The sequence below is a fragment of the Streptomyces sp. SM10 genome, assembly GCF_002910915.1.
GTDB lineage: Bacteria > Actinomycetota > Actinomycetes > Streptomycetales > Streptomycetaceae > Streptomyces.
The window spans coordinates 56,983-112,641 of sequence record NZ_NEUF01000048.1 but is presented as its reverse complement, the minus strand read 5'-3'; the positions used below and the strand labels follow the sequence as shown (position 1 = coordinate 112,641).

General features: G+C 70.7%; 55 protein-coding genes and 5 pseudogenes (1 of these 60 only partly in view). 22 read left to right on the top strand and 38 right to left on the bottom strand.

Translation table 11 applies throughout. From position 1 onward, the window contains the following. The 4 genes from B9S57_RS05620 to B9S57_RS05605 form a co-directional block, all read right to left on the bottom strand. Window positions 1-662, bottom strand: partial view of a hypothetical protein gene (locus tag B9S57_RS05620; RefSeq protein ID WP_103514405.1) — the 5' portion only. It extends 61 nt beyond the left edge of the window; 662 of the gene's 723 nt are visible here — the first part of the coding sequence; the start codon lies at window positions 660-662; its stop codon lies off the left edge, out of view. Then, window positions 662-3,616, bottom strand: coding sequence for a transglycosylase SLT domain-containing protein (locus B9S57_RS05615; RefSeq protein WP_103514404.1), 2,955 nt, complete (start codon window positions 3,614-3,616; stop codon window positions 662-664). The genes B9S57_RS05620 and B9S57_RS05615 overlap by 1 nt, the downstream gene beginning before the upstream one ends. Before the next feature lie 44 nt (window positions 3,617-3,660). Next, window positions 3,661-4,203 (bottom strand): YjfA family protein, encoded by a 543-nt coding sequence (locus B9S57_RS05610; RefSeq protein ID WP_258036249.1) that lies wholly within the window; start codon window positions 4,201-4,203, stop codon window positions 3,661-3,663. A gap of 561 nt (window positions 4,204-4,764) precedes the next feature. Then, entirely contained in the window at window positions 4,765-5,115 is a 351-nt protein-coding gene (locus B9S57_RS05605) for a hypothetical protein (protein ID WP_181011240.1), read from the bottom strand. 39 nt (window positions 5,116-5,154) lie between these two features. Between B9S57_RS05605 and B9S57_RS36180 the strand changes: the two are divergent. Next, a pseudogene (locus B9S57_RS36180) lies at window positions 5,155-5,316 on the top strand (transposase); the annotation flags it as partial. Between the two features lie 169 nt (window positions 5,317-5,485). Here the strand turns inward: B9S57_RS36180 and B9S57_RS05595 are convergent. From B9S57_RS05595 to B9S57_RS05565, 7 genes are all read right to left on the bottom strand, one after another. Next, on the bottom strand, window positions 5,486-5,923 hold the full coding sequence (locus B9S57_RS05595; protein WP_103514400.1) for a VOC family protein: 438 nt from the start codon (window positions 5,921-5,923) through the stop codon (window positions 5,486-5,488). Between the two features lie 298 nt (window positions 5,924-6,221). Beyond that, window positions 6,222-6,836, bottom strand: a complete 615-nt coding sequence (locus B9S57_RS05590) for a hypothetical protein (protein WP_103514399.1) — start codon at window positions 6,834-6,836, stop codon at window positions 6,222-6,224. A gap of 74 nt (window positions 6,837-6,910) precedes the next feature. Continuing rightward, window positions 6,911-8,074 (bottom strand): ROK family glucokinase, encoded by a 1,164-nt coding sequence (locus tag B9S57_RS05585; RefSeq protein WP_103514398.1) that lies wholly within the window; start codon window positions 8,072-8,074, stop codon window positions 6,911-6,913. Between the two features lie 133 nt (window positions 8,075-8,207). Next, the gene (locus B9S57_RS05580) at window positions 8,208-9,068 is read right to left on the bottom strand and encodes an ATP-binding cassette domain-containing protein (RefSeq protein ID WP_103514397.1); all 861 of its coding nucleotides are present in this window, start codon (window positions 9,066-9,068) and stop codon (window positions 8,208-8,210) included. After that, window positions 9,065-10,114, bottom strand: coding sequence for an ABC transporter permease (locus B9S57_RS05575; RefSeq protein ID WP_103514396.1), 1,050 nt, complete (start codon window positions 10,112-10,114; stop codon window positions 9,065-9,067). Before B9S57_RS05575 ends, B9S57_RS05580 begins: the two co-directional genes overlap by 4 nt. Then, window positions 10,111-11,091, bottom strand: coding sequence for a substrate-binding domain-containing protein (locus B9S57_RS05570; RefSeq protein WP_103514395.1), 981 nt, complete (start codon window positions 11,089-11,091; stop codon window positions 10,111-10,113). Before B9S57_RS05570 ends, B9S57_RS05575 begins: the two co-directional genes overlap by 4 nt. A gap of 241 nt (window positions 11,092-11,332) precedes the next feature. Continuing rightward, complete coding sequence (locus B9S57_RS05565) at window positions 11,333-12,094, bottom strand: GntR family transcriptional regulator (protein WP_103514394.1); 762 nt, start codon at window positions 12,092-12,094, stop codon at window positions 11,333-11,335. Window positions 12,095-12,187: 93 nt separating this feature from the next. On the opposite strand from B9S57_RS05565, the gene B9S57_RS05560 reads away from it, so the two are divergent. Continuing rightward, window positions 12,188-13,192: a Gfo/Idh/MocA family oxidoreductase gene (locus tag B9S57_RS05560; RefSeq protein ID WP_103514393.1), complete on the top strand. Its 1,005-nt coding sequence runs from the start codon at window positions 12,188-12,190 to the stop codon at window positions 13,190-13,192. Window positions 13,193-13,216: 24 nt separating this feature from the next. On the opposite strand, the gene B9S57_RS05555 is transcribed toward B9S57_RS05560, so the two are convergent. The 5 genes and pseudogenes from B9S57_RS05555 to B9S57_RS05535 all read right to left on the bottom strand — a co-directional run. Then, window positions 13,217-13,636, bottom strand: a complete 420-nt coding sequence (locus B9S57_RS05555) for a PaaI family thioesterase (RefSeq protein WP_103514392.1) — start codon at window positions 13,634-13,636, stop codon at window positions 13,217-13,219. Window positions 13,637-13,650: 14 nt separating this feature from the next. Next, a pseudogene (locus tag B9S57_RS05550) lies at window positions 13,651-13,863 on the bottom strand (cytochrome P450); the annotation flags it as partial. 27 nt (window positions 13,864-13,890) lie between these two features. Then, on the bottom strand, window positions 13,891-14,619 hold the full coding sequence (locus B9S57_RS05545) for a response regulator transcription factor (protein ID WP_103514537.1): 729 nt from the start codon (window positions 14,617-14,619) through the stop codon (window positions 13,891-13,893). Beyond that, window positions 14,616-15,833 carry a sensor histidine kinase gene (locus B9S57_RS05540; RefSeq protein WP_103514391.1) on the bottom strand — a complete coding sequence of 406 codons (1,218 nt, stop codon included), beginning with the start codon at window positions 15,831-15,833 and terminating at the stop codon, window positions 14,616-14,618. Before B9S57_RS05540 ends, B9S57_RS05545 begins: the two co-directional genes overlap by 4 nt. 210 nt (window positions 15,834-16,043) lie before the next feature. Further along, a pseudogene (locus B9S57_RS05535) lies at window positions 16,044-16,232 on the bottom strand (EamA family transporter); the annotation flags it as partial. Between the two features lie 204 nt (window positions 16,233-16,436). Between B9S57_RS05535 and B9S57_RS05530 the strand changes: the two are divergent. Beyond that, the gene (locus tag B9S57_RS05530) at window positions 16,437-17,504 is read left to right on the top strand and encodes a site-specific integrase (protein ID WP_258036232.1); all 1,068 of its coding nucleotides are present in this window, start codon (window positions 16,437-16,439) and stop codon (window positions 17,502-17,504) included. Window positions 17,505-17,702: 198 nt separating this feature from the next. Next, on the top strand, window positions 17,703-19,973 hold the full coding sequence (locus tag B9S57_RS05525; protein ID WP_258036231.1) for a site-specific integrase: 2,271 nt from the start codon (window positions 17,703-17,705) through the stop codon (window positions 19,971-19,973). Between the two features lie 59 nt (window positions 19,974-20,032). On the opposite strand, the gene B9S57_RS05520 is transcribed toward B9S57_RS05525, so the two are convergent. Both B9S57_RS05520 and B9S57_RS05515 read right to left on the bottom strand, forming a co-directional pair. Next, a complete protein-coding gene (locus tag B9S57_RS05520; RefSeq protein WP_258036230.1) occupies window positions 20,033-20,677 on the bottom strand; it encodes a barstar family protein in 645 nt (214 codons plus the stop codon). 128 nt (window positions 20,678-20,805) lie between these two features. Next, window positions 20,806-21,636, bottom strand: coding sequence for a DMT family transporter (locus B9S57_RS05515; RefSeq protein WP_258036229.1), 831 nt, complete (start codon window positions 21,634-21,636; stop codon window positions 20,806-20,808). A 223-nt stretch (window positions 21,637-21,859) separates the two neighbouring features. Here B9S57_RS05515 and B9S57_RS05510 point away from each other — a divergent pair, with 223 nt between their 5' ends. From B9S57_RS05510 to B9S57_RS05500, 3 genes are all read left to right on the top strand, one after another. Continuing rightward, window positions 21,860-22,504, top strand: coding sequence for a TetR/AcrR family transcriptional regulator (locus B9S57_RS05510; protein ID WP_103514388.1), 645 nt, complete (start codon window positions 21,860-21,862; stop codon window positions 22,502-22,504). Window positions 22,505-22,594: 90 nt separating this feature from the next. After that, window positions 22,595-23,053: a hypothetical protein gene (locus B9S57_RS34820; RefSeq protein ID WP_219818549.1), complete on the top strand. Its 459-nt coding sequence runs from the start codon at window positions 22,595-22,597 to the stop codon at window positions 23,051-23,053. A gap of 11 nt (window positions 23,054-23,064) precedes the next feature. Continuing rightward, window positions 23,065-23,679: a TIGR03086 family metal-binding protein gene (locus B9S57_RS05500; RefSeq protein ID WP_219818548.1), complete on the top strand. Its 615-nt coding sequence runs from the start codon at window positions 23,065-23,067 to the stop codon at window positions 23,677-23,679. Window positions 23,680-23,697: 18 nt separating this feature from the next. Here the strand turns inward: B9S57_RS05500 and B9S57_RS05495 are convergent, their stop codons facing one another. Next, window positions 23,698-24,318 carry a dihydrofolate reductase family protein gene (locus tag B9S57_RS05495; protein WP_103514385.1) on the bottom strand — a complete coding sequence of 207 codons (621 nt, stop codon included), beginning with the start codon at window positions 24,316-24,318 and terminating at the stop codon, window positions 23,698-23,700. A 223-nt stretch (window positions 24,319-24,541) separates the two neighbouring features. Here B9S57_RS05495 and B9S57_RS05490 point away from each other — a divergent pair, with 223 nt between their 5' ends. After that, on the top strand, window positions 24,542-25,378 hold the full coding sequence (locus B9S57_RS05490) for an aldo/keto reductase (RefSeq protein ID WP_103514384.1): 837 nt from the start codon (window positions 24,542-24,544) through the stop codon (window positions 25,376-25,378). 121 nt (window positions 25,379-25,499) lie between these two features. Here the strand turns inward: B9S57_RS05490 and B9S57_RS05485 are convergent, their stop codons facing one another. The 3 genes from B9S57_RS05485 to allB form a co-directional block, all read right to left on the bottom strand. After that, complete coding sequence (locus B9S57_RS05485) at window positions 25,500-25,829, bottom strand: putative quinol monooxygenase (protein WP_103514383.1); 330 nt, start codon at window positions 25,827-25,829, stop codon at window positions 25,500-25,502. Between the two features lie 108 nt (window positions 25,830-25,937). After that, window positions 25,938-27,053, bottom strand: coding sequence for an allantoicase (gene alc / locus B9S57_RS05480; RefSeq protein WP_103514382.1), 1,116 nt, complete (start codon window positions 27,051-27,053; stop codon window positions 25,938-25,940). Window positions 27,054-27,055: 2 nt separating this feature from the next. Then, a complete protein-coding gene (allB, locus tag B9S57_RS05475; RefSeq protein ID WP_103514381.1) occupies window positions 27,056-28,399 on the bottom strand; it encodes an allantoinase AllB in 1,344 nt (447 codons plus the stop codon). Between the two features lie 332 nt (window positions 28,400-28,731). Between allB and B9S57_RS05470 the strand changes: the two genes are divergently transcribed. Further along, the gene (locus tag B9S57_RS05470) at window positions 28,732-29,535 is read left to right on the top strand and encodes an IclR family transcriptional regulator (protein ID WP_103514380.1); all 804 of its coding nucleotides are present in this window, start codon (window positions 28,732-28,734) and stop codon (window positions 29,533-29,535) included. A 29-nt stretch (window positions 29,536-29,564) separates the two neighbouring features. On the opposite strand, the gene B9S57_RS05465 is transcribed toward B9S57_RS05470, so the two are convergent. Both B9S57_RS05465 and B9S57_RS05460 read right to left on the bottom strand, forming a co-directional pair. After that, window positions 29,565-30,245 carry an ABC transporter ATP-binding protein gene (locus tag B9S57_RS05465; protein WP_103514379.1) on the bottom strand — a complete coding sequence of 227 codons (681 nt, stop codon included), beginning with the start codon at window positions 30,243-30,245 and terminating at the stop codon, window positions 29,565-29,567. Then, on the bottom strand, window positions 30,242-31,321 hold the full coding sequence (locus B9S57_RS05460; RefSeq protein ID WP_103514378.1) for an ABC transporter permease: 1,080 nt from the start codon (window positions 31,319-31,321) through the stop codon (window positions 30,242-30,244). The genes B9S57_RS05465 and B9S57_RS05460 overlap by 4 nt, the downstream gene beginning before the upstream one ends. A 110-nt stretch (window positions 31,322-31,431) precedes the next feature. Between B9S57_RS05460 and B9S57_RS05455 the strand changes: the two genes are divergently transcribed. Next, window positions 31,432-32,667: a sensor histidine kinase gene (locus tag B9S57_RS05455; protein WP_103514377.1), complete on the top strand. Its 1,236-nt coding sequence runs from the start codon at window positions 31,432-31,434 to the stop codon at window positions 32,665-32,667. Beyond that, the gene (locus B9S57_RS05450; RefSeq protein WP_103514376.1) at window positions 32,664-33,296 is read left to right on the top strand and encodes a response regulator transcription factor; all 633 of its coding nucleotides are present in this window, start codon (window positions 32,664-32,666) and stop codon (window positions 33,294-33,296) included. The genes B9S57_RS05455 and B9S57_RS05450 overlap by 4 nt, the downstream gene beginning before the upstream one ends. A gap of 2 nt (window positions 33,297-33,298) precedes the next feature. Here B9S57_RS05450 and B9S57_RS05445 read toward each other — a convergent pair whose 3' ends face one another. Then, window positions 33,299-33,616 (bottom strand): DUF5955 family protein, encoded by a 318-nt coding sequence (locus B9S57_RS05445; RefSeq protein WP_103514375.1) that lies wholly within the window; start codon window positions 33,614-33,616, stop codon window positions 33,299-33,301. A gap of 191 nt (window positions 33,617-33,807) precedes the next feature. Here B9S57_RS05445 and B9S57_RS05440 point away from each other — a divergent pair, with 191 nt between their 5' ends. Together B9S57_RS05440 and aceB are read left to right on the top strand one after the other, a co-directional pair. Beyond that, window positions 33,808-34,413: an NTP transferase domain-containing protein gene (locus B9S57_RS05440; protein WP_103514374.1), complete on the top strand. Its 606-nt coding sequence runs from the start codon at window positions 33,808-33,810 to the stop codon at window positions 34,411-34,413. A 286-nt stretch (window positions 34,414-34,699) separates the two neighbouring features. Continuing rightward, on the top strand, window positions 34,700-36,319 hold the full coding sequence (gene aceB, locus B9S57_RS05435; RefSeq protein WP_103514373.1) for a malate synthase A: 1,620 nt from the start codon (window positions 34,700-34,702) through the stop codon (window positions 36,317-36,319). Window positions 36,320-36,383: 64 nt separating this feature from the next. On the opposite strand, the gene gntA is transcribed toward aceB, so the two are convergent. Both gntA and B9S57_RS34340 read right to left on the bottom strand, forming a co-directional pair. After that, the gene (gene gntA / locus B9S57_RS05430) at window positions 36,384-37,082 is read right to left on the bottom strand and encodes a guanitoxin biosynthesis heme-dependent pre-guanitoxin N-hydroxylase GntA (RefSeq protein WP_103514372.1); all 699 of its coding nucleotides are present in this window, start codon (window positions 37,080-37,082) and stop codon (window positions 36,384-36,386) included. A 192-nt stretch (window positions 37,083-37,274) separates the two neighbouring features. Then, a complete protein-coding gene (locus B9S57_RS34340; protein ID WP_181011239.1) occupies window positions 37,275-37,451 on the bottom strand; it encodes a hypothetical protein in 177 nt (58 codons plus the stop codon). A gap of 109 nt (window positions 37,452-37,560) precedes the next feature. Here B9S57_RS34340 and B9S57_RS05425 point away from each other — a divergent pair, with 109 nt between their 5' ends. Next, complete coding sequence (locus B9S57_RS05425; protein ID WP_103514371.1) at window positions 37,561-38,166, top strand: GPP34 family phosphoprotein; 606 nt, start codon at window positions 37,561-37,563, stop codon at window positions 38,164-38,166. A 15-nt stretch (window positions 38,167-38,181) separates the two neighbouring features. On the opposite strand, the gene B9S57_RS05420 is transcribed toward B9S57_RS05425, so the two are convergent. Next, complete coding sequence (locus B9S57_RS05420) at window positions 38,182-39,174, bottom strand: fibronectin type III domain-containing protein (protein ID WP_181011238.1); 993 nt, start codon at window positions 39,172-39,174, stop codon at window positions 38,182-38,184. A 117-nt stretch (window positions 39,175-39,291) separates the two neighbouring features. Here B9S57_RS05420 and B9S57_RS05415 point away from each other — a divergent pair, with 117 nt between their 5' ends. Then, window positions 39,292-39,900: a TIGR03086 family metal-binding protein gene (locus tag B9S57_RS05415; RefSeq protein WP_103514370.1), complete on the top strand. Its 609-nt coding sequence runs from the start codon at window positions 39,292-39,294 to the stop codon at window positions 39,898-39,900. Window positions 39,901-39,983: 83 nt separating this feature from the next. On the opposite strand, the gene B9S57_RS05410 is transcribed toward B9S57_RS05415, so the two are convergent. Continuing rightward, complete coding sequence (locus B9S57_RS05410; RefSeq protein WP_103514369.1) at window positions 39,984-40,667, bottom strand: alpha/beta fold hydrolase; 684 nt, start codon at window positions 40,665-40,667, stop codon at window positions 39,984-39,986. 75 nt (window positions 40,668-40,742) lie between these two features. On the opposite strand from B9S57_RS05410, the gene B9S57_RS05405 reads away from it, so the two are divergent. After that, entirely contained in the window at window positions 40,743-41,537 is a 795-nt protein-coding gene (locus tag B9S57_RS05405; protein WP_103514368.1) for a chitosanase, read from the top strand. Between the two features lie 354 nt (window positions 41,538-41,891). After that, on the top strand, window positions 41,892-42,767 hold the full coding sequence (locus B9S57_RS05400; protein ID WP_103514367.1) for a chitosanase: 876 nt from the start codon (window positions 41,892-41,894) through the stop codon (window positions 42,765-42,767). Window positions 42,768-42,833: 66 nt separating this feature from the next. Here B9S57_RS05400 and B9S57_RS05395 read toward each other — a convergent pair whose 3' ends face one another. The 9 genes and pseudogenes from B9S57_RS05395 to B9S57_RS35190 form a co-directional block, all read right to left on the bottom strand. Next, a complete protein-coding gene (locus B9S57_RS05395) occupies window positions 42,834-44,300 on the bottom strand; it encodes a nucleobase:cation symporter-2 family protein (RefSeq protein WP_103514366.1) in 1,467 nt (488 codons plus the stop codon). Window positions 44,301-44,531: 231 nt separating this feature from the next. Beyond that, window positions 44,532-45,929 carry an 8-oxoguanine deaminase gene (locus B9S57_RS05390; protein ID WP_103514365.1) on the bottom strand — a complete coding sequence of 466 codons (1,398 nt, stop codon included), beginning with the start codon at window positions 45,927-45,929 and terminating at the stop codon, window positions 44,532-44,534. Between the two features lie 45 nt (window positions 45,930-45,974). Next, window positions 45,975-47,375 (bottom strand): nucleobase:cation symporter-2 family protein, encoded by a 1,401-nt coding sequence (locus tag B9S57_RS05385; protein ID WP_103514364.1) that lies wholly within the window; start codon window positions 47,373-47,375, stop codon window positions 45,975-45,977. Between the two features lie 64 nt (window positions 47,376-47,439). Then, window positions 47,440-48,363, bottom strand: coding sequence for a factor-independent urate hydroxylase (pucL, locus tag B9S57_RS05380; protein ID WP_103514363.1), 924 nt, complete (start codon window positions 48,361-48,363; stop codon window positions 47,440-47,442). A gap of 6 nt (window positions 48,364-48,369) precedes the next feature. Further along, window positions 48,370-48,762: a hydroxyisourate hydrolase gene (gene uraH / locus B9S57_RS05375; RefSeq protein ID WP_103514362.1), complete on the bottom strand. Its 393-nt coding sequence runs from the start codon at window positions 48,760-48,762 to the stop codon at window positions 48,370-48,372. Between the two features lie 49 nt (window positions 48,763-48,811). Further along, on the bottom strand, window positions 48,812-49,318 hold the full coding sequence (gene uraD, locus B9S57_RS05370; protein ID WP_181011237.1) for a 2-oxo-4-hydroxy-4-carboxy-5-ureidoimidazoline decarboxylase: 507 nt from the start codon (window positions 49,316-49,318) through the stop codon (window positions 48,812-48,814). Between the two features lie 153 nt (window positions 49,319-49,471). Further along, window positions 49,472-49,849, bottom strand: a complete 378-nt coding sequence (locus B9S57_RS05365; RefSeq protein ID WP_103514360.1) for a helix-turn-helix domain-containing protein — start codon at window positions 49,847-49,849, stop codon at window positions 49,472-49,474. Continuing rightward, on the bottom strand, window positions 49,846-50,097 hold the full coding sequence (locus tag B9S57_RS05360) for a hypothetical protein (RefSeq protein ID WP_103514359.1): 252 nt from the start codon (window positions 50,095-50,097) through the stop codon (window positions 49,846-49,848). The genes B9S57_RS05365 and B9S57_RS05360 overlap by 4 nt, the downstream gene beginning before the upstream one ends. A gap of 153 nt (window positions 50,098-50,250) precedes the next feature. Next, a pseudogene (locus B9S57_RS35190) lies at window positions 50,251-50,355 on the bottom strand (GntR family transcriptional regulator); the annotation flags it as partial. Between B9S57_RS35190 and B9S57_RS05350 the strand changes: the two are divergent. The 5 genes and pseudogenes from B9S57_RS05350 to B9S57_RS05330 all read left to right on the top strand — a co-directional run. Next, window positions 50,349-50,651: pseudogene (locus B9S57_RS05350) on the top strand (sugar transporter); the annotation flags it as partial. The pseudogenes B9S57_RS35190 and B9S57_RS05350 sit on opposite strands and share 7 nt — an antisense overlap. Before the next feature lie 41 nt (window positions 50,652-50,692). Next, window positions 50,693-51,661, top strand: coding sequence for a carbohydrate ABC transporter permease (locus tag B9S57_RS05345; protein WP_103514358.1), 969 nt, complete (start codon window positions 50,693-50,695; stop codon window positions 51,659-51,661). Then, the gene (locus B9S57_RS05340) at window positions 51,658-52,497 is read left to right on the top strand and encodes a carbohydrate ABC transporter permease (protein WP_103514357.1); all 840 of its coding nucleotides are present in this window, start codon (window positions 51,658-51,660) and stop codon (window positions 52,495-52,497) included. Before B9S57_RS05345 ends, B9S57_RS05340 begins: the two co-directional genes overlap by 4 nt. A gap of 67 nt (window positions 52,498-52,564) precedes the next feature. Next, a complete protein-coding gene (locus B9S57_RS05335; protein WP_103514356.1) occupies window positions 52,565-54,127 on the top strand; it encodes a beta-N-acetylhexosaminidase in 1,563 nt (520 codons plus the stop codon). A 34-nt stretch (window positions 54,128-54,161) separates the two neighbouring features. Beyond that, window positions 54,162-55,595, top strand: coding sequence for a cellulose binding domain-containing protein (locus B9S57_RS05330; protein WP_103514355.1), 1,434 nt, complete (start codon window positions 54,162-54,164; stop codon window positions 55,593-55,595). Window positions 55,596-55,659 lie beyond the last annotated feature (64 nt).

The window sequence follows — 55,659 nt, the reverse complement described above, 5'->3', positions numbered from 1 at the left end:
ATCACCACGGGGCCCGAGGTGAATACTCCGCTGACGACGTACTCCTTCTTGTTCTTGGTCTCGGCAGCCCGCTCCTTGTACAGGGAGTCGGTTTCCCTCTTGGCCTGTTTGAGCCAGGAGGACGCCTTGGCGTGATCGATTCCCGCCACGTCCAGCTCGGTGCAGGCCGCGAGGAAGTCGAGAGCGCCGGACTTGTCCGTGCCGGTCCCGCACAGCAGGGACGACAGGTTCGTGTGGTCGGCGAATCCGGCTGACACCGTCGTTGCGGTGCCGCTTCCTGTTCCGCCGCGTCCGTGGATGTACGTTCTCATCTTCCCGTTGGGCATTTCCTGCTTGACGGGTTTGTCCAGGTTCAGCTTCCAGTCCTTCGCGAGCCGGGAGAGAAAGTCCTTCCCGGTGTACCCGACGGCCATCGTGACCCCCGCACTGATGCTGGGCCGGTCTTTTCCGGCCACCGCGTGCTTCGGCAAGTCGGTGGCAGGTGTCACGGTCGGCGTCTCGGCCGGCGTGCCGGACGGCGTGGCTGCGGCCTTGGGCGCCGCGGCCGTCGGACGCTCGGATGCCGCCGTCTTCTCGGGGGTGTCCCGGCTACAGGAGACGGCACCCGCCGCACCGATGGCGACCGCCATCAGTACGACGGGGACGCGGAGGGCGGTGCGCATCACAGGCCTCCGTCGTTGAGGCTGCAGATGCCGGGGTCGGCGGAGGTGGCCGGAATGAAGCCGACCGCGTCGAACACCACGTTGTCGTCTCCGGTGGCACCCTTCTGGATGTTGTCCAGTTCGATCCGGCCGCCCTTCCAGAAGGTGAAGGTGCCCATCTCGACCCAGGTCTCCTCGCCCGCACTGCGAGTTCCCTGGTTGATGCTGCAGTGGTCGGGCTCGGCGCCCGCTGTGTTCTCGCCCGGGATGAAGTCGTACCCGATGGCCGCTTCGGCGCCGTGGCTCGGCAGGTGGACGAAGACCCGGTAGCGATTGCCGGGCTGGTCGCCGGAGGGAAGCAGCTTCGGGTTGATCTGCCACCGGCCGGTGACCTTGTGGAAGATCTCCCCGTAGGGGTAGCTGTGTGTGAAGTACACGTGGTGGTCGTACCCGGCGCCGAGCTGGTGCAGGTCGATGTTGGCGATGTAGGGGGTCGCGCGGTAGGTGCTGTCGTCCCTCTGCATGGTGAAGTTGTCACCGGACTGGAGGGTGAACTTGCCGTCCCAGGCCCCCTCGAAGTCCCCGCAGCCGTAGGTGTCCTCGTGCTCTCCGAGGTCATCGATGACGATGGCGTTGGAATTGCCGTTCGGCCAGTCGAAACAGTTGCCGTGGTCGTACTTGCTCTTCAACTCGGGTTCCGACGAGCCGGGCGAGTAGCGGAGATTCTCGGTGCTGGAGTTGCTGCCGCTCTGCGAGCCGATCCACTCCGCGCTCCCTCCCCAGTAGCACAGGTTGTTCCAGCTCGGGCACGGGTCGGCCGCGGCCGGGTCGCACGCGTTGGACGCGTCACAGAAGGTGCCGTACGGGGGCGTCTTGAGGACGGACAGCGGCATGTCGGGCCGGACGTAGGACTCTTCGTTGTTCCAGGTCCGCTGGGGGTTCTCCGCCCAGCCGAGGATCTTCTCGGGATAGTTCCACTCGCCGGGGCGGGACGCGTCGTCGTAGCTGTACCGCAGGAACGGGTCGCGGTCCGCCGGATAGCTCGGGTTGATCGGGTTGTTGAAGAAGCCCAGGCCGGCGTTGGACCCGACGGTGTAGACGCCGGAGTTGTAGCCCCAGAGCGCCATGTACCAGTTCTCGATGTAGGCCGCACTGCCGCTGTTGGCGTTCATGCCCAGACCCTTGAGCTGGTTCCACTTCTCGCCCAGGATACGCAGACCGGCGGCGATGTTCGCCGCGTAGTCCGTGGTGACGGCGCCCGCGTGCAGAGTGTCCAGCTGGTCCGGGTATGCCGAGTCCATGCCGGTCGTGACCTGGGCGATGCCGTAGCCGCAGTCGGCCGCTGCCACGTCAGGGTAGCCGTGGATGCCGTTCCCGTTCCCGAGCCAGTCGGACCGGGTGACGTTGCCCGAGTCACCGTTCATGGAGTGCCAGGACGCCTGCTTGAAGTTGGACTCCTGGGCGAGGATGGCCAGCATGACCTGCGCGGGAATCTCCCCTCCGCCGGTCAGGACCGGCTTGGGGAACAGACCCTGCGGGGTGTAGGCGCCGAGGCCGGTGTCGTGCCAGTCCGCCGGACGCGAGAGGGTCAGCTGGCCGTGGACCGCCTGGTCGACCGCCCACTCGACCTGGTTGGCGCTGGCCTGGAGGGCCTGGCGCTTGGGGTCGTTGCGCTTGACGATGCAGGGAGTCTCCATGCGCGGGATCTTGCCGATGACGGCAGCGCCGTTCCCGGACAGGCACTGGGTCTCGGGGGCGCCCTCACCGCAGGTGAGCGGATCGTCGTCATCGGACATGGCGAACGCGGTCGGGCCCATCGTCAGCGTCGTGTCCGACTTCGGCCGATTGCGGTCGGCATCCACGAGCGTGGTGGCCTTCGTGCCCGTCCTCAACGCGGTCGCCTTGACGGTGAGCGATCCGGCGCCCTTGGCCAGGGACGAGCCGACGCCCTCGGTGACGCCCTTCATCTGTTCGGAGAACACCGAGTGGGTCACCAGATGACCGAGGCGCGAGATCCCGGCCACCCGGCCGTCCACGGCGTGCTTGGCGAGCCCTGGGGCCTTGCCGGTGTCGATGGCCTTCACGTCACCGACGACCGCGTCGCCCTTGGCCACGCGCAGCAGCTTCACCTTGCCCTTGGGCGCGCGGCCCAACTCGGTGAACTTCTTGCCGTCGAAGCGGGAGATGACGCTCTTCCCGCCGTCGACCGTGCCGATGTCCACGGCACCGTTCGCCGAGGCGGCCAGCGCGAACATGGGGCCGGGCACCTTGGAGAGCGTGCGGGCGGACAGCTTCGCCCTCCCGTCGTCCTTGAGGTCGACCAGGTTGCCGGAGAGGACGCCGACGGCGCCTTTCCCGGTGGGGGTGACGTGTGTCAGGAAGCCGTCGACGGTGCGGCGGGAGGAGACCGAACCGGTGGTCGCGTCGACCGAGATCACCGTGGTCCGGCCGTCCGACGTGTCCGTCGCGGAACTGGAGGTGAACGCCACGTCGTCGCCCGCACCGCAGCCCGGCGAGAAGTAGGCGAGCTGCACTCCGTCGGGAATCTCGGTGACCTTGCCGTCCGACAGGCGGATCACCGCGGCGAACGCGCCGCTCGCGTAGGCACCGGGCTTGTTGGACCAGACCGACGGGGCGTAGACCGCCGCCGCGTAGTCCCCCGAGCCGGTGGTGCAGACGTAGCCCGTCCACGGGCCGACGTCGGACAGTTCCTTGCGCTTGAGCCGGGCGATCTCGTAGAAGGAGAACCCGTCGCTCTCCCGCGCCGAAAGGATGTGCAGCCCCTCGGCGTCGCCGGTGGCCTGCACGATCTCATCGGCCGAGGAGGTGTAGTCCGCCCCCAGGTCCTTGCCGGGCGCGGAGAACATGCGCGTCGTGTTCTCCGCGGCGGTGGGGGCCGGTGCGGGATCCGCGGAAGCCATCGGGACCAGCGCGGCGGATGCCGCCACCACGCTCATGATGACCAGCGGGTTCATGGACAAGTGGCGTATGAGACGTCTTTTTTTCCGCATGTTGCTCCTCACATCCAGTCCGTGCAGCTGCCGTGCTGGACCGCGAGGCTCGCGTCGACCGGCCAGTCGTTCTGCTTGGCGGGGCTCTGGATCGTGTATTTCGTCGGTACGGGGTCGAACGCGGTATCGACGTCGTTCCAGCACGCCTTCGCCGTCGTCTTCTTCCAGTTCCGCATCTTGGTGTAGGCGCCTGCCACGCCGCTGCCGAGCACGCCCGGACTGTCACCGGCCTGAACACCGCCGTCGGGATCGCGTGTCGTCCACAGTGTCAGATACACGGAGGCGGGCGACGTATCGAGATCGCGTGAGACCTTTGCCCATACGCCCTGACACATCGGCGACCAGAGCAGCCGTACCGAGACCGACTCGTCCGCCATAGTCGCCTGTTGAAGGATTTCGGCGTCCTCGTCGCACCCCATCGCAATAGGGTCCTTTCCCGAGCACGTGTCCCGAAAGCAGTCGGACTCCGCCGCGGCCGGGGAAGCCGTGATTCCTTGGAAGACTCCGGCCAGCAGCGCCAGTGCTGCTGTCGTCGGCCCCCATCTACGCATGCCGTGCACACACATCACCTCAGACATTCCATGCCGCTCCGGATGCTGGAGAGGCAGGCGCAGCCTATGTGAACGCGCCTGGGGCTATGTGGAGTTATTGCACCCCCACCTGCGCAGATGTCGAAGTTGGACATGTCGCCGCAGTGCACCTCAAAGGTGGTGAGAGGTCAGACGAAAGGTGCACCGGAGGGCGTTTACGTGACGATAGGCGCGGGTATTCGACGCCGCCCCGAAAGGGTGATTGATGTATACACGTACCACTTGCGAGGTGCACCTTTCGCCACTCCCTCAGGCGTGCAATCCCCGGAAAGGGGGCCGCTGGCTCGGAGTTTCTGACGAGATTTGGCCGAAAAGGAATGACGGGCCGGTATCCGTCCGTCGCCGTCGGCCGGACGAGCGGGAGGGCGCGCCTGCGCCGGGGTCCGCGGGCCACGGTGCGCAGATCATCGCCCTCGATTCCTCAGCGGTGATCGCTGTCCGGTGAGCTGCGCCGGTTTCCACGGGCCCGGGAGTGGTGCGGGGCGTCCTCCGCCTTGGTCTTCGTCGGGGTCGGGCCGGCCGTCAGGTGATGGCCGGGAGGTCCGTGAGGTGCCGGCAGGCCGCGGTGAAGGCCTTGGCCCAGGGCCAGGACCGATCCAGAGGACGCGCGCGCGGGCGTGTGTGGTGAGGCGGGCGGGCAGGTGGTAGAGCTTTGCGGATCGTTTCCGGTTCTGCGGCGGCGAGTTCGAGCTCGTCGCGCAGGAGGAGGAGCCGGGTCCAGGCATCGACATCGGCGGCGAGGGCCGCGGCCAGCACCCAGGCAACGTTCAGCTGCCAAGGCTTGGACGGCAGGAGCCCGAGTCCGACCCGTTTGATCGCCTTTGCGCGATCTTCGACCTCGGCGTGGTCGCGTACAAGGCGTCGACGAACCATGCCTGCCCCGCGCCCAGCACGCCCGCAGGCCCGCCATCCGACCACACCGGTGAACTACCTGTGGTCGAAAGTACGTTGATGCGGCCAAAGGTCAAGCATCTATCGAGGGACCGGGATGCCCCGCCGGTGTGGATATGGTCCTCCAAGACCGGCGCCACCCCGGACGACGTGGACCGCTTCTGGCAGGAGTTTCTCCGCCGCGATCTGGGGCGTTACGCGCAGAGCGGTTGTGCCCCCGTCGCCTTTCGCACGGCCGTCCCGTCGTCACGGACCCCGCCCCTGGGGGCGCGCGACCCCAGGTTCCGCAGAGAGGGGCCGTGCGGGCTCCGCTCCCGCACCCGGTTCGCGCCCCGGGTCGAAGGATCGGCCGTCAGCCCTTCCTCAGTTCCTCGGCCAGCATCACGAGGATGCCGCTGGGACCGCGGAGGTAGGTGAGCTTGTAGATGTCCTCGTAGGTCGCCACGCCGCGGAGGGGACGGTATCCGTGCCGTGCCGCTGTCTCCAGGGCTTCGTCGATGTCGTCGACCGAGAAGGCGACGCGATGCATGCCGATCTCGTTGGGCAGGGTGGGCTCCGTCTCGATCGCCTCGGGGTGGATGTACTCGAAGAGTTCGAGGCGCCCGTGACCGTCCGGGGTCTGCAGCATCGCGATGTTGGCGTGATTGCCGTCGAGGCCGACGGCCGTGTCGGTCCACTCCCCTCTGACCGTGTCACGGCCGAGGACCGTGAGGCCGAGGTCGGTGAAGAAGGAGATCGCCGCTTCGAGATCACGAACGGCGATGCCCACGTTCTCAAGTTTGATGGCCATGCCGCGCATGCTAGCGAGCCGGGCCGACCGGTCGCCTCGGACGAGGGTGCGGCCCTGTGCCGGGCCGGATCGGCACCCGGCCGAGCGGATTCGTCCGGGCGGGTCTCCACGCACGCGTGGCTGCCCGCCGCACCGCGGGCCCGGCGTGCCCGCGACTGCGCTCGGGCACCGCGGGCAGCGGTGCCCTTCGGGCGCGCACGCCGCTCGGACGAGGCGCGGCAGGGCACGCACGCTTCCCGCGGCTCGCCCGACTTCTCCGCGCAGCGGCGTACGCCGAGGACCTACCCCGCGGCGGCCCTCAGGGGGTCGCCGCGGACACCACGTAGACGACGGGCGCCGCGGGGTCGGTCATGTTGACGGTGATGTTCTGGGTGGGGCGCGGCTTCTTGTTCTTGTGGACCGTTCCCGCCCAGTCGACGCCCGGTCCGAAGTACCAGCCGGTGATCTTGAGGTCCCGCTCGGCGATGGTCACCCTGCCGGTCTCCAGCGCGGCCCGGCCGGTGCCGACACCGCTGAGGAAGCGGTCGAGGCCGGCGGAGGTGGTACGGAACTTCACGTACATCCGGCTGGCTTTCCAGTTGTTCGTCTCGTAGTACTGGACCCCGATCGCATTGCCCGGGATGGGCAGTTCGAAGATCCTGCGCTGCATCCCGGACGGCCAGTCCTCGCGCAGCCCCTGGGCGGAGGCCTCGAACTCCTTGTCCTTGCCGGAGCGGCGGCTCTGGCCGGCGGAGATCACCAGGTAGCCGGCCGGGATACCGATGAGCAGCACGATGATCGTCAGCGTGATCAGCCGCCGGCGGATCGTCCTGCGCCGGTCCTGAGGAGGGGTCCCGTCGCCGTCGCCCGGAGAGCCGGCGGAGCCGGACGACGGGGGCTGGCGCGGCACGATGTTCTGCTCGGCTGCGGTCATGGTCGGTGGTCCCTCGAAGCTGCGGTACGGAGCGGGGTGCGGGTGGCCGGGTGCCGCGACGCGCGGCCCGCGGATCAGTCGGTGCGGGTGCTGCGCGTGTTGCGGAGGGTGCTCGCGGCCTGGTCGTAGAACTGCGCGTACCGCTCGTAGCGCTCGACCCGGCGGCGGTTGGTCCGCCGGAATCTGCGGGCGACCAGCCGGGCCAGGTCGGCCGCGCCGACCATACCCGCCTCGGGACCGAGCTGCGCCTTCGCGATCCGGGCCTCGGGCCGGTAGCCGCGGCCGGTGAGGTGGCGCTTGAAGGCGTCCCTGGCCGGGCCGATCAGCAGGTCGTCGGCCGCGCTGACTCCGCCGCCGATGACGAAGCAGGACGGGTCCAGGGCCGCCGCGAGATTGGCGATGCCGACGCCGAGCCACTGGCCGATGTCCTGGAGGAGCTCGACGCACATGGCGTCGCCCTCACGGGCCAGTTCGGTGATGAGCGGCCCGGTGATGTCGGGGATGTTGCCCTTGACCCGCTCGATGATGCCGTAGGCCACCGGGGAGTCCGCCGCGGCCAGCTCCCTGGCCTCGCGCACGAGGGCGTTGCCCGAGCTGTACTGCTCCCAGCATCCCCGGTTGCCGCACGGGCAACGGTGGCCGCCGGGCACGACCTGCATATGACCGAACTCACCCGCGACGCCGTACTTGCCCCGCTTGACGTGCCCGTCCTCGAGGATCGCGCCACCGATGCCGGTGCCCAGCGTGATCATGACGAGGTGGTCCTCGCCGCGGCCGGCGCCGAAGCGCCACTCGGCCCACGCCGCCGTGTTCGCGTCGTTGTCGACCATCACGGGAACGACCAGCCGGGAGGCGATGGCGTCGCGGAGGGGTTCGTCGCGCCATGCGAGGTGCGGGGCGAACAGCACCTTGGAGCGGTCCGCGTCGACCCAGCCCGCCGCGCCGATCCCCACGGCGTGCACGTCGTGCCGGTCGGAGAGGTCCAGGACCAGCTCGACGATGGTGTCCTCGACGACCTTGGGGCTCTTGGACTTGTCCGGTGTCTCGGTCTTCAGGGTCTCCAGGATGTTGCCGTCGGCGTCGACGACGCCGGCCATCACCTTCGTCCCGCCGATGTCGATCCCGACGGTGGGGACCCTGGGCGCCGTGAGGTGCGAGCGCCGCTCCCTGGTGCCGACGGTCCGCAGGACGGTCGCGCGGGCGGAGCCGCGGTGTGTGAAGTCGCGGTACGTGCTCATCGTCCCTGCGCAGGTCGGGGGGCCGGTCGGTGGTCCGTCCGGCGGCGGACGGCGCCCGCCACCCACGATTCTGCCATTCCCGTGCCCCGGGAACCGGCCTCCGGGCCGGGGCCGCGGGAATGACGGACCGGGTCTACGGGGTGTCGTCGGCGTCCGGACGGCCGCCGAGGTGGTCCGGTGCCGGGGTCCGCTCGAGCTCGTGACTGAGCTCGTCGAGCTCGCTCCCACCGGCCATCTGACGGGTCAGCTCGTCCAGGGTGACGTCGTCCTTCGTGTGGCTTCCGGACATCGTGCCGCGCTTGAGCAGGACGAACCGGTCACCCACGAGGTAGGCGTGGTGCGGGTTGTGCGTGATGAGGACCACGCCGAGCCCGGCGTCCCTGGCGGCCGCGACGTACTTCAGGACGACCCCGGACTGCTTGACGCCGAGCGCCGCGGTCGGCTCGTCGAGGACGAGGACCTTGGCACCGAAGTACACCGCGCGGGCGATGGCCACGCACTGGCGTTCGCCGCCCGACAGGGTGCCGATGGGCTGGTCGACGTCGCGCAGGTCGATGCCCATGCGGAGCAGCTCCGCGCGGGTCGTCTCGCGCATCCGCTTCACGTCGAGGCGCTTGAACGGACCGGAGCCCTTCGTGGGCTCCGAGCCGAGGAAGAAGTTGCGCCAGACCGGCATGAGCGGAACGACGGCGAGGTCCTGGTAGACGGTGGCGATGCCCCGGTCCAGCGCGTCGCGCGGGTTGGCGAGGACGGTCTCCTCGCCCTCGATCAGGAACGTCCCGGCGTCGTGCCGGTGCAGCCCCGCGATGATCTTGATGAGGGTGGACTTGCCGGCGCCGTTGTCACCGAGGACGCAGGAGATCTCCCCCGCGTGGACCTCGAGCGACACGTCCTCCAGCGCCTTGATGTTGCCGTAGTACTTACTGACACCGTCGAGCTCGACGAGCGCCCGGCCGGCCGTGTCCCGGGGGGCGGGAGCCTGGGTGGCCGTCATTTCGTCGCCTCCGCGCGCTTGCGTACCCATGCGTTGAGCAGGGTGGCCAGGAGCAGCATCGCTCCCAGGAAGAACTTGAACCAGTCGGGGTTCCACTCCGCGTACACGATGCCCTTGCTGGTCATGCCGAAGATGATCGCGCCGACGGCGGAGCCGATCGCGGAGCCGTAGCCGCCGGTGATGAGACAGCCGCCGATCACCGCCGCGATGATGTAGATCAGCTCGTTGCCGACGCCCTCGCCGGACTGCACCACGTCGTACGAGAAGAGCAGGTGTTGCCCGGAGACCCAGGCGGCGAAGGCGACACCGAGGTAGAGCCCGATCCGGGTCCGGATCACCGGGACGCCGACGGCGCGCGCGGCGTCCGCCTCGCCGCCGACGGCGAAGATCCAGTTGCCGAAGCGGGTACGGATCAGGATCCAGGTGGCGATCGCGACGAGCGCGGCCCACCACAGGATGGTGACCTTCAGCTCGACGCCGCCGATGGTGAGGTAGGACGCGAAGACCTTGCGGGCGGAGTCGAAGCCCTCCATGTTCCCGATGGCCTTGGTCGACACCGTGCCGCTGATGAGCTTGGTGAAGCCGAGATTCAGACCGGTCAGCATCAGGAACGTACCGAGCGTGATGATGAAGCTCGGCAGCTTGGTGCGGGTCAGCATGAAGCCGTTGAACGCGCCGAAGCCCAGGGTGACCAGCAGCGACACGAAGACGCCGACCCAGACGTTGGCGGTCATCTGGTAGCTGAACATCGAGGAGACCAGCGCGGAGCTGGTCACCATGACACCGGCGGAGAGGTCGAACTCACCGCCGATCATCAGGAGCGCCACCGGCGCCGCCATGATCCCGATGGTGGAGGCCGCGTAGAGCACCGTGCCGAGGCTGGAGGCCTGCAGGAAGCTGTCGGCGACGAGCGCGAAGAAGAGGAAGACGGCCGCGGCCCCGACGACCGAGCCGAGCTCGGGGCGGCCGAGCAGCTTGCGCAGCGGGGAGGTGTGCAGCAGGCGTTCGTCGGTGCGGGGCGCCGCCGGTTGCCCGGTCGCCGTCATCGCGTCCCCCGGGCCGTGTACTCGGCGAGCGCGTCGGCGTCCTCGGCCGTGATGACCTGCGGGCCTGTCAGGACGGGCAGGCCGCCTCCGAGCACGTTCTGGTTGTAGCGGTAGAGCCAGAGCAGGTCGACGGCCTCGTACCCCTGGAGGTAGGGCTGCTGGTCGACCGCGAAGCCGAGGGACGTGTCCTGGAGGCCGGTGGCGACGCTCGCGTTGAGGTCGAAGGTGTCGATCTCGGCCTCGCTGCCCGCGGTCCTCTTCGCCTTGACGGCAGCGGCGGCGAAGGGGGCGCCGAGGGTGACGACGGCGTCGATGTCCTTGTCGGAGCTCAGTTTGGCCTCGATGGACGCCTGGACGTCGGGCATGTTGGTGCCGTCGACGTAGAGGTTCTGCATGGTGCCGTCGAAGTTCTTCTTCGCCCCGGCGCAGCGCTGCTCGTGGCCGACGTTGCCCTGCTCGTGCAGGACGCAGAGTACCTTCTTGCGGTCGCGCTGGTTCAGCTCGTCGCCGACGGCCTCGCCGGCGACGGACTCGTCCTGGCCGATGTGGGTGAGCGCCCCGAAGGCCTTGGACTCGGCGACTCCGGAGTTCACCGTGATGACGGGGATCCCCGCCTTGACGGCCTTGGCCACCACCGCCTTCATCGAGTCGGGCTTGGCCAGCGAGACGATCAGGCCGTCGACCTTCTTGTCGATCGCGGTCTGGACGAGCTCGGCCTGCTGCTGGCCCTCGTCACTGTGCGAGTAGAGGAAGTTGATGTTGTCCTTGTCCGCCGCCTGCTTGGCGCCCTTCTGGACGATGTCCCAGAAGGTGTCGCCATCACCCGAGTGAGTGACCATGGCGAATGTCCAGCGGGGCGTGTTCACCGCGGACCGGCCCTCGGCCGCCTGCTGGGCGCGCTCCTCCGCCCGCTTGCCGCCGGTGCTGCTGCATCCCGCGAGGGAGGCCGCCAGTACCGCTGCCAGCACGGCGCCCATCGCGCGTACCCCTGTCCGAACCCTTGCCACGACGCCGTGCCCTTCTGGTGCTGCTCGCTGTGCTGCCTGGTGGGACCGGGAGGAGCGGACGCGCCACCCGGCGGGCCAAGTATCCCCGAGCCCGGTCCGGTACGGCCCGGCAGGGGCGCGGGGCGCGCCCTTCCGCCGTTCTAGCGACCTAGCACGACCACGTCAACGGCCTTGTCCGAACATTCTGACCGGAGGGACCGGGGCTGGGAGTTCAGGACCGGACGAGCAGCTGGAACTCGAAGGAGTACCGGGAGGCCCGGTAGACGTGCGAGCCGAATTCGACCGCCCGGCCGCCGTCGTCGAAGGTGGTGCGCTCCATCGTCAGCAGCGGTGCGCCCACGGGCTCCGCGAGCAGTTCCCCCTCCTCTGCGGTGGCGGCCCTGGCACCCACGGTCTGCCGGGCGCTGTGCAGGGTGATCCCGGAGGCACGCATCATCCGGTACAGGCCGGTCGCCTCCAGCCGCTCGGTGGACAGGTCGAGCAGGCGCAGGGGCAGGTGGTTGCGCAGGAGGGCCATGGGCTCGTCGTGCGCGTACCGCACCCGTTCGACGAGATGGACCTCGCTGCCCTCCTCCACACCGAGCGCGGCGGCGGCCTCCGGCGTGGCCGGCTCCACCGTGTTGCGCAGGACCCTGGTCGCCGGGTGCCGGCCGGCCGTGTCCAGGTCGTCGTAGAGACTGCTCAGTTCCAGCGGGCGCTTCATGCGGCTGTGCACGACCTGCGTACCGACACCGCGCCGGCGCACCATCAGCCCCTTGTCGACGAGCGACTGGATGGCCTGACGGACGGTGGGCCGGGACAGTCCGAGCCGCGCGGCGAGCTCCAGCTCGTTGCCGAGGAGGCTGCCCGGCGCGAGCCGCCCCTGCTCGACGGCCGCCTCCAGCTGCTGGGCCAGCTGGTGGTAGAGCGGGACGGGGCTGGTGCGGTCCACGCCCAGCCCCAGGGCGGCGGAGTCGGCGGCGGGTTTGGGCACGGCACGGAGCGTACCCCCTGCCGCCGCGCCGCACCCTTCGATTTGTCAGGACATATAGTTGACAGTGCGCCCGGAGGGCGGCACGTTGGGTCCATGCGCATCGGACTCATCGGCACGGGCAGGATCGGTTCCTTCCACGCGGGTGTCCTGGCACGGCATCCGGAGGTCGCCTCCCTGGTCGTGACGGACATGGACCCCGCTCGTGCCGGGCAGGCCGCGGCGCGGACGGGAGCCACCGCCGTCGCGTCGGCCGAGGCGGTCCTCGCCGCGGGCGTGGACGCCGTGGTGATCACCTCGGCCACCGCAGCGCACGCGGAACTCATCGGCCGGGCGGCGCGGGCCGGGCTCCCCGCCTTCTGCGAGAAGCCGATCGCCCTGGACCTGGCCGGGACACTGGGCGCCCTGCGCGAGGTCGAGCGGGCGGGCAGCGTGCTCCAGCTCGGATTCATGCGGCGGTTCGACGCCGGATACGCCGCCGCTCGCACGGCCGTGCGCGGCGGGGCCCTGGGCCGGCTGCACACCGTACGGTCGGCGACCTCCGACCCCGCTCCCCCGCCCGCCGCCTATCTGCCGCTCTCCGGGGGCCTGTTCAGGGACTGCCTGGTGCACGACTTCGACATCCTGCGCTGGGTGACGGGCCGTGAGGTGACGGAGGTGTACGCCACCGGATCGGACGCGGGCCCCGCGATGTTCCGGGAGGCGGGCGACGTGGACACGGCGGCGGCGCTGCTGACCCTGGACGACAACACCCTCGCCACCGCGACGGCCACCCGGTGCAACGGGGCCGGTTACGACGTACGCATGGAACTGGCCGGCGACAGGGACCAGATCGCCGTCGGTCTCGACGACCGCACGCCGCTCACCTCGGCCGAGCCGCAGGGCCCGCCCGCGCCGGCCGAGCCGTGGCCCGGCTTCCTGGAGCGGTTCGCCCCGGCGTACGAGGCCGAGCTGGACGCCTTCCTCGGCGTCGTGCGCGGCGAGCGGGCGAACCCCTGCGACGGCCGGGAGGCCCTGCACGCGCTGCGGGTCGCCGAGGCGTGCGAGCGCTCGCGCGCGGAGCGCCGCCCGGTGCGGCTCACGGAGATCCCCGGGGCCTGACCAAGGGCCCGCACCGCCTCCGCGTCAGGCCGGCCTTGCGGACAGCACGGTCCCCTGCGCCACCGCGCACAGCGTCTCGGCCCCCTCGTCGTCCACGGTGTACAGGTCGCACCGCACCACCGCCTGGCGACGGCCGGTGTGGACGACCTCGGCGCGGGCGGTCAGGGTGCGTCCGCTCGCCGGGCGGACGTACTGGATGGAGAAACCGCCGGTCAGGACGGCGGGCCCGAGCGTCGTACCGGCGGCGAAGGTGAGCGCGTTGTCGGCGGCGTAGGACACGACACCACCGTGCAGGAAGCCGTTCTGCTGGGTGAGTTCCTCGCGGACGTCGATCTCCAGGACGGCCGTGCCGGCCCCGAACCCCGAGATGCGTGCGCCGACGAGCCCGCTGAAGGGCTGGCTGTCGAGGACCTGTCGTGCCGTGTCGAGCGAGAGTTCGGTCATGGGGCCATCCCACCTCACCAGCGCACCGGCAGGCGACGCACCCCCCGCAGCAGCAGCCCCGGAAGCCAGTCGGGCTCCCCGCCGTCCGGGTGCCGTTCGAGCCCGGGACACCGCTCCAGCAGCGCCTGGATCGCGATGCGGCCCTCCATCCGTGCCGGCGGAGCGCCCGGGCAGAAGTGGATGCCGTGCCCGAAGGCCAGGTGGCCCTGTGCCTGGCGCCGGATGTCGAGGCCCCCTCGTCCGGTCTGACCGGTTCAGCGTAGGCGGCCGCCCTCCGCCCCGTCCTCGTCCTCGTGGAGGAGACCGGCGTCGTGCACCAGCAGGGCGATCTGGACGCGGTTGTCGAGCCCGAGCCGGGTGAGGATGCGGGACACGTACGCCTTCACCGTGGCCACGCTCAGGTGGAGCGCCGCCGCGATCTCCGCGTTGGAGCTGCCGCGCCCGACCGCGGCGGCCACGTCCTGCTCGCGCTCGCCCAGTGCGGAGAGCCGCTGCCGGGCGCGTGCGCCGCGGGCCTGCCGGTCGTCGGCCGGCTCCCCTGCCGCGCGGGCCATGAGCCGCCGGGTGACGGCGGGCGAGAGGACGGGTTCACCGGCCGCGACCCGCAGGACGGCTTCGACGATCTGGGCGGGCGGGGTGTCCTTGAGGACGAAGCCGGCGGCCCCGGCGCGGATGGCCCGCAGGACCTGCTCGTCGGCGTGGAACGTGGTCAGGACGATGACGTCGGGGGCTCCTGGCCGTCGCCGCAGCTCCTCGGTCGCGGCCAGCCCGTCCATGCCGGGCATGCGGAGGTCCATGAGGACGACGTCGGGGTGCGTACGGGCGACAAGGGCGGCGACCTCGGTGCCGTCGGCGGCCTCCCCGACCAGGTCGATGCCTGCGGCGCCGCCGAGCATGAGGGCGAGGCCGGCCCGCACGAGCGGGTCGTCGTCGACGACGGCCAGCCGGACCGGGGGTGCCACCGGGGACGGGGGTGTGCTCATGCCGGCCACGGTAGCCGGGCCCGGACCGTGAAACCGCCGTCGGGCCTCGGCCCGTGGTCCAGGCTGCCGCCCGCCAGGTTGGCGCGCTCGGTCAGCCCGATGAGCCCCTGGCCGGATCCGGGGACGGGCTCGAACGGCCGGGCGGGGGCCGGGTTGCCGATCTCGATGGTCAGCCCGTCCCCGGGTCCGCCGGTCACGGTGACTCCGACGGGGGCCCCGGGGGCATGCTTGCGGGCGTTGGTCAGCGCCTCCTGGGCGATGCGGTAGACCGTGCGCCCCGTGGCCGCCGGCGCGCGGGCCGGCTCGGCGACGGTGTTGTCCAGGGTGACCTCCATGCCGGCCGAGCGGGACTCGTCGACCAGGGCGTCCAGGGTGACGAGGGTGGGCTGGGGCCTGTTGCCCTCGTCGCCCTCGCCCGGGGCGCGCAGTACGCCGATGATCTCGCGCAGGTCCTGCAGAGCTTCGTGGGCGCTGTCCCGGATGACTCCGGCAGCCCTGCCGACCTCGGCCGGGGGCGCGTCGGGCCGGAATTCGAGGGCGCCCGCGTGGACGCTGAGCAGGGTCAGCCGGTGGGCGAGGACGTCGTGCATCTCGCGTGCGATGGCCTCCCGCGCGAGCCGCTGGGCCTGCTCGGCACGGAGCGCGGCCTCGGTCTCGGCCCGGCGCGCGCGTTCGCGCAGGGTGACCACGAGCTGCCGCCGTGACCGTACGACCATGCCCCAGCTGAGGGCGAGCAGGACCAGCAGCGCACCGATGATGACGGACGCCGTGAAGGAGGTGGACGGGTCCGGGCGCAGCATCGGTTGCAGGGGCGCCGCGACGAGCGCGCCCGCGCCGACGACGGCCACCGGCTTGAAGGGCCGGTGCACCGCCAGGCTGAACATCGCGATCAGCATCGCCCCGGCCGCCACCGGTTCCACGATGCTCAGCACGGTGAGGACCGAGCCGACCGCCACAGGCCACCGGCGCCGGACCCAGAGGGCGCAGCAGGCCGCCGCCCCGAGCAGCGAGTCGGCGACCACGACACCGCCGGGCGTGGAGCGGTCGGCGTCGATCGCGGCGAGGACGGCCGTTCCGAACGCGGCGGCGCAGAGGAAGAGCGTGATGTCGACGACCCAGTCCCGCACGGTACGGCGCGGCCGGCCCGAGGGGCCGGGCTCCTCGTGATCGGCCAGCGCCGAGGGCAGCAGCCAGGGGTACTCCGTACGGGTCATGTCGACAAAGCTACGCAAGCGGCAGGCTCTGCCGGGCGCTCCCGCCCCGGGGAGATACCTAAGTCGCACGATCCGATACTTCCGTCGGCGTCGCGCAGACCGGGGGCCGACGCGGACCCGGGGCGGCCGGCTCCAGGCTCGGGCCATGAAAGTCGTGGTGACGGTCGGATTCCTCATGTGCATGCAGGGCGCCGCCGGGCTGCTGCGTGATCAGGCCGCGGCGTCGGCGCGGCGCCTCCCCCACGCGGTACCGGCCAGCACGAGCACCGCGCCCAGCAGGCCGAGCACTCCGAGGCGCTCGCCCCCGAGCGCGATGCCGACGGCGGCGGCCCAGAGGGGTTCCGTGCCGAGCAGCAGGCTGACACGGGACGGCGAGGTGCGCCGCACCGACCACATCTGCTGTGTTAACTGCACCTTCTTTGGCTCGTTGGACGGGGCGATGTACTTCCTCTCCCAAGGAGCCTTTCCTTGCCTCAGGATCTTCACGGCGAGTTGATTGAAGGACGAGCCGATGTACCCCGCGTCGGCTCAGTGATCGAACTCCCCACCGTCCATCCGCCGTACGCCGTCGTTGATGCATCCGGCGAGGTGGTCGATCCGGTCATGTCATACCTGCGGGAACTTGCTCTCGATGACAACCGTCCGCTGACCAGCCGCAGTTATGCCTACGACCTGCTTCGCTGGTTCCGGGTGCTGTGGGTTCTCGAAGTGGCATGGGACCGGGCCACCCAGGCCGAAGCTGCCGCGATGGTCGGCTGGCTACGCGTTGCGGCCAATCCTCAGCGCCGCCGGAGTAATCCGACCACGCCCCCACCGGGATCGGTAAACCCTCGGACCGGCAAGCAGTACCTCAGGGCTGGATACGCGCCGTCCACAATCAACCACGCGCTCACCGTGGTCAGCAGTTTCTACGCGTTCCACCGGCACTACAACCGTGGCCCGCTGGTCAACCCGGTTCCGGGGTCGCTGGCCCGCAGGAGGGCTTTGGCCCATGGCAACCCGATGGAGCCGGTCCCGGCGTTCCGCCGCGCTCGACTGCGGCAGCGGGTTCCGCAGACCGATCCGCGGGCGATTCCCGATGCGATGTGGGACGAGTTCTTCGAGGCCATGACGCATGACCGGGACCGGGCTGCCGTCCTGCTCTACGTCTCCAGCGGCTCGCGGGCCAGTGAACTGCTGGGAGTGACGCCAGGAGACATCGACTGGCCGCGGCAGACGATCTACGTGGTGTCCAAGGGGACGACTGAACGCGAGCCTGTGCCCGCCAGTCCACAGGCTCTGGCCGTGCTCGCCGCCTACCTGGACGAGGTGGGCCTGCCGCCCGCCCACGAGCCGGTGCTGCGGACCCGCCGGGGCCCGGACAAGCCGCTGAGCTACTGGGCTATGCGCCGCATCGTCCAGCGCGCCAACGACAAGCTCTCCACCAACTGGACGCTCCACGACCTGCGTCACACAGCCGCCAAGCGCATGTCCAACGACCCCAGCCTCACTCTCGCCGAGGTACGGGCGATCATGCGGCACTCCGACCTGGCCACCACCGGCCGCTACCTCAACTCCCGGGTCGAGGACCTCTTCGATGCCCTGCAGCAGCACTACAACCGGCCCCGTGTCGAGCGGAGCTTCGCGCCCGGCTACGACCCGGACGACTTCAAGGCGGTGTTCGGTGGTTAACCGAGGCATCCTGGCCGACCGCTACACCAGCCGGAACCGGCGGACCACCGTGCGTGAGGCCGAGGCCCCACATCCGACCCGGTTCGCCAGCGCCCACCTCAAGGCTGCCCCGGCGCCACGGCCCGAGAACCCGCCGTCACCCCTCGGCGACCTGTCCAAGGCCCCATCGCAGAGCTCTGCCGTCTGTCGTCGGAGACGTTGAACGGCAAAACCCGTTCCCTGGGCGAGAAGCGCCGACGCGGCATTCGCATGCTCTTCGGCCACCTGGAAACACTGCCTGGCACCACTTGGCAAGACCGCTGGGAAGCCAGCGGCTTCAACGACGAACAGGCCCCGTCGGTCAACATCCTGGGCCGTCCTGACGGACGCGATCGCAGCGACCTGATCTCGGCCGTGAAATGGGCGTTCTGCGCCCGCATCATCCAGCCCTCCCTGTCGGGCTTCCGCTCCAACAAGTTCGTCGAGTACGGAGAAGCCTTCCGTGAGCTGCAGAACGACCCCCAGCTCGATGCCTACTTCGCCGGCGTGGATGCCGAACCCCGGCTCGACCCCCGGCACCGTATCCGGGCCAAGTTCGACCTGACCTGCGCATTGACGACACAGGGCATCGCCATAGAGCACCTGACGCCATCGGCCCTGCTGCACTACTCGCTGGAGAACCGCCGCCTCGGGTTGACCTACGGGGCGAACAACACGACCAACAAGAAGACGCGGTTCGCGGCTCTTGGGACGTGGGAGATTCTCCACAAGATGGGCCACTTCCCGCCGGGGACTGCTCCGACTCTGCGGACGTTCATCTACAACGGTCAGTACACCGTCGAGGAGCTTGTCGACCGCTATGGCATCCAGCATCCGGGCGTCCGGCAGCTGTTGATCGACTACCTCACCCGTCGACGGGCGGACACCGACTACATCACCGCGGATGGGCTGGCCCGCAACCTGGCCGGGCTCTTCTGGGCCAAGATCGAGGAGATCAATCCCGACCAGGCGGACCTCGCACTCAGCCAGCACGTCTACGACCAGTGGCGGGCCGACCTGCAGTATTGGACCAGAGACAAGACGAAGATCCGCAAGGACGTGGCGTCCATCCTCCTCGCGGTCCGCGGACTCTACGTCGACCTGCACAGCTGGGCCGTCGAGGAGCCCGAGCGGTGGGGCCCGTGGGTGGCCCCGTGCCCGATCCTGCCCCGGGACTTCACCGGGTTCGGCAAGCGCCGCCGTGAGATCAACCGGCGTATGGCCGACCGCACCCGGACCCGTCAGCCCCTCCTGCCCGTCCTGGTCCAGCACCTTGAGGCACGGCACGAGCGGCTGGCAGGCCTGCTCGTTGCCAGCGGCCAGGTCGCTCTGGGAGACGAGTTCGTGCACGCCGGACGGCACTACCGGCGCTCTCACTCCAGAGAAGACCAACGCCGGGCCAAGGTCGGTCTGAGCCTGACCGTCCGGGTCGTCGACACCGCCACCAGCGAGCTCATCAACGTGACACTCGCCGAGGATGCGGCCTTCTGGGAGTGGGCCGCGGTCGAGGTGCTTCGGCACAGCGGTATCAGGATCGAGGAGCTCAGCGAACTCACCCACCTGAGCATCCGCCAGTATCAGCGTCCCAACGGGGAGGTGATCGCCCTCCTGGTCATCGCCCCGTCCAAGAGCGAGCGCGAGCGGGTCATCCCCATGTCAGCCGACCTCTTCCACTCCGTCGCCCAGGTCGTCCGCCGCCACACCCGCGACGGACTGGCCATCCCGCTCGTCTCCCGCTACGACAGCCACGAAAAGACCTGGTCAGAACCGATGCCGTTCCTCTTCCAACGGCAGAACGGCACCGTCCGCGGCGTCCTCGCCCCCGGCACCGTCCTCAACATGCTCGCCCGCACCTGCGAAGAGATCGGCCGCACCAACGAGGCTTTCGCCGAAACGAAGTTCACGCCCCACGATTTCCGCAGACTCTTCGCGACCGAGATCGTCAACGGGGGGCTGCCCATCCACATCGGTGCCGCCCTGCTCGGACACCTGAATCTCCAGACAACTCAGGGTTACGTCGCCGTCTTCGCGGAGGACATCGTCCGCCACTACCAGGAGTTCCTCAACCATCGCCGGTCCCTGCGGTCGCAGGGCGAGTACAGCGAGGTGGCTCCGGAGGAGTGGGCTGAGTTCGAGGATCACTTCGACAAGCGCAAGGTCGAGCTGGGCAATTGTGCTCGCCCCTACGGCACACCCTGCCAGCACGAACACGCCTGCATCCGCTGCCCGATGCTCCAGGTCAACCCCAAGATGCTGTCCCGACTCACGGAGCTCGAAAAGGATCTTCTTGCCCGCCGCAAACGTGCCGAGGAAGAGCAGTGGCTGGGCGAGATCGACGGCATCGACATGACGCTGACGTTTCTGCGCGCCAAGCAAGCTGAAGCAGCCCGCCTCACGCGCAGGCCGGCCGTCGACCTCGGCCTGCCCCGACCCCGTTCCGAAGGAGACTGAAACTCCCCATCACGCGTGGCGACTGGCCTTCCGAAGCCACCAGTTGAAGCAACAAGGAATCACTGCAGGATGACTTGAATGCCCTGCTCCTGGAAGATCTCCAGGAGCAGGTCGAACAAGATTGCCTCGCCTTCGCCGGTGGCCCTGAGTTCCGCCAGCCGTGCCCTGGCCACAGCCGAGTACTGCCACTGCAGGGTGAACGGGGAGGTTGCACCCCAGCCGCCTCTCAAGCAGTCGACGAGAGCATCAAGAGTCCATCCGAAGTATCCGCCGGGTCCATTGATGGCTTCACCGAGCGCGCAGTAGAAGCTGTCCACATCGACGCATTGTCGGCCGTCCAGGGTGAAGACCTGACGTGCGGGAGCGTCGAGCTTCCCTCGACACTGGTACTCCCGCGACCAGAGCGCGACCGACAACCAGGCGTGTCTATCCACGGGATCGAGAACGTGCCACATGCCCGTGCGGTTCAGGCGACCCGTGCGGATCAGGTCCCATATCTCGCCTGCTCCAGGCAGGGCTTGATCACACCAGAGAGTCACCGTGACGTCTACGAGGCCGGCTCCGCGGGCGGAGGGCCGGACGTCAACGACAGTGACGTCGTTGACGAAGTAGGACCCCATGGTGGCGCCCTCGGCGTCGAGGATGTCGATCCAGGCATTCCCCGCCAGGGCGCGACGACTGCCAACGTGGTCCAGGCTCTTCAACAGGCCGCCCTGCGGGAGGCAACCTACGAGGTGCACTCGGCGTGCTCCCTCTTCTTCCTGAAGGGGCGTGAACAACCCCTCGGCCTCGTGAGAAAAGCCCCAGAAGTCGGCGTCGTCCTCGTCTGGGGTCAGAGCGTACTTCTGCCCCGCGCTGCCCCGGCCTGGTGTTCGCATCGCTCTCCCAATGAGAGCGCTGATCTTACTCGTGAGGCTGAAGTGCAGAGAAGCACGAAGAACGCGAACAGCGTGCAGAAGACGGACAGGAAGAGCAGCCCCGCCCACTCTCCGGCGCCGAAGCCGGCGGCCACGGTCCAGGGAGCGGCGCCGGTCCCGGGCACGGCGGCCAGCACGGCGAAGACGGCGACCGCACTGGCGAGCTGCACCGTGGTCAGGGAGAGGGAGTCGGCGCCCTGGACCGCCTTGATCCGCACCATCGCCAGGACGTGGACCGTACGGGCGAGGGCCGCGAGCAACATCAGGAGGTCGCCCGTCGAGGGGCTGGTGAAACCGCCACCCTGGGTCAGGAGCACGACTCCGGCGACCGAGAGGCCGGCCGCCGCCAGGAAGGACGCCGGCGGGCGGACGCGGGTCACGGCCGCCTCCGCGAGCGGGGTGAAGATCATCGTGAGGCTGATGATGAGTCCGGCGTTGGTCGCCGACGTGTGCACGACGCCGTAGGTCTCCAGCAGGAAGATCCCGCTGAGCACCAGCCCCAGCAGGCCCGCGCCCCGCCACTGCGCACCGCTCAGCGCGCGCAGCCCGCGCCACCCTGCGACGGCCAGGGCGGGCAGCACGATCGCGAAGCGGAGCACGAGGACGGCGATCACGGTGTGCGTCGTCGTGATGCCCTTGGCGGCGAGGTAGCTGGCCCCCCAGACGGCGGCGACCAGCAGAAGCGGCAGGTCGGTGACCCAGGCGCGGCGGGACGGGGCGAGCGCGGGCAGGACGGCAGAGGACACGTGGTGCTCCTGGTTCTCCACAGCGGGAACGATGTGGAGACCTCGCCGGCTCACACGCGGAGCGGTCACCGTACCGAACGGACGACCCCGTCGGGAACCCGCGTCCGCAGGGCGATCCGGCTACCTGTTCGCAAGGGTCGTCCCTGGCCGAAGCGGTCTCCCGGCCGCGCCGACTCCTCCTAGAATGTCGGTCCTGGGACGCTCGGACACACGGAGTTGGCACATGGGTGGAGCGCGGCTGGACGGACGGGTCGAGCGGGGGAACCAGACCAGGCAGCTGGTGCTGGGGCGCGCGGTCCACGTCGCCTCGACCGAGGGGCTGGAGGGTCTGTCGCTCGGCCGGCTGGCCACGGAGCTCAAGCTGAGCAAGAGCGGCGTCTTCGCCCTCTTCGGCTCCAAGGAGGAGTTGCAGCTCGCCACGGTGCGCGCCGCCGTGACCGTCTTCGTCGAGCACGTGCTGACGCCGACCCGGGCCGCGGCTCCGGGGCTGGGCCGGGTCTGGCGGATGTGCGAGAGCTGGCTCTCCTACTCCCGGAGCCGGGTGTTCAGCGGCGGCTGCTTCTTCTACGCGACGATCGCCGAGTTCGACTCACGGGAGGGCAAGGTGCACGACGCGTTGGCCTCCACCCAGACGGGCTGGGTGACCTTCGTGGAGGAGACCGTCGAGGAGGCCCGGGTCCGGGGCGAACTCGCCGCGGACACGGACGTCTCCCAGCTGGCCTTCGAGCTCATCGCGTTCATGGAGCTGGCCAACGCGGAATCCGTCCTGCACAACAACAGCCCCGGCTACACCAAGGCGGCACGGGCCATCCTGGGGCGGCTGCGCGCCGCGGCCACGGAGCCCTCCCTGCTGCCGGAGGCGCCCTGAATATACATGCACGACCGTTCGTATAGTTGTATGGTCGACGGAAGGTCCGGACGGTGGTCCGGCCCGTCCGCATCGGCGAAAGGTCCGGGCATGCCCTCCGGCATCTGGAAGACCTCATGGAAGAACGGTCCGGCCGCGCACACCACGGGCCCCGGCTCACGCGTCGTCGTCAGCATCACCGAGTTCAGCACGCACCGCCCCTGGGGTACGCCCGCCGTCGCCGTCGAGGGCATGCGGCTCCGGCGCGGCTGGCCACGGACGCCCGGAGCGGTCGCCGTCCGGCTCTGGATGGAACCCGGCCCCCGTATGAACCGGTCGGGGTCGGTCACGGTATGGGCCGACGAGGCTTCGCTGACGCGGTTCGTCGCCCGGCCCGACCACATGCGGATCGTCCGTGCGTTCCGTGGACGCGGAGTGATGCGGTCCGTCCTCCGCGACACAACCCTGGGCGCTCCTGCCGACGGCCTCCCGCCGGCCGTCGGCGTCGGACTCGCACCGCTCTGGGCGGACGCCGAGCGAATCCTGGCCGGAGTCGACCCGTGGAGCTGAGAGGGGCACCCGTGGACATCGTCGCGCTCGACCGCGCCGCCGTCCTGGAGTCCGTCCGCCTCGTGGACGAGGCCTGCCCGGGCGACTGGCGGCGGCAGACCCCGTGCGACCGGTGGAACCTGCGTGAGCTGGTGGAGCATATGGCCGCACAGCACCACGGTTTCGCGGCGGCCGCGCGCGGACAGGGAGCGGACGCCGCGGCCTGGCGGCCCCCGGAGCTCGGGGACGACCCGGCCCGCGCCTACCGGACGGCCGCGACGGCCGCCCTGGACGCCTTCGCCTCCCCCGGCCTGCCCGACAGGCAGTTCGCCCTGCCGGAGATCACCCCGCGGACGGTGCCCGGTCTCCGGGCCGTCGGCTTTCACCTCATCGACTACGTGGCGCACGCCTGGGACGTCGCCACCGCGCTGGGAGTGCCCGCCCGCCTGCCGGAACCCCTGCTCCGTGCGGCCCTGCCGATCGCCCGTGCCGTGCCCGACGGCGACGTACGGCGCGCGCCGGATGCGGCGTTCCGCCCGGCTCTCACTCCGGACGGGGGACTCCGTCCCGACGCGTCCGGCACGCTGTCCCTCATCCTGGCGGCCCTGGGCCGCAGCCCCGGCTGGACACCCCCGCGAGGACCGTGACCCGCGGTCCGGTCTGCCTCACATGTCCCCGACGGTCCCGAACCGCGCCCGCCCGGCGGGCCGGTAGGTGTGGATGCTGATGCCGCTGCCGGTGGACCGCAGGTCGGTCAGCTCGAATGCCCTCGGCTGCCCGCCGTCGGGGAGAAGCCGTCTTCCGCTGCCCAGGTGGACCGGATAGACGAGCAGGTTGATCTCGTCGATCAGACCGTGGGGCATGAGGGACTGCGCGAGTACGCCGCTTCCGTGGATCTGCAGCTCGCCCTCCGCCGTCTCTTCCTTCAGCCGTGCGATCCGGGCGGGCACGTCGCCGGGGACGACGGTGGTGTTCTCCCACGCGGGGTCGGTCAGGGTCGTGGAGACGACGTGCTTGGGCAGCGTGTTGAGACGGGAGGCGATCGGGTCCAGCGGGTCGGTGACCCGGGGCCAGTAGGCCGCGAAGATGTCATACGTGCGCCGTCCGAGGAGGAAGGCGCCCGAGCGGTCGAAGACCTCGTTCATGAACACCCCCATGTCCCCGTCCGCGAAGGGCGCCACCCAGCCGCCGTACGCGAACCCGCCGGTGGTGTCCTCGTCGGGACCCCCAGGCGCCTGCATCACACCGTCGAGGGACACGAACGTGGTGAGAGTCAGCTTCGCCATGGTCCTGCTCCTTCGCCTCGCCGCCCCGGGGCATGGCGGCCCGTGCACATCCACCTGCCTCGACCCACTTTCGGCCGGAACGCGTCGGCACGCCCGGTGAACTCCGCCGCCCTGCCTCCCCACGGGTCACGCGGAGCGGAGCGGACCGTGGCCGGGTCGCGGGCCGCTGCCCGGCGGCCGTCCTACGCTGGCGGGAACGGCACGCGAAAGAGATGGGGAGACCATGAGCCAGACACCGACCCCGGTCCGCAACCTCCACGACGGCAGCACCGTCCCCGCGGTGGGCCTCGGCACCTGGCCGCTCGACGACGAGGCGGCCGAGAAGGCCGTCGCCGGTGCGCTGGAGGCCGGCTACCGGCTCGTGGACACCGCGCTGAACTACCGGAACGAGACCGGCACCGGCCGCGGAATCGCACGCTCGGGGGTACCGCGGGAGGAACTCTTCGTCACGACCAAGGTGCCCGGGCGGCACCACGGGTACGAGGAGACACTGGCCTCGTTCGAGGAGTCCCGGAGCAATCTGGGGCTGGACCACGTCGACCTGTATCTCATCCACTGGCCGCTGCCCCGCGTGGACAGGTACGTGGACACCTGGAAGGCGATGATCAAGCTCCGCGAGGACGGTCTCGTACGCTCCATCGGCGTCTCCAACTTCACGGCCGAGCACCTGGAGCGGCTGGAGCGGGAGACGGGGGTGCTGCCGGTGGTGAACCAGATCGAGATGCATCCGCTGCTCCCGCAGGAGGAGCTCCGGGCCGTGCACGCGGCGAAGGGCATCGTCACGGAGAGCTGGAGTCCGCTGGCCCGGGGCCGCCAGGTGCTCGAGACCCCGGAGGTGATCGCCGCCGCCGAGGCGCACGGGGTGACACCGAGCCAGGTCGTGCTGCGGTGGCACACCCAGCTGGGTGCGGTGCCGATCCCGAAGTCCGCCGACCCCGGGCGGCAGCGGGAGAACCTCGACCTGTTCGGCTTCGAGCTGACCCGGCAGGAGCTGGACCGGATCGGTGCGCGGCCGTCACACCGCTTCGGCGGGGACCCCGAGACGCACGAGGAGTTCTGAGGCGGCGGCCGGAGGGTCTGCCGTCGGCCACGGCTGACGCAGGCCAAGGCTGCCGGCCCTGACGGCGGCCCCGGCCGACCGTGGCGGCCGGACCTGACGCCGGCCCCGCCGACGGTGGCGGTCACCGGTTGCGGGGGGTGACCTCCGACATGCGGGACCAGTCGTCCCCGGGCACCTCGACGTTGATGATCTCCGGGATCTCGCTGACGAGCTCGGACATGGTGTCGATCGCGGCCTTGAAGTGGTCGGAGTTCACGTGCGCCACGCCCGCCTCCTGCGAGGCGAACGCCTCCAGCAGGACGAACTGGTCCGGGTTCTCGACGCTGTAGGACCAGTCGAAGAAGAGGTTGCCCGGCTCCTGACGGGTGGCGAGGGTGAAGTCCTCCACGGCCGGGAGCCAGTTGTCCCGCTCGGCGGTACGCACGGTGAACTTGACGGCGATGAAGATCATGGCGGCTCCTGGTCGGGACGGCGACGTCCCGACCAGGGTCCCATACACGCCCAGGCCGGTCATGAACCGGCACACCCGGCCGTGGACCGCGGGAAGGGCCCGCGCAGGTCAGCCACCGAGCGCCTCATGACGCGCCGTCAGCCGCGCGGTGCCCTCCTCGGTCAGCGAGCCGAAGAGCCGCAGCCGGGAGATGCCGCCGTCCGGGAAGATGTCGATCCGGACGTGGGTGCCGCGCACGGGCTCCGGGAGGACGAAGCGGTGGTTCGTGTCGGGCTGGAGCCGGGTACGCGGCAGGAGTTCGGCCGGATCGCCGCCCTCCCCGTCGCTCACCGAGATCTCCGCCCATCCGGCCGCGTTGCCCTTCAGACAGGCGGTGTCGATCTCGACCGCCCGGATCTCGGCCTGCTCGGCCAGCCGGTAGCGGATCCAGTCGTTGCCCGTGTCGCGCCGGCGGCGGGTCTCCCAGCCGTCGTCCATCTTGCGGGAGCGGCCCGGCGCGATGGTGTTCGTGGCCGGTGAGTAGAAGCGGTCGGAGGCGTCCTCGACCTCGCCGCCGTTCTCCAGGGCCACCACGTCGAACGTACCGAGGGCGGCCAGCCACGCGGGGTCGGGCGCCACCTCGCCGTGGACGCGCAGACGGGCTATGCCGCCATCGGGGTGCTGGTTGACCCGCAGGTGGGTGAAGCGCTGCCCGGCGTCGACCGTGAAGCCGTTCGCCGCGTGGCCGCCGACGGCCGTACGGGGCACGAGGGTCGTCCACTTCACGCCGGGCGCGAGGAGGTCCTCGGGGGACGGGGAGCCGGGCAGCGAGGTCGCCTCGACGGAGACCGACTGGGGGTAGTTGCCCCGGAAGTGGGCGGTGTCGACGATCAGCCCGCGCACCACACCGGGGGCGCCCAGGCGCACGAGGGCCCAGTCGTGGTCCGCGTCGGTGGGGTGCGGCTCCTCCGCGCCCGCACCGCGCCGGCGGCGGGTCTCCCAGCCGTCCATGATCTTGCCCTTGTGCCCGAAGCGCTCCGGGTCGAACACGGCGGGCTCCGGCTCGAGGAGGTTCTCCCGCTCGGCGAAGAACTCGTCGTTGGCGGCGATGACACCCGCGCCGAGCCGCCGGTCGGCGAGGTCCACGAGGTGGGTGAACGGGAAGTCGGCCGTGCGGTAGTCGGCGTACGGGTCGCCGCCCCCGTACGGGCTCGCGTCACCGGTGAAGTGCGGGGTCGCCGACATGGTCAGTGGTTCCTTTCGAGGAGGCGGCCGGTGGGTTCGGCGAGTACGCCGTCGGCCGCGATCCGCTCTCCGCGCAGCCAGGTGGACCTGACGACGCCGTGCAGGGTCTTACCGGCGTAGGCGGTGACCTGGTTGCGGTGGAAGAGCCCGGCGGGGTCGACGGTGAAGGTCTCGTCCGGCGCCAGGACCGCGAAGTCGGCGTCCCGTCCGGCCTCGATGGCACCCTTGCGGGAGAGCCCGGCGAGCTGTGCCGGCGCGGCGGACATCCACCGCACGACGTCCTCCAGGCCGTGACCGCGCCGGCGCGCCTCGGTCCAGATCGCGGGCAGCCCCAGCTGGAGCGAGGAGATGCCACCCCACGCGGAGGCGAAGTCCGGGGTCTTCAGATCCGTGGTGCAGGGCGAATGATCGGAGACGATGCAGTCGATCGTGCCGTCCGCGAGGCCGGCCCACAGCGCGTCCTGATTGGCGGCCTCCCGGATCGGCGGGCAGCACTTGAACTCCGTCGCCCCGTCCGGCACCTCCTCCGCGGTCAGCGTCAGGAAGTGCGGACACGACTCGACCGAGACCCGGACGCCTTCCGCCTTCGCCGCCGCGATCAGCGGGAGCGCGTCCGACGAGGAGAGGTGCAGCACGTGGATCCGGGCGTTCAGCCGGCGGGCCTGGGCGATCAGGTTCTCGATCGCGGTGTTCTCCGCGTCCCGGGGCCGGGAGGCCAGGAAGTCGGCGTACTTCTCCCCGCTCTTCTGCGGGGCGGACGCCAGGTGGTGCGGGTCCTCCGCGTGCACGATCATCAGACCGCCGAACCCGGCGATCTCCGCGAGGGAGTTGGCGAGCTGCTCCTGATCGAGCTCGGGGAACTCCTCCACCCCCGAGGGGGAGAGGAAGCACTTGAAGCCGAAGACACCGGCATCGTGGAGCGACCGGAGATCCTTGACGTTGTCGGGCAGCGCGCCACCCCAGAACCCGGTGTCGATGTGCGCCTTGGGCCGGGCGACCTCCTGCTTGACCCGCAGGTTGTCCACCGTGGTGGTCGGCGGCAGCGAGTTCAGCGGCATGTCGAGCAGGGTCGTGATGCCGCCGGCCGCCGCCGCGCGGGTGGCGGTCCAGAAGCCCTCCCACTCGGTACGGCCCGGATCGTTCACATGGACATGGGTGTCGACAAGTCCCGGCAGCAGGACGTCGTCGCCGAAATCCTCCAGCCGGGCACCCTCCGGCACCTCGGTCTCGTACGGCAGGACCGCCTCGATCGCTCCGTCGGCGACGAGGACCGCTGCGGCGCGGGTTCCCTCGGGGGTGACGACGCGCGTCGAGCGGAGTACCAGCTTCACGTCCACACCGGACACCTGTGCTCCTCACGCAGTTCAACGTTTTGTTGAAGGAGTCTTCACTCGGGAAAGCGACCCCGTCAAGACCTCGCCTCCCCTGCCACAGGACCAGTGGACCACGAGGAGCGCCGATTGGAGATTTCCACGAAGTAAAAGTTTACTTTCGACATGCGGAACGTAGAATGGGCCAGGAGCGGCATCACCGCGCTTCGCGCCGAACGCGGGCCCGACCGCCGACACCAGGACAAAACAGGTCCTGACCGGCAAGGACGCCGCACCGGGAGCAGTGGGCCGATCGGGAGCAGCCCGGTAGGCTGCTGCCTTGCCTCCGCCTCGAAAGGACCGTTGACGTGCCGCCGTCCCACGCCAGCACTTCCGACTCCAAGCCCGCCGGCCCCAGTGGCGGTGTGCAGTCCCTCGAACGCGCCTTCGATCTCCTGGAGCGTATGGCGGATGCCGGGGGCGAGGTCGGACTCAGCGAGCTCTCCGCGAGCAGCGGGCTCCCGCTCCCGACGATCCACCGGCTGATGCGCACCCTGGTCGTCTGCGGCTACGTGCGCCAGCAGCCCAACCGGCGTTACGCCCTCGGCCCGCGGCTGATCCGCCTCGGCGAGTCCGCGTCCCGGCTGCTGGGCACCTGGGCACGGCCCTATCTGCAGCGCCTGGTCGAGGAGACCGGCGAGACGGCGAACATGGCACTGCTCGACGGGGACGAGATCGTCTACGTCGCCCAGGTGCCGTCGAAGCACTCGATGCGGATGTTCACCGAGGTCGGCCGCCGGGTCCTGCCCCACTCGACCGGCGTCGGCAAGGCACTCCTCGCGCACACCCCGGCGGACGAGGTCCGCGCACTGCTGGCCCGGACGGGCATGCCCTCGGCCACGGAGAAGACGATCACCACGCCGGACGGCTTCCTCGACGCTCTCGAACAGGTGCGCAGGGCGGGGTACGCGGTGGACGACAACGAGCAGGAGATCGGGGTGCGCTGCCTCGCGGTCCCGGTGCCCGACTCCCCCACCTCGGCCGCCATCTCCATCTCCGGACCCGCGGGCCGGGTGACGGAGGCGGCGACCGAGCGGATCGTGCCGATCCTGCAGCAGATCGCGAAGGAGCTCTCCGAAGCGCTGGCGAGCAGCGGCGGATCGGCGGGCTGACGCCGCGCTCCTGCCCTCCTTTCGGCCCCTCAGGCCGGGGCGGGCAGGGACAGACGGCCGTCCTCCATGCTCACCGTCCCGTCCACCCTCTCCAGGTGCGCACGGTCGTGGGTGACCATGACCGTGGCCGTGGAGCGTTCCCGGGTCAGGCCGAGAAGCAGGTCGAGGACAGCCGCGCCCCGGACGTGGTCCAGGGCGCTGGTCGGCTCGTCGACGAGCAGCACCGCCGGTTCGTTCATCAGGGCGCGGGCGATGTTGATCCGCTGGCGCTGGCCTCCCGACATCTGGTGCGGCCTGCGGCTCGCCCGGTCGGCCAGGCCGACCGCGTCCAGGAGGTCCATGGCCCGGCCCCGGGACGCGCGTAGGGAGCCGTGCGACAGATGTGCCATCACCTGGAGCTGCTCCACGGCCGTGAGGGACGGCAGCAGATGGGGCTGCTGGAAGACGATGCCGATGCGGTCCCGGCGCAGGGCGGCCTGGTCGGCGCGGCTGAGCCCCGCGGTCTCCGTACCGGCGACGACGACGCGCCCCTGGTCCGGGGTGACGAGTGTGGCCGCCACCGCGAGGAGGCTGGACTTGCCCGACCCCGACGGCCCGACGACCGCCGTGAGTGTGCCCGCCGGCACGTCCAGGGAGACCCGGTCGAGCGCGGTGAGCCGGGTGTCGCCGTCGGGGTAGGTGAGCGTGACATCGGTGAGGGTGAGCGTCATCGGGCACTCCCGAGTGCGGTGAGGGGGTCGACGGCGGTGATCCGCCGGACGGACAGGGCGGCCCCGAGTGCGCCGAGGACGATCATCACGCCGGCCGGGACGAGCACGGTCGACGCGTCGAGGACGAAGGGCACGGCGCCGCCGTCCCCTCCGACCAGCGCGCCGATCCCCGAGGCGAGCCCGGTCCCGATCGCCGTACCGGCGACCAGCAGGACCACGGCCTGCCCGAGCGCGTCCTTCAGCAGGTACGGGGTGGAGGCTCCCAGCGCCTTGAGCACGGCCACGTCACCGCTGCGCTGGATCGTCCAGACGGTGAAGAAGGCGCCGACGACGAGCGCGGAGATGGCGAGGAGGAAGCCCTGCATCAGCTGGAGCGAGCCGTTCTCGGCCTGGTAGGAACCGATCGCCGTGAGGGAGTCCGCCAGGGACAGTGTGCTGGTGCCGGCCGCCTCGTCCCCGGCGGCGAGGTCGGCGCCACCGCTCGTGGTCAGGGCGATCACGGTCGCCTGCCGACCGGTGCCCGCGATGCGCTGCCAGTCGACGAGCGAGGTCCACACCACCGGGGTGTGGCTGTACGAGGCGTCGCCCCCGACGGCGGACACGGTCATCCGGGAGCCACCGAGGGCGAGCGCGTCACCCGCCCGTACGCCGAGTTCACCGGCCGCCTTCGCGGACAGCACGAGCCGGCCCGCCCCCACGCCGGAGGGCGCGAGCCCGCTGTCCGGCTCGGCGCCGAACACCGACACGGCGGCCGTGCGCCTCCCCCCGCCCGCGGAGGCGTTCAGGGTCCGGATGCCCAGCGGCCGGGCGGAGGAGACCCCCGGCTGCTCCGCCCAGGTGTGCCAGGCGCTCTCCTCCACGGCCGAGCCGGAGAAGGAGACCGAACGGCCGTCGGGCGGCGCGGCGAACGCGATGCGGTCGGCGTCCAGCCCGGTGACGGCCGAGGTGTTCTCCCGGCCCAGACCCGCCGTGAGGCCCGACAGCAGCCCGACGAGCAGCGTGATCAGCACGACGACCGTCCCCATGAGGGCGAAGCGGCCCCTGGCGAACCGTAGATCTCTCCATGCGACAAACATGGCTCCAGACTCGGGTGGCGGGCCCGCGGAGGCATCGCGCGCCGGACGGGCCCCACATCAACCTTTCGGTTGACCGGCCCGGCGCCGGACGCGTCTACGCTGGAACGACCATGGACCTGCGAGCCCACGCCCCCGTCACCACCGCACTGCGGTTCTGTCTGCACGCGCTGCTGGTGGGGCTGCTCGCGCTCGCGGCGCTGCGCGCGGCCGGGGACGGCACCGCGCACACCGCGGCCGTCGTCGTGCCGGCCGGCCTGATGGCCGCCCTGTACGCGGCGGGCGTGCTCGCCCCCGCCGTCCAGCCGCACACCCGGGCCGCCCGCCTCTGGCTCGCCGCGCTGGGTGTGGTGTGGCTGGCGCTGCTCGCCCTGTCGCCCGAAGCGCTGTGGGTGGCCTTCCCCCTCTACTTCCTGCAGCTGCACCTGCTGCCGCCGCGCTCGGGGCTGCCCGCCGTCGCCGTCACGGCCGCGGCGGCGATCGCCGGCTTCGTGCTGCACGGACAGGAGGTCACCGCGGGAGCCTTCATCGGTCCGCTGCTCGGTGCGGCGGTGGCCGTCGCGACCGTACGGGGATACGAGGCGCTGTTCCGCGAGAGCGAGCGCCGCCGCGAGGTCATCGACGAGCTCGTCTCCACACGGGCGGAGCTCGCCGTCGCGGAGCGCACCGCGGGGACTCTGGCCGAGCGGGAGCGACTGGCCCGGGAGATCCACGACACCCTCGCCCAGGGGCTGTCGAGCATCCAGCTCCTACTGCGGGCCGCCGAGCGTTCGCTCCCCGAGGACGCGACCGCGACCGCGCACGTCCGGCGCGCCCGTGAGGCGGCCCAGGACAACCTCGCCGAGGCCCGCCGCTTCGTCCGGGCGCTGACCCCGCCGGACCTGGAGCGGGGCTCCCTGGCGGCGGCTCTGTCCCGTCTCTCGTCGCGCAGCTCGGCGCCGGACCTCACGGTGCAGTTCGCCGTGAGCGGCAGGCCGGTCGAGCTGCCCACGCCCTACGAGGTGGCGCTGCTGCGCACCGCGCAGTCGTCGCTGGCCAACGCGGTCCAGCACTCCGGGGCGCGGCGGGCGGAGATCACTCTCAGCTTCATGGAGACGTCGGTCTCCCTGGACGTGGTGGACGACGGCCGGGGCTTCGACGCGGCCGCCGCGCCGGCGCGCACGTCCGGCGGCGGCTTCGGGCTGCTCGCGATGCGCGCGCGGGCCCGGTCGCTGGGCGGGACGCTGAGTGTGGAATCGGGTCCCGGCCAGGGCACGGCCGTCGCCGTCACCCTGCCGCTCCCGGCCGCCGACGTGCACGGCCCCGCGGGGGCGGAGAGCACCCAGGACGCGGAGGGCAGGGCCGCATGACCGACCCGATCCGGCTGCTCCTCGCCGACGACCACCCGGTGGTGCGGGCAGGGCTGCGCGCGGTCCTGGACACCGAGCCGGACTTCCAGGTCGTCGCCGAGGCCCCCACCGCGGAACGGGCCGTCGCCCTGGCCGCGACCGGCGTGTGCGACGTGGTCCTGATGGACCTGCAGTTCGGCGCGGGCATGCACGGGGCGGAGGCCACGGCGGCGATCACGGCCGCCGCGGACGCCCCCCGCGTGCTGATCCTCACCACGTACGACTCGGACGCCGACATCCTGGCCGCCGTCGAGTCGGGCGCGGGCGGCTACCTGCTGAAGGACTCCCCGCCCGAGGAGCTGGCGGCTGCGGTGCGCACGGCGGCCGCAGGCCGCTCGGCGCTCGCTCCCGCGGTGGCGCACCGGCTGATGGACCGGATGCGGACACCGGCCCAGGCCTTGACCAAGCGCGAGCTGGAGGTGCTCAGGCTGGTCGGTGAGGGCCTGTCGAACCAGCAGATCAGCAAGCAGCTCTTCCTGAGCCAGGCAACGGTGAAGTCCCATCTGGTGCACATCTACGCCAAGCTCGGCGTCGACTCACGCACATCGGCGGTGGCGGCGGCGACCGCTCGCCGCCTGATCCGCCGCTGACGTCACGAGAGGCGCGGGGGCTCCCCGAAGAGCTCGACGGCCACCCGTACGTCCCTGAGGCCCGGGGCGAGCGCGCTGACCGAACCGATCGCCCCCACGACCAGCAGCAGCGAGCGGCGCAGCCGGGGGATCTCCGGCCTCCCGCTGACCGCCATGGAATCCAGGGCCGCCAGCTCGTCCTCGGCGATGCCCCGGTCCGGGAACTCGGCAGGGTGCCCGGCCAGTTCACGGCGGAGCCGGGAGACAGCCGTACGCAGCTCCGTCACTCTCGGATCCTCGTCACTGCCGGTCAACTGCTCCTGCCCCACGCTTCGCAACAAAGCACTCCCCCTCGCACGTCATCGTGCCGGTGTGTCCACCCCGCCCCGGGCACCGGCCAAGTGCCTGGGGCCGTGCGCAAGTTAACGCCATCAAAGGTGGCGTGCGCCACAGTGCGGGCCCGGAACGAGGGTACCCCTGAGGGGTGACACTCCTTCCGCGGGTACGGACAGCACAGTGGTATCCAGGGCGCATGCCTCATACAGAACAGATCCCCACGGTCGCCGGAGTGCTGCTCGCGGCGGGCGGCGGGCGCCGCCTGGGCGGCCGGCCGAAGGCCCTGCTGGAACACCGCGGCCGCCCCCTCGTCGAACACGCGGCACGGGCGCTGCGCAACGGCGGCTGCGGCCCCGTCCACGTCGTGCTGGGCGCGGCGGCCGACGAGGTACGGGCACGGGCGGACCTCTCGGCGTGCACGGTGACGGTGAACCCGCAGTGGGAGGAGGGCATGGGGTCCTCCCTCAGGGCAGGGCTGGGCGCGCTCACGGGCTCGGCCGCGGACGCCGCACTGGTGCTCCTGGTCGACCAGCCGGGCATCGGGGCCGAGGCGGTGGCGCGCGTCCGCTCCGCCTACCTGTCCCGGACGACCCTGGCGGCCGCCGCGTACGACGGCGAGCGCGGGCACCCGGTGCTGTTCGGGGCCGACCGGTGGGCGGACATCGCGTCGGGCGCGCTCGGCGACCAGGGGGCCCGGGGCTATCTGCGGGCGCACCGCGATGCGATCACGCTCGTCGAATGTTCCGATGTGGCTCAGGCGTACGACATCGACACGACGGAGGACCTGACACACCTGGAGTGACCCGGCACGCCGGGGTGAACCGTCCGTGCAGGACCTGGCACGCCGCGCCACCACGGCGGCACTTCTGTCGACCCGGAGAATCTCGACATCAACAAACCATTGAACTTCCACCATGAGGAAACTAATATCCACTGATCAGAAGCATGCGGCACGCACGCCACATCGCTTCCGCACCCGGACGGCACCCACGGCCGTATCTCGGAGCCACGGCACGCCGTGCCATACCTGGCGACCCGGCGGCCGTGGGACGCCGTCCGCGCCGCCCCCGCTGAAGGAGTGACAGCTCATGTCCGCACCAGCGCCGTCCCCGCTGGCCATCGTCGACGCCGAGCCCCTGCCGAGGCAGGACGAGGTCCTGACCGATGCGGCCCTCGCGTTCGTGGCCGAGCTGCACCGGCAGTTCACGCCCCGGCGTGACGAGCTGCTCGCCCGCCGCGGCGAGCGCAGGGCCGAGATCGCCCGCACCTCCACGCTGGACTTCCTCCCGGAAACGGAAGCGATCCGCGTGGACGACACCTGGAAGGTCGCCCCGGCCCCTGCCGCGCTCGACGACCGCCGGGTGGAGATCACCGGTCCGACCGACCGCAAGATGACCATCAACGCCCTCAACTCGGGCGCCAAGGTCTGGCTCGCAGACTTCGAGGACGCGTCCGCCCCCACGTGGGAGAACGTGATCACCGGCCAGCTCAACCTGATCGACGCCTACACCCGGAACATCGACTTCACCGACGCGAAGTCGGGCAAGTCCTACGCCCTCAAGCCCGCCGATGAGCTCGCGACCGTCGTCACGCGCCCGCGCGGCTGGCACCTGAACGAGCGCCACCTCCAGCTCGACGGCACCCCGGTGCCCGGCGCGCTGGTCGACTTCGGCCTCTACTTCTTCCACAACGCGCAGCGCCTGATCGACCTCGGCAAGGGCCCGTACTTCTACCTGCCGAAGACGGAGTCACACCTGGAGGCCCGCCTCTGGAACGACATCTTCGTCTTCGCCCAGGAGTACGTCGGCATCCCGCAGGGCACGGTCCGCGCGACCGTCCTGATCGAGACGATCACCGCCGCGTACGAGATGGAGGAGATCCTCTACGAGCTCCGCGACCACGCCTCCGGGCTGAACGCGGGCCGCTGGGACTACCTCTTCTCCATCGTCAAGAACTTCCGCGACGGCGGATCGAAGTTCGTCCTGCCGGACCGCAACCTGGTCACGATGACCGCCCCGTTCATGCGGGCGTACACCGAACTCCTGGTCCGCACCTGCCACAAGCGCGGCGCGCACGCCATCGGCGGTATGGCGGCCTTCATCCCCTCGCGTCGTGACGCCGAGGTCAACAAGGTCGCCTTCGAGAAGGTCAAGGCCGACAAGGACCGCGAGGCCGGCGACGGCTTCGACGGCTCCTGGGTGGCCCACCCGGACCTGGTCCCGATCGCCATGGCCTCCTTCGACGCGGTCCTCGGCGCGAAGCCGAACCAGAAGGAACGCCTGCGCGAGGACGTCTCGGTGGCGCCGGGTGACCTGATCGCCATCGACACGCTGGACGCGAAGCCCTCGTACGACGGCCTGCGCAACGCGGTCGCGGTCGGCATCCGCTACATCGAGGCGTGGCTGCGCGGCATGGGCGCGGTCGCCATCTTCCACCTGATGGAGGACGCGGCCACCGCCGAGATCTCGCGCTCCCAGATCTGGCAGTGGATCAACGCGGACGTGATCTTCGAGAACGGCGAGCACGCCACGGCGGAGCTGGCCCGCAAGGTCGCCGCCGAGGAACTGGCCGCGATCCGCACGGAGATCGGCGACGAGACCTTCGAGTCCGGCAAGTGGCAGCAGGCCCACGACCTGCTGCTCCAGGTCTCGCTGGACCAGGACTACGCGGACTTCCTGACGCTGCCGGCGTACGAGCAGCTGGGCTGACCCCGCAGGACCGAGCACCGCACCCCTGCCCCCACCGGGCAGGGGTGCGGAACTCCGCCCGCCCTCAGACGACCGAGACCGTCAGTTCCCTCCCCGGCTGCCGCGACTCCGGCTCACGGGCGGCGAAGGGGCACTCCCAGTCGGCCGGCTTGGTACGGCCGGAGTAGCGACGGGCCTCGGAGAGCTGTTCGTATTCGTGCAGGTTGGGGTTGATGTCTCCCTGCAGCTTGATGTCCTGCTTGCGTATCTTGTCCGCCAGTCGGTCCCACATGCCGGCGCCCTTGATCCGGTCGAACTGCTCGTGCGAGTTGAAGGCGAGCATCGGGAAGGGCGGCCGCCGACCCCACCTGCGGTGGGTCTCGTGCAGGCCGATCACGAAGAAGGGGTGGCCGGCCACGCTGTACGCGAACTCCCCGGACCCGGCATCCGACGAGTAGCCGTCGGCCCAGCGGTGTGTCCGCGCATCCTGCTCGTGCAGCAACTGCAGCTGCTGCCAGAGCAGTTCCTCGAACCGCACCTCGTCCACCCCGCGCGGCTGCTCGAAGGTGGCGACGAAACTGGTGAACGTCCGGGCGCTCCAGTCCGCCGACTCCACGAACTCGGCGAGGTCACACGCCATCAGCCGGGCGGACTCCTCGCCACCGAGGACGTCGTAGTGCCGATGGGCGATGCCGCCGCGTCGCCAGGCGGACCGACCCGCCAGACAGGAGAACCGGTCGCCCAGGATGAACTCCTCGACTTCGCCGCGCGCATCGACCGCCATGGCCAGCCTTCCTTCCAACTACGTGCCTCCTCAGCAGGGAGATCGTTCCTGCGTCCTTCCGATGGCGCCCACCTCATGCCTGCGGCGCCCGGCTTCGCGGGCTGTGCGGCGGTGACGGCCTGAAACGGGCATGGCTGATCCCGTGGCGTCACGAGGGGAGGTCGCTGTCCGATTGTGGGGGACGGATGCCCATCAGCGAAAGTCGGGCCCGATCTCGTCACCCAGGGTCAGGATCCGGATGCCGCCGACGCGGGATCCCATGACCGCGATGACGGCCGGGCGACGGTACGCCGGGAAGCGCGCCTCGCATCCCGACCGCCTCCTGTACCGGCCTCCGGCACCGCCGCCGGAGGCCGGTACCTTGACCATGCGGCCTTCCCGGGGGCGATACTGATCGTGACGGTCGTCTCGCCGCGCGCCCTTCCGGACGGGGCCGGCGGGGGTGCACCCGTGTCGACGCCTCCGAGGGGAGCCCTTCATGACCACGGCGAAGGACCTGTTCATCACCACCCTGGACCCCCGGCCGGAGCATCCCGTGGGGCAGGGCGACCTGTCGCTCGCGCTCGCGGGAGCCGAGCTGATCGACCTCGTCGGTGCGGGGGCCGTCGCCGTGGACGGTGACCGCATCGTGCCGGGAGAGCCGTGGACACCGGACGACGCGCTCCTCGGCGACGCCGTGGAACGGCTCACCCGGCAACCGCCCTACGAGCGGATCGACGACTGGCTGTGGCGCCGGGGCAAGGACCTCTCGGCCGCGTACCAGGACGGTCTGGAGAGGGACGGCGAACTGACGCGGAAGCGAAGCGGCCGGTCGCCCTTCGGGCCGGAACGTGTCGAACCGGCCGACACGCCCGGCCGCCGCCGGGCGGCCGACCGCCGGGACGCGCGGGAACCCGTCCTGGCCGCCCTCGCCTCGGCCGTGGGCATCGACGACGACAGGGACGACGGCGAGCGCGCCCTCGACGACGAGGCGGTGACGACCGTGGTGGCGGCCGTCCACGACGCGGTGATGGAACTGGAGGCCGTACGCCAGAGGCGGACCATCGAGAACGCGGCCTTCGCCAACCTCTGGCGCGGACCGTGAGCGGCCTGTCACCGCTCAGCCGGGCAGCACCACCGTCCGCTGCGCCGAGAAGTCGCCCCAGGTCCCGTCAGGGAGCTTGGGCCGGATCTTGAGCGAGTAGCGGGTGCCGGGCGGGTCGGTGAGGGTGAGCTCGTAGGTGGCGCGGCCCGCGGGCGGGGTGCCGCCCCAGACGATCGTGGTGGTCAGCCTTCCGTTCAGGAACAGTTGGTACGCGGGGATCGCGCCCCCGGTGTCCGGCTGGTCCCAGGAGAGGTCGACCAGGAACTCGTTCTTCTGCGCCGTCGCCTTCGTCCGCAGTCCGGTGGGGGCCGTGCTCGCGGGAGCGCCCGGCGCGGTCGGGGTGGTGAGGTCGAGGGCGTTGCCGTCCGGCGAGGAGTGGTCGGCGGCGTCACGGGCGCGGACGGTGAAGGTGTAGACGGTGCCGGGGCGCAGTCCGGAGAGCCGGGCCGTGGTCTCGGTCCCCGGGACGCTGTGGATCCTGGAGTCCTCCTGGTAGACGTCGTAGGCCGTCACACCCACGTCGTCGGTGGATCCGCCCCAGGACAGGGTGACCGTCCTGGCGGTGTCGGCCTTGCCCCGGAGCTTCACCGGGGTGGTCGGCGGCTCCGTGTCGTCGGGGGAGGGGGCGGGGGTGGTCAGGGCGACGGAGGCGCTCGGGGCCGAGACGTTCCCGGCGGCGTCGCGCGCCCTGACGGTGAAGGTGTAGTCCGTGGAGGCGGTCAGGCCGTCCACGTCGGTCATCAGCTTCGTCGCGGGCACCGAGAGGATCTTCCTTCCCTCGCGGTAGACGTCGTAGCCGGTGATTCCCTTGTCGTCCGAGGCCTGCTCCCACATGACGTGGGCGGAGAGCGCGCTGCTCGCCTGGGCCGTCACACCCGTGGGTGCCGTGGGTTTCTTGGTGTCCGCCTGCGCGGTGCCACCACAGGCGGTGAGCGGGGCGAGGAGCAGCGCGGCGGAACAGGCCAACGCGGTGCGTGCGTGGGGGCGTTGCACGGTGATGCCTTCCATCCGACAGGAATGGTCCAGACCTATATGCCATGCGGGTGGGGCCCCCGACAAGGGGGTGGATCGGAACGTTCCGCAATGTCCGCGATGAGTTCCGGGCCCGGAAGAGGTCTGAGGAGTATGGAATCCGACAAGGCAACCGCGCCCGGTCTCGATCTCGGACCGGCGGCGCGGCAGATCCGCGATCTCCTCGGCGCCGTCGACGACGGGCAGCTGTCCGGCCCGACCCCCTGCCCCGACTACTCGGTGCGGGAGCTCCTCGGTCACCTGCTGGGGCTGACCGTCGCGTTCCGTGACGCGGGGCTCAAGAACCTCGGCGCGACGACCGACACCTCTCCGGACGCCGCCCTGCCGACGCTGCCCGCCGACTGGCGCACGGCCCTGCCGACGCTGCTGGACGAGCTGGTCGCGGCCTGGCGCTCCCCGGACGCGCTGGAGGGGATGACCAGGGCGGGCGGTGTCGACCTGCCCGGTGAGGTCGCGGGGATGGTCGCACGCAACGAGCTGGTCGTGCACGGCTGGGATCTGGCCAGGGCGACGGGACAGGATTTCCGGGCGGACGAGGCGAGCCTGCGGTCGTCGGAGGCGATGCTGGCGCCGGGGGACGACGACCGGTCCGGCGCCGACGCGATCTTCGGACCGCCGGTGCCCGTCCCGGACGACGCACCCCTGGTCGACCGGGTGATCGGACTGAGCGGCCGGCGCCCGGACTGGCGGCCGGGCGCCTGACGGCCGGCGGAGTCCGCTCCCGGCACCGCACGGGGCCGGGCGGCGCGACCGGGACGACGCCCGCGCCCTGGCCGCGGGCGGTCTCAGCTGGTGAAGAACTCGGTGATCTGGTGGGCGACCTGATCCGCGTGCTTCTTGTGCACGTGGTGACCGCCGCCCAGGGTGATCAGCCGGCAGTCGGGGATGAGCGAGGCCATGTCGGCCAGCCGTCCCTGCGGCATGGAGCTCTCCGGGCCGCCCGCGATCATCAGGGTCGGAGCGACGATCTGTCCCAGCTCCTCCTCCCAGCGGGGATCCGGCTCGGCGATCTGCGCCCGGACGGCCGGGACGGCGTTCTCGTCGTAGTCGACCGGCCCCGTGGGGCCGCTGTCGGCGATCAGCTGCCCGGGGAAGGGGGGCGGCGTCTCGACCAGCACCAGCCGCTCCACCCGGTCCGCGTGCTCCTCGGCGAGCAGATAGGCGACGACTCCGCCCATGGAGTGGCCGACGACGCCGACCCGGTCGAGCTCGCAGGCGTCGAGGAACTCCAGGACGTCGTCCCGCATCTGCTCGAAGCCGTACTCGTCGGGCCAGTCGCTCTCTCCGTGGCCGCGCAGGTCGATGGCGTAGACCCGCCATTCCTCACCGAGGAGCGCACCCACCGCCTCCCAGCTCAGGGACGAGCCCCCGAGGCCGTGCAACAGGACCACGGGTGAACCGAAGGGGTCGCCCCAGGTCCGGTACGCCAGGCGCACATCGCCGACGTCCACTACAGACTGATCTTCCATGTCCCGAACGCTACAGGCGTCGGACCCACGCCCGGCCCGGCCCCCCCGGCCTGGCAGGCTTGGTGCGTGAAGCACATGCGTCTCGTCCTCGCCGCTGCCGCGACCCTCGTCCTGGCCGGCTGTTCCGGATCTTCCTCCGGCGCCCCGGAGAAGAGCCTCGACGACCCCGCGAAGAAGGCCATCGCCATGCAGCTGGTCTCCAGTGCGGAGAACTCCACCCTGGACTGGAAGGCCCAGTACGCCTACATCGAGGACATCGGCGACGGCCGCGGCTACACCGCGGGCATCATCGGATTCTGCTCCGGCACCGGAGACATGCTCAAGGTGGTCGAGCGCTACGCGCGGAAGCGTCCGGGGAACGCGCTCGCGGACTTCCTCCCGGCGCTGCGCGCGGTGAACGGAAGCGACGCGCACGAGGGACTCGGCAGCGCGTTCACCGGGGCCTGGAAGGAGGCCGCGAAGGACTCGGCGTTCCGCGCGGCACAGGACGCGGAGCGTGACTCCGCGTACTTCGATCCGGCCGTCGAGCGTGCCGAGGCCGACGGGCTCAGCGCGCTGGGGCAGTTCATCTACTACGACGCCTACGTGATGCACGGGTACGCGGACGCCAAGGGCACGGTCGGCTTCCGGACGATACGCGACCAGGCCCTCTCCGCGGCGGAACCGCCCTCCAGGGGCGGTGACGAGGAGGCCTATCTGAACGCCTTCCTGGACGCCCGGGTCTCCGCCATCCGCAAGGAGCCCTCGCACAGCGACACCAGCCGGGTGGAGACGGCCCAACGCGCCTTCGTGCGCGAGGGAAAGCTGCAGTTGGAGACACCGCTGGCGTGGCGGGTGTACGGCGAGAGCTTCCGCATCGACCACGTGTGAAACCGCCGGCCGGTGGGCGCTCGACGCGCCCACCGGCCCGTTCGCGTACGCCGGTTCCCACGCGTGCGGCATGTGCGCGCATCCGCGAGGGATGCCGGCTGTCCAGCCGTGTCCAGGAAGCGGGGATTCCCGTTCCGCAGATGAGGGCTGCCTCCCCGTGCGGCGCGCCACCGCCGTCCGCGAAGGGGCGCCGGCCCGGACGGCACCACGCCCCCGTACCCGCCGGCAAGGGCTCTTCGCCCATGCGGGGACGTTTCGGCTCACCCGCGTCCGGGACCTTCACCGCACCCTCGAAGCCTGATAGGAAAGCTTCCTAACAGAACATCGGAACGGCGAACTCCTTCTGGAGGACCGGTGCATCAACCCCACACCAGCACCTCACGTCGCATCACCCGACTCACTCGACTCACCCGCAACGCCGGACTCGCGGTCGTCGCCCTCGGGCTGACGTTCACCGCGGTTCCGGCCGCCGCTCACGCCGAGGCCCCCACGCCGTCGGCCGCACACCTGGAGGCAGCCGCGACCGGACTCGACGATCCCGCGAAGAAGGAGATCGCCATGCAACTGGTCTCCAGCGCGGAGAACTCCACGCTGGAATGGAAGGGCCAGTACGGCTACATCGAGGACATCGGCGACGGCCGCGGCTACACCGCGGGCATCATCGGATTCTGCTCCGGCACCGGAGACATGCTGGCTCTGGTGGAACGCTACGCCGAGGGCCGGCCGGGCAACGTCCTGGAGGCGTACCTGCCCGCCCTGCGGCAGGTGGACGGCTCCGACTCGCACGAAGGGCTCGACCCCGGCTACCCGGGCCACTGGCGCGAGGCGGCGTCGGACGGGGCGTTCCAGCAGGCGCAGAACGACGAGCGCGACCGGGTGTACTTCGACCCGGCGGTGAGCCAGGGCAAGGCCGACGGTCTCGGCACACTCGGCCAGTTCGCGTACTACGACGCCATCGTGATGCACGGAGGCGGCAACGACAGCGCGAGCTTCGGCTCGATCAGGCAGCGGGCGCTGGCGCAGGCGAGCCCGCCGTCGCAGGGCGGTGACGAGGTGGCCTACCTCGACGCCTTCCTGGACGCGCGGGTACGGGCGATGAAGCAGGAGGAGGCCCACTCGGACACCAGCCGCGTCGACACGGCGCAGCGGGTCTTCCTGCGCGACGGCAATCTGGATCTGGACCCGCCGCTGGACTGGCAGGTCTACGGCGACAGCTACCACATCGGCTGACACGGGTCCACGCACGGTGCGCGTACGCGTGGCCCCCGAAGGGGTCCGCATACGCGCACCGACGGGTCAGTGGGCGACGGGCACGGCCATCGGGTCCTTGGGCTGCTCGCTCTCCGGGACCTCCGCCTCCGGATCGGCGTCCGGCGTGCGGCCCCAGTGGTTGAAGGCCAGGTTCAGCACGATCGCCACCACACAGCCCGTGGAGATGCCCGAGTCGAGGACGACGAGCAGGTCCTCGGGGAAGGCGTGGTAGAAGTCCGGCGCGGCGATCGGGATGAGCCCGACGCCGACGGCCGCCGCGACGATCAGGGCGTTCTCGCCCTTCTCCAGGGCGGCGGTCGCCAGGGTCTGGATTCCGCTCGCGGCGACCGATCCGAAGAGCACGATGCCCGCGCCGCCGAGAACCGGAAGCGGCACGAGGGCGATGACGGACGCGGCGACGGGGACCAGGCCGAGCAGCACCAGGATGACACCGCCGGAGGCGACGACGAACCGGCTGCGGACCTTGGTCATGGCGACCAGCCCGATGTTCTGGGCGAACGCGCTGCACATGAAACCGTTGAAGAGGGGGCTGATGGCACTGCCCAGGGTGTCGGCGCGCAGACCGCCTTCGATGGTCCGCTCGTCCGCCGGGCGGCCGACGATCTTGCCGAGGGCCAGCATGTCGGCGGTGGACTCGGTCATGCAGACCAGCATCACGATGCACATCGAGATGATGGCGGCGACCTCGAACTGCGGTGCGCCGAAGTGGAACGGCGTCGGGAAACCGACCACGTCGGCGTCGCCCAGTGCCCCGAAGTCGGTGATGTCGGCGGGGATCGCGATGAGGGTGCCGATGACCAGGCCGAGAAGGATGGCGATCTGCTGGAGGAAGCCCCGCAGCAGTTTGCGCAGGGCCAGCACGATCAGGAGGGTGACGGCGGCCATCGTGATGTTGGTCATCGAGCCGTAGTCGGCGGCGGTGGCGTTGCCGCCCTGCGACCAGTTGAAGGCGACCGGCAGCAGCGAGACGCCGATCAGGGTGATGACGGTGCCGGTGACCACGGGCGGGAAGAACCGGACCAGTTTGCAGAAGTAGGGGGCGAGGACGAAGCCGAGGAGACCGGCGACGATGATCGCCCCGAAGATGACGGCGATGCCGTCGTGCCCCCGGTCCTTGCCTATCGCGATCATCGGGGTGACCCCGGCGAACGAGACGCCGTTGACGAAAGGCAGCCGGGCGCCTATGCGCCAGAACCCGAGGGTCTGGAGCAGGGTGGCTATCCCCGCGGTGAAGAGGCTCGCCCCCATGAGGAAGGCGGTCTCCTTCGCGCTGAGGCCCACGGCGGGCCCCACGATCATGGGCGGCGCCACCACGCCCGCGTACATCGCGGCCACGTGCTGCAGGCCGCTGGTGAACATCCTGAGGGGTGGCAGTTTCTCGTCGACCGGGTGCTTGCCCACCGACCCTTCCGCCGTACTCCCTTCTGCGGTGCTTTTTTCGGGTGCGCTTCCGTCGACTGCGTTCTTACGAAACCTGGGCGTAGCTGCCACGGCTTCCTCCGGTCGGGTACACGTCGGACGACGTGGGTATCAGGGAGGTGGTGCTGAGTGGTGCGTTGGTGCAGGTCGTGCAGCTGGTGCGGGCAGCTTGGAGCTCACCTGTGCGGGAGCGCGTGAACGGGTTCACGCGCTCCCGCACAGGCTGCCGTGAACCTCGCTGGGTCCACGGCGGCCGGCCGAGGGCCGTCCCCCTCGGCCGGCCTGTCATGGGGGTGCGGAGCGTCAGGCTCCGGCGGCGATCTGCGCCAGGCGCCGGGCCTCGTCGCGGGTCGCGCGGGCGATGGCGTCCTCGTCCACCGTGATGAGACGGCTGTCCTCGACGACGGGCTTACCGTTGACGAGGGAGAGCGTCACCGGGGCGGCGGCACCGAAGACCAGGGCGGTCACCGGGTCGGCGATGGAGGCGTGGGCGAGGGTGTCCAGCTTCCACAGCACCAGGTCGGCGAGCTTGCCCGGCTCCAGGGAGCCGATCTCGTCGGCCCGGCCCAGGACCCTGGCGCCGCCGTGGGTTCCCAGGCGCAGCGCCTGACGGGCGTTCAGCGCCTTCTCGCGGTGGGCGCCCAGGCGGTTGACGAGGAGCGCGTTGCGCAGCTCGGTGTGGAGTTCGCCGGACTCGTTGGACGCGGTGCCGTCGACGCCGAGCCCGACGGGGACACCGGCGGCGAGCATGTCGGGGACGCGGGCGATGCCTGCGGCGAGACGGGCGTTGGAGGACGGGCAGTGCGCGACACCGGTGCCGGTGCGGGCGAAGGCGGCGATGTCGGAGTCGTTCATGTGGACGCAGTGCGCCATCCACACGTCGTCGCCGAGCCAGCCGGTCGACTCGAAGTAGTCCGTGGGGCCCATCCCGAACAGTTCCTTGCAGAACTGCTCCTCCTCGACGGTCTCCGAGCCGTGCGTGTGCAGCCGTACGCCCCGGCGGCGGGCCAGCTCGGCGCCCTGCCTGAGCAGTTCGGTGGAGACGGAGAAGGGCGAGCAGGGGGCGACGGCGATCCGTGTCATCGCGTCGAACGAGGCGTCGTGGTGCTCGTCGATGGTCGCCTCGGTCGCGGCGAGCGCGCCTTCGAGGGTCTCCACCGCGAAGTCCGGCGGCAGACCGCCGTCCTTCTCGCTGCGGTCCATGGAGCCGCGGGCGAGGGTGAAGCGTACGCCCATGTCGCGGGCCGCGCCGATGATCGCGCCGGAGAGGTCGCCGGAGCCCTGGGGATAGACGTAGTGGTGGTCCATCGCGGTGGTGACACCGCCGCGGGCCATCATCGCGAGGGAACCCTGCGCCGCCACGCGGGCCATCGGCTCGTCGATGCGCGCCCACGTCGGGTACAGCGCGACCAGCCAGTCGAAGAGGTTGTGGTCGGTCGCCAGGCCCCGGGTGATCCACTGGTAGAAGTGGTGGTGGGTGTTGACGAGGCCGGGCGTGACGAGGTGGCCGGTGCCGTCGACGCGACGCACGACGCCGGTGAGTCCCTCCGGCGCCTTGCCGGCGCCGACGGACTCGATGCGGTTGTCCGCCACCACGATGTATCCCGAGGCGTACTCGGTGTCGTGTGCGTCGACCGTGGCGATCGAGCAGTTCTCGATGACGATGCGCTCAGTGGTCCTTGAATCCGCCGAAGCTGCCATGGTGCTTCCCTCTTCTGTCTCTGGCGATGTGGGCACGGCAGGACCCTAGGAGGATTTGAGTGCCACGGCGCTACGGCCGTGGGTGCCGAGATGGTGGAAGAACAGATTGAGCAGGACCGCGACGAGCGCTCCCGCACTGATCCCCGAGCCGAGCACGGTCTGCGCCCAGGACGGGAATCCCGCGTAGAAGGAGGGTGCCGCGAGCGGGATGATGCCCGCGCCGAGTGCCACCGCCACGAGGATGATGTTGGAGCTGTCGTCGAGACCGGCCTCGGACAGGGTCCGGATGCCGCTCACCGCGATCGAGCCGAACAGGACGATGCCGGCGCCGCCGAGCACGGGCATGGGGACCAGCGAGACGACCGCGCCCAGCATGGGGAAGACGCCGAGGACGATCAGGGCGCCGCCCGCCGCGGCGACGACGTAGCGGCTTCGTACCCGTGTCAGCGACACGACGCCGACGTTCTGGGCGAAGGCGCTGGTCGGGAAGGTGCCGAAGACCGGTCCGAGGAGCGTGGCGATCCCGTCCGTGCGCAGACCGCGGGTGATGGTGGCGCCGTCGGTGCGCCGCTCGCAGATCTCGCCGAGCGCCAGCATCCCGGCCGACGACTCCGTCATCAGCACCAGCATCACGATGCACAGGGAGAGGATCGCGGCGGGCTGGAACTCGGGCGCGCCGAAGGCGAAGGGCGACGGCAGGGCGGCCATGGGGGCGGAGCCGAGCGCGGAGAAGTCGGCGAGTCCGAAGGGGATCGCGGCCAGCGTGCCGATGAACATGCCCGCGAGCAGGGCGGTCTGCTTGACGAAGCCGCGTCCGAAGCGCTGGATCAGCAGGATGACGACGAGGGTGAAGGCGGCCAGCGCCAGGTACTTCATGGCGCCGAAGTCGTCGGCGGTGACGTCTCCGCCCTGGGCCCAGCCGACCGGCACGGGCATCAGGGTGACGCCGATGAGGGTGATCACGACCCCGGTGACGAGCGGCGGGAAGAAGCGCAGCAGACGGCCGAAGAACGGGCCGACGGCCAGGCAGAAGACACCTGCGACGAGCACCGCCCCGTAGATCGCGGGGAGTTGGTGGCCGGGGGCGCTGGTCTCGGCGATCGCGAGCATCGGGGCGATCCCGGCGGAGGACGCGGCGTTGACGAACGGCAGACGGTTCCCGGCGAAGCGTCCGGCACCGAGGGTCTGCAGGAGGGTGGCGAGCCCCGCGATCAGGAGGCTCGCGGCGATCAGGCGGGTCATGCCGGCCGCGTCGAGGCCGACGGCCTGACCGATGATGAGCGGAGGGGTGACGACGCCGGCGTACATGGCGGCGATGTGCTGGAGCGCGGCGGGGACGAGTCGCGAGGGCGGGAGCTTTTCGTCCACCGGGTGAACTGCCGTGCCGGCAGCGGTCGGTGGTGCGGTACATGGGCCTTTCGCCGGCCCCGTTGCAGGCTGTGCCATGGGATTTCCCTCCGGGTGACCGGGCCCCGCCCCACCGGGGGGCGGGGGCCGGTTCAGCACCGCGTCAGAGGTTGGTCATGTCGACCGGGATCTTCGGCTCGACGCCGTCGCGGAGCACCGTCGCCTCGATGAGGCCGTACGGGCGGTCGGCCGCGAAGTAGACCTCGTTGTCGTTCTTGAGGCCGAAGGGCTCCAGGTCCACGAGGAAGTGGTGGTTGTTCGGCAGCGAGAAGCGGATCTCGTCGATCTCGCTGCGGTTGTTGATGATGCGCGAACCCATCTGGTACAGCGTCTGCTGGAGCGAGAGGGAGTACGTCTCCGCGAAGGCCTGGAGCATGTGCTTGCGCGCCTGCTCGTAGGACTTCTCCCAGTTGGGCATGCGCTCCTCGTCTCTGGTCCAGTTGTAGCGCCACCGGGCGGAGACGTCGGTCGCGAGGATGCGGTCGTACGCCTCCTTCAGCGTCGTGTACTTGTCCTTGACGTAGCCCCAGAACTCGGAGTTGGTCGAGTTCAGCACGGAGAGGTCCTTGAGGCCCGAGACGACCTCCCACTTCTCCCCGTCGAAGGTGATCTGGCTGACCCGGGTCTCCTGGCCCTTGCGGGCGAAGGAGTGCTTCACCTCGTCGGCGCCGATGAACTTGGAGTTGCCGTCGGAGGTCGCGATGCGCTCCCAGCCGTACTCCTCGATCCGGATCCGCGCCGTCTTGATCGGCTCCTGCGAGGTCACGAAGTGCCGTGCCAGGTGGATGCCGAACTGCTCGGCGGACTCGATGCCGTGTTCCTTGGCGAAGGCGAACACCGTGTTCTTGGTGGTGTCGGTCGGCAGGACGCTGGCGTTGGAGCCGGAGTAGTGGACGTCGTCCATGTCGCCGGAGAGGGCGACCGAGACGTTGAGGTCCTTGATGTGGTGGGTGTCGCCGTCCCGCGTGATCTTGACGACGCGGTTCTCTGCTTTGCCGTACTGGTTCTGGCCGAGAATCGTGGGCATTGTCTGCTAGCTCCCTCGGTAAACGGAGTAGCCGAACGGGTTGAGCAGCAGCGGTACGTGGTAGTGCTCACCAGGGGTGACGGCGAATGCGATCGCCACCTCCGGGAAGAACGCGCCGCTGTCCCTTACGCGGGGGGCGTCCTGCTGCGCCTCGGCTTGCTTCTTCGCGGTGAAGTACGACTCGGTGTCGAAGACGAGCCGTACGTGGGTGGTTCCTTCCGGCAGGGCCGGCAGGTCTTTGCAGCGCCCGTCCGCGTCGGTCGCGGATCCCCCGAGCGTCACGAACTGGGTGTCGTCGCCGCTGCGAGCGGCGAGGGAGACGGTGACGGCCTCTGCGGGACGGCCGATGCTGGTGTCCAGGATGTGGGTGGACACCGATGCGGTGGTGTCGGTGCTCAAGACCGTCACGCTCCTTGCTCTCTTCGTTCTCTTCAGGTGGTGCGAGGGCTCAGGAGTCCTGCGCGAGGCGGGTCAGACGAATGCGGTTGATCTTGCCCAGTTCCGCGCGGACGATCTCGCGTTCCTGCTCGGGCGAGTTGCCGATCCGGTCCTTGACCGCGTCGCGCATCTGCTCACCGGTGGCTCCGGTGGCGCAGATCAGGAAGACATGTCCGAACCGCTCCTGGTAGGCCAGGTTCAGTTCGAGCATCTCCGCCCTGAGCTCCTCGGACGCACCGGCCATCCCCCGCTGCTCACGGGCCGAGGCCGGGTCCCCGGGCTTGGGGCGCCCGATCGGGGCGTGTCCGGCCATCGCCTCGTCCAGGTCCTCCGCGGAGAGCTCGGCCATGGCGGCGTCGCTCGCGGAGAACAGGGCTTCCGTGCCGGTGTAGGGCCGGTGGGCGAGGACGTGGCTTCCCCACGCCGTGCTGGCACAGACCTCGTGCAGCGCGGCTGCGGCCTCGTCGGCCGCCAGGGTGTTGAACCGGGCGAGGCCCGGTGTGGAGCTCGTAGTCACGGGAGCCTCCGTGGCTTTTTCGCTGTGCGTTGTCGGGCTGCGGATAGCTAACGCCCTTCACAACACCACGTCAACAGTTTGTTGAAATTCCGCGAACAAGTGATGCCGCCGCCCGAGATTCCGGACGGCGGCATGGGCGGCATTACGGGTCGTCTACTCACCCTTGGCGGTGTTGTCCCGATTCAGGTAGTTGTACACGGTGAAACGACTGACTCCGAGCGCGCCCGCCACCGTCTCCACTCCGTGACGCACCGAGAAGGCACCGCGTGCCTCGAGAGTCCGTACGACGCCCTGTTTGGTCCTACGGTCCAGGTCGGCCAGCGGCATCCCGTGCCTCCGCTCCATCGCGGCCAGGATGCGGTCGAGCGATTCGGAGAGCTGCGGGAGCCGCACCGCTATGACGTCCGCGCCCTCCCACGCGAGCACGACGTCCTCGGAGGTGGCCTGCTCCGGGGCGAGGAGCTCGGCCCCCATCGCGTCGACGAGCGGCTTCACGGCGGTGACCAGCGGGTGGTCGGCCGGTTCGGTCACGGGGTGTCCTCCCCGATCACGTTGAGTTGGAGGGAGACCCGTGTGGCACCCGAGGCCAGGGCCTGGCGCAGCAGGGAGTCCACGGCGGTGAGGACCTGGTCGGCGCCCCCTTCCGCCGTGTTCCCGAAGGGGCCCACGTCCACCGCGTCCAGGTCGGCGGCCTGGATGACCTCGCGGGCGACCACCGCGTGGGCGGGTGCCTCGTCCAGGTCGAAGGGCTCGGTGGTGAATTCCACCCTCAAGCGCACGTTGCCTCCCTCATGTCCCGCCGTGTCCGTCGGCTCGCACGGCTCGCCCCGACCCTAAGGCACGGGCCCTGGGACACGGCGGGGCCGGGACACGGCCGGCTCGGCTCGCTGCCGCCCGGCGCCCCGCGGGCCCTCCCCGGCCGCCCCGCCTCCTCACGGCCCCGCCTGGATGTCCCCCCGGGTGGACGAGGCGATCGGATCGCCGTGGGCGAAGTCTCCGGGCGGGATCCCAGGGTGGTGTCCGTCCCGCGGCGGTGACGTTCGTCAAGGAGCTGACGGGCGACGCCTGGCAGAAGAAGCTCGCGGCGGCCATGAGCTACGTCCCCAACCGCACCTCGCTCGCCGCGGCCGTGGCGGACGACCCGGGGGCCTCGGCGATGACGGTCGGCGCGGCGAACGGGCACGCGACGCCGAACACCCCGGGCTGGGCGGCCGTGGAGGCCGAGAACCCGGTCAAGGACTACATGACCGCCGTGCTCACGGGCGGTGACGCCGCCGAGGAGGCGGCCAAGGCCTCCGCCGACATCACACGGGCCATGAACACCGGCTCCTGATCCGGCCCCGTCCGTTTCCCGCCCCCGAGAGGAGGCCCGCCGTGCCCGCTGTCCGTGAGAGACCCGCGCCACGCGTCCACCGTCCGCCGAAGGCGCCGCCGGGGCGGCGGGCCGGGCGTCCCCCGCGCGACCTGTGGCCGTACGCCCTGATCGCACCCGCTATAGGCGGCATGCTCTACCTGCTGGTCTACCCGCTGGTGCGGGCCGTGGTGATCTCCCTCCAGGACTTCCGGCTCCGCCAGCTGATCAGCGGGGACGCCGAGTTCGTGGGGCTGCGCAACTACCGGACGCTGCTGTCCGACCCGCGCTTCTGGGAGGTCACCGGCCGCACCTTCGTCTTCATGGCCGTCAACGTCGTCCTGATCATGGTCATCTCCACCCTGGTCGCCTTGATGACGGAGCGGCTGCGCAGGGTCGGTCGTACGGTCCTCCTCTGCTCGCTGGTGCTCGCCTGGGCCATGCCGGTGGTCGCGGCCACCACGGTCTTCCAGTGGCTGTTCCACTCCGAGTTCGGCATCGTCAACCAGTCGCTGACGGCGCTCGGATTCGGCTCCTTCGACCGCTATCCGTGGTTCGCGAACGGTACGGCGTCCTTCACGATCCTGGTCCTCCTGATCGTCTGGCAGTCCGTGCCGTTCGCGGCGGTCACCCTCTACTCGGCGCTGACGACCGTCCCGGCCGAGCTGTACGAGTCGGCGCGTCTGGACGGGGCCTCCGGCTCCCGCATCTTCCGCTCGCTCACCTTCCCGATCCTGCGGCCGATCTTCATGCTCGTCCTCTCCCTGGAGGTGATCTGGACCTTCAAGGCGTTCGTCCAGATCTGGGTGATGACCCGCGGCGGCCCCGGCGACGCCACCACCATCCTGCCCGTCTACGCGGTCCAGACGGCGCTCTCCAGCCAGCGCTACGACCTGGGCTCCGCCGCGTCGATGATCACCGTGGTCCTGATGTCCGGGGTGCTGGTCCTCTACTTCCGCCAGATGTTCCGTCAGGAGGACGACCCGCGATGAACCCGCCGCACCCCCGGATCCGGCGGATCCCGCTGAACGCCGCCGCCGCCGTGACCGTCGTGGTCTGCCTGTTCCCGGTGTACTGGATGGTCTCCACGGCGTTCAAACCGTCACGGGACATCCAGTCCGCCGAGCCACGGCTCGTTCCCCACACCTGGACGCTGGAGCACTTCCGCCGGGCGGTGGAGGCGGACGGCTTCGGGCTGTTCTGGCGCAACAGCGTCCTGGTCACGCTGGGAGCCGTGCTGCTCTCCCTCGTGGTGGCGCTCGGGGCGTCCTTCGCCGTCGCACGGCTGCGAAGGAAGGGCCGGCGGCCGTTCATGCTGCTCGTCTTCGTCGCCCAGATGGCGCCCTGGGAGTCGCTGATCATCCCGATCTACATCATCTCGCGCGACACGGACATGCTGGACCGGCTGCCCACCCTGACCCTCGTCTACTTCATGATCACGCTGCCCTTCACGATCGTGGTGCTCAGGGGCTTCCTCGCCACGATCCCGCCCGAACTGGAGGAGGCGGCCCAGGTCGACGGCTGCACGAGGACGGGGGCGTTCGTGCGGGTGGCCCTGCCGCTGCTCGCCCCCGGCCTGATGGCGACCTCGCTCTTCGGATTCATCACCGCCTGGAACGAGTTCGCCTACGCCAACTTCCTGATCATCAAGCAGCAGGACAACCGCACCCTGCCGGTCTGGCTCTCGTCCTTCCAGAACACCTTCGGCACCGACTGGGGCGCCACCATGGCCGCCTCGACGCTCTTCGCGCTGCCCGCCCTCGTGGTCTTCCTGCTGCTCCAGCGCCATGTGACCTCCGGCTTCGCGGCCGGAGCGGTCAAGGGATGAGCCCGCCGGGCGCCCCCTGAGGACCCGGCCACGCGAACCGCCCGACTTCCCGAATCCGGAGGCCCCCGTGCCCGCACCACGCCCCGAGCTCACCCTCGTCCCCCGGCCCCGCAAGGTCTCGCCGCGCCCCGGCCGTCTCGTCCTCGGCCAGGACACCTCCGTACGCGCCCTGCCGGGTGCCGAGGGTGCGGCGGATCTGCTGCGCACGCTCATCGGCCCGGCGACCGGGCTGCCCCTGCCGCCCTCCGCCGACGGCCGGGTCGTGCTGGCGCTCGACCCGCAGCTCGGCGGGCTGGGCGACGAGGGGTACGGCCTCACCGTGGGACCCCAGGCCCTGCTGCTGCGGGCCGCCCGGCCCGACGGACTGCTCCGGGGCGTCCAGACGATCCGCCAGCTGCTGCCCCCCGAAGCCCTGTCCGGCCGTGTGCGCCGGGCGTCGTGGGAACTGCCCTGCGTCGAGATCAGCGACGTGCCGATGTACGCCTGGCGCGGCGCGATGCTCGACGTGGCCCGGCACTTCCAGCCGGTGTCCTACCTGCGCCGGTACGTGGATCTGATGGCGCTGCACAAGCTCAACGTCCTCCACCTGCACCTCACGGACGACCAGGGCTGGCGCATGCCCGTCGACGCCTTCCCCCGGCTGACCTCGGTGGGCGGCACGCGGGCCCAGTCGCTCTCCGACGGAGTGGAGCACTCGGGGGCGTACACCAAGACGGAGCTGCGGGACCTGATCCGCCACGCGCGGGAGCGGGGGGTGACCGTCGTGCCGGAGATCGAGATGCCGGGCCATGTGCGCGCCGCCCTCGCGGCCTACCCGCACCTGGGGAACCGTCCCGACCGGCAGCTCGACGTCTGGACCAGGTGGGGCGTCTGCGACACCGTGCTCGGCGTCCACGAGGAGGTCTTCGACTTCTGCCGGACGGTGCTGGAGGAGGTCATGGACGTCTTCCCGTCGCGTTACGTCCACATCGGCGGCGAGGAGTGCCCCACCGGCGAGTGGGGGAACAGCCCGGCGGCCCTGGACCGTGCGGCGGCGGAAGGGCTCGACGGTCCCGGGGCGCTGCACGGCTGGTTCATGGGCCGGATCGGCTCGTTCCTCGTGGAGCACGGCCGCCGGCCCACGGGCTGGGCGGAGAGCGGCAGCGAACTGCCCCCCGAGTTCACGGTGATGACCTGGCGCGACCCGGCCCATGCGCGCGCCGCGGCGCGGCGCGGGCACCAGGTGGTGACGGCGCACCACCGGGCCACCTACCTCGACTACGCGCAGTCCACGGATCCGGACGAGCCGCCCGCACAGCCCGGTGGTCCCGTCCCCCTGCACGCGGTCCACGCCAACGAGCCTGTGCCGCACGACTGGGAGCCGGAGGAGGCCTCCCGCGTGCTGGGCACGCAGGCGCAGCTGTGGACCGAGTACGTCAGGACGCCCGACCGGATCGAGTACCTCACCTACCCCCGGCTCTGCGCCCTGGCGGACCGTGCCTGGTCCGGCGGGCGCAGCGACTGGGCCGGGTTCGTCGAGCGGCTGCGCGAGCACACCGCCCGGCTGGACGCCCTCGGCGTCCGCTACCGGCCTCTCACCACGCGGTCCCTGGCGACCGCGTCCGCAGGTACAGCGCACCCCCCTCGGTAGACCGTCCCCCGACGTTCCGGAGAGGAACATCCCCATGAGCACCAGCACATTCCGCAGGAGCCGTGTCCGCGCGGCGGCCGCCGCCGTCACCCTCGCCCTGGGCTGCACGGCCCTGGCCGCCCTGCCCGGGACGGCCGGCGCCGCGGCGGCCGGCGGGCTCGTCGTCCAGTACCGCACGAGCGCGTCGGGGGCGAGCGCCGACCAGAGCGAGCCGTGGCTGAAGGTACGCAACACCGGGAGCGCGGGCGTGCCGCTCTCCGACGTCAAGGTGCGCTACTACTTCAAGGGCGACTCGGCGTCGGCGGGGTACCGGTTCGCCTGCTCCTGGGCGGTGAAGGGCTGCGCGAACATCACCGGCACCTTCAGGACCCTGCCGAACCCTACCGCCACCGCCGACCGATACGTGGAGATCGGCTTCACCGCCGGCGCGGGCTCCCTCGCCCCCGGGGCGGACACCGGTGACATGCAGCTGCGCTTCCACCGCGCGGACTGGCAGCCGCTGCGGCAGAGCGACGACTACTCCTTCGGCGCCGAACGGAACACCTACGGCGACTGGGCGAAGATCACGGCGCAGCTGGGCTCGGTCACGGCCTGGGGCGAGGCCCCCGGGGGCGACGGCCCCACCGACCCGACGGATCCGCCGACCGACCCGCCGGCCGACGGGCCCACGCTGTTCGACGACTTCGACTACACCGGTCACACGGATCCCAGGATCGCGGCGAACGGCTGGAGCGTCCGCTCGAACTCCGGCGGTCCGGGGGTACCGGGTGCCGTCTGGGCCCCGGAGAACGTCACCTTCAGCGGCCAGGGCGGCGATTCGGTCATGAACCTGGAGACGTCCACGGCGGGCACGGGTGCGTCGACCGAGCAGACGGAGATCCTCACGAAGTCCACGAAGTTCCGCAACGGCACCTACGCGGCCCGTGTGAAGTTCAGCGACGCGCCGAGGTCGGGCCCCGACGGCGACCACCTCGTCCAGACCTTCTTCACCATCAACGACCTGAAGGCGCCGATGGCGGACGACTACGCGGAGTACGACTTCGAGTACCTGCCCAACGGCGGCTGGGGCGAGCCGTCGAACATCCTCTACACCACGTCCTGGGAGACCTACAGGCCCGACCCGTGGGAGGCCGTCAACCAGCACAGCGAGGCCCGGCAGAGCTACGCGGGATGGCACGACCTGGTGGTGACCATCGACAACAGCGAGATCACGTACTACGTCGACGGGCAGCCCTTCGGGACCCACGGCGCGGCGTACCTCCCGGAGCGGCCGATGTCGATCAACTTCAACCAGTGGCTGATCGATCTGGCCGGCCAGGCCAGTACCGCTCCCCGCTCGTACGACCAGCAGGTGGACTACGTGCTGCACGTGAAGGACCAGGTCCTCTCCCCCGCCCAGGTATCGGCTCTGGTGAGCGGTTACCGGGCGGCGGGAACGACGTTCCAGGACACGGTGCCGGCCGTCTGACCAGGCATGTGTGAGCGGTGGCGGGGTGAGGGGCGAGGCGGCCTCCGCCCCGCTTCCGTGTGTC

Coding starts and splice junctions, on each gene's coding strand:
- B9S57_RS05510 (WP_103514388.1), top strand. CDS start 21,860: ATGGGTGGAGCGCGGCTGGACGGACGGGTCGAGCGGGGGAACCAGACC.
- B9S57_RS05555 (WP_103514392.1), bottom strand. CDS start 13,636: ATGACCGAACTCTCGCTCGACACGGCACGACAGGTCCTCGACAGCCAG.
- B9S57_RS05545 (WP_103514537.1), bottom strand. CDS start 14,619: ATGAGCACACCCCCGTCCCCGGTGGCACCCCCGGTCCGGCTGGCCGTC.
- B9S57_RS05405 (WP_103514368.1), top strand. CDS start 40,743: ATGCGTCTCGTCCTCGCCGCTGCCGCGACCCTCGTCCTGGCCGGCTGT.
- B9S57_RS05610 (WP_258036249.1), bottom strand. CDS start 4,203: ATGCGTAGATGGGGGCCGACGACAGCAGCACTGGCGCTGCTGGCCGGA.
- B9S57_RS05575 (WP_103514396.1), bottom strand. CDS start 10,114: ATGACGGCGACCGGGCAACCGGCGGCGCCCCGCACCGACGAACGCCTG.
- B9S57_RS05455 (WP_103514377.1), top strand. CDS start 31,432: ATGGACCTGCGAGCCCACGCCCCCGTCACCACCGCACTGCGGTTCTGT.
- B9S57_RS05410 (WP_103514369.1), bottom strand. CDS start 40,667: ATGGAAGATCAGTCTGTAGTGGACGTCGGCGATGTGCGCCTGGCGTAC.
- B9S57_RS05485 (WP_103514383.1), bottom strand. CDS start 25,829: ATGATCTTCATCGCCGTCAAGTTCACCGTGCGTACCGCCGAGCGGGAC.
- B9S57_RS05465 (WP_103514379.1), bottom strand. CDS start 30,245: ATGACGCTCACCCTCACCGATGTCACGCTCACCTACCCCGACGGCGAC.
- B9S57_RS05595 (WP_103514400.1), bottom strand. CDS start 5,923: ATGGCCATCAAACTTGAGAACGTGGGCATCGCCGTTCGTGATCTCGAA.
- B9S57_RS05450 (WP_103514376.1), top strand. CDS start 32,664: ATGACCGACCCGATCCGGCTGCTCCTCGCCGACGACCACCCGGTGGTG.
- B9S57_RS05385 (WP_103514364.1), bottom strand. CDS start 47,375: ATGGCACAGCCTGCAACGGGGCCGGCGAAAGGCCCATGTACCGCACCA.
- B9S57_RS05495 (WP_103514385.1), bottom strand. CDS start 24,318: ATGGCGAAGCTGACTCTCACCACGTTCGTGTCCCTCGACGGTGTGATG.
- B9S57_RS05580 (WP_103514397.1), bottom strand. CDS start 9,068: ATGACGGCCACCCAGGCTCCCGCCCCCCGGGACACGGCCGGCCGGGCG.
- B9S57_RS05440 (WP_103514374.1), top strand. CDS start 33,808: ATGCCTCATACAGAACAGATCCCCACGGTCGCCGGAGTGCTGCTCGCG.
- B9S57_RS05330 (WP_103514355.1), top strand. CDS start 54,162: ATGAGCACCAGCACATTCCGCAGGAGCCGTGTCCGCGCGGCGGCCGCC.
- B9S57_RS05530 (WP_258036232.1), top strand. CDS start 16,437: ATGTCATACCTGCGGGAACTTGCTCTCGATGACAACCGTCCGCTGACC.
- B9S57_RS05415 (WP_103514370.1), top strand. CDS start 39,292: ATGGAATCCGACAAGGCAACCGCGCCCGGTCTCGATCTCGGACCGGCG.
- B9S57_RS34340 (WP_181011239.1), bottom strand. CDS start 37,451: ATGGTCAAGGTACCGGCCTCCGGCGGCGGTGCCGGAGGCCGGTACAGG.
- B9S57_RS05615 (WP_103514404.1), bottom strand. CDS start 3,616: ATGAACCCGCTGGTCATCATGAGCGTGGTGGCGGCATCCGCCGCGCTG.
- B9S57_RS05570 (WP_103514395.1), bottom strand. CDS start 11,091: ATGGGCGCCGTGCTGGCAGCGGTACTGGCGGCCTCCCTCGCGGGATGC.
- B9S57_RS05425 (WP_103514371.1), top strand. CDS start 37,561: ATGACCACGGCGAAGGACCTGTTCATCACCACCCTGGACCCCCGGCCG.
- B9S57_RS05605 (WP_181011240.1), bottom strand. CDS start 5,115: ATGGTTCGTCGACGCCTTGTACGCGACCACGCCGAGGTCGAAGATCGC.
- B9S57_RS05490 (WP_103514384.1), top strand. CDS start 24,542: ATGAGCCAGACACCGACCCCGGTCCGCAACCTCCACGACGGCAGCACC.
- B9S57_RS05560 (WP_103514393.1), top strand. CDS start 12,188: ATGCGCATCGGACTCATCGGCACGGGCAGGATCGGTTCCTTCCACGCG.
- B9S57_RS05340 (WP_103514357.1), top strand. CDS start 51,658: ATGAACCCGCCGCACCCCCGGATCCGGCGGATCCCGCTGAACGCCGCC.
- B9S57_RS05390 (WP_103514365.1), bottom strand. CDS start 45,929: ATGGCAGCTTCGGCGGATTCAAGGACCACTGAGCGCATCGTCATCGAG.
- B9S57_RS05420 (WP_181011238.1), bottom strand. CDS start 39,174: ATGGAAGGCATCACCGTGCAACGCCCCCACGCACGCACCGCGTTGGCC.
- aceB (WP_103514373.1), top strand. CDS start 34,700: ATGTCCGCACCAGCGCCGTCCCCGCTGGCCATCGTCGACGCCGAGCCC.
- gntA (WP_103514372.1), bottom strand. CDS start 37,082: ATGGCGGTCGATGCGCGCGGCGAAGTCGAGGAGTTCATCCTGGGCGAC.
- pucL (WP_103514363.1), bottom strand. CDS start 48,363: ATGCCCACGATTCTCGGCCAGAACCAGTACGGCAAAGCAGAGAACCGC.
- B9S57_RS05540 (WP_103514391.1), bottom strand. CDS start 15,833: ATGACCCGTACGGAGTACCCCTGGCTGCTGCCCTCGGCGCTGGCCGAT.
- B9S57_RS05460 (WP_103514378.1), bottom strand. CDS start 31,321: ATGTTTGTCGCATGGAGAGATCTACGGTTCGCCAGGGGCCGCTTCGCC.
- B9S57_RS05590 (WP_103514399.1), bottom strand. CDS start 6,836: ATGACCGCAGCCGAGCAGAACATCGTGCCGCGCCAGCCCCCGTCGTCC.
- alc (WP_103514382.1), bottom strand. CDS start 27,053: ATGTCGGCGACCCCGCACTTCACCGGTGACGCGAGCCCGTACGGGGGC.
- B9S57_RS05585 (WP_103514398.1), bottom strand. CDS start 8,074: ATGAGCACGTACCGCGACTTCACACACCGCGGCTCCGCCCGCGCGACC.
- B9S57_RS34820 (WP_219818549.1), top strand. CDS start 22,595: ATGCCCTCCGGCATCTGGAAGACCTCATGGAAGAACGGTCCGGCCGCG.